The organism is Emticicia aquatilis, assembly GCF_014644295.1.
Taxonomy (GTDB): Bacteria; Bacteroidota; Bacteroidia; order Cytophagales; family Spirosomataceae; genus Emticicia; species Emticicia aquatilis.
Window position 1 is genome coordinate 230,686 of sequence record NZ_BMKK01000002.1, and the last position, 57,671, is coordinate 288,356.

At 34.4% G+C, this 57,671-nt stretch carries 50 protein-coding genes and 1 pseudogene (1 of these 51 running past the window's edge); 15 read left to right on the forward strand and 36 right to left on the reverse strand.

The window, feature by feature from the left end:
* The 17 genes and pseudogenes from IEX65_RS05160 to IEX65_RS05240 all read right to left on the reverse strand — a co-directional run.
* On the reverse strand, positions 1–732 hold the 5' portion of the coding sequence (locus tag IEX65_RS05160; protein ID WP_188764958.1) for a YncE family protein. Its footprint begins 333 nt before the window's first position; the window shows 732 of its 1,065 coding nt (coding positions 1–732); its start codon is at positions 730–732; its stop codon lies beyond the left edge, outside the window.
* Positions 733–743: 11 nt separating this feature from the next.
* Positions 744–1,307: a helix-turn-helix domain-containing protein gene (locus tag IEX65_RS05165; RefSeq protein ID WP_188764959.1), complete on the reverse strand. Its 564-nt coding sequence runs from the start codon at positions 1,305–1,307 to the stop codon at positions 744–746.
* Between the two features lie 17 nt (positions 1,308–1,324).
* Positions 1,325–3,556 (reverse strand): TonB-dependent receptor, encoded by a 2,232-nt coding sequence (locus IEX65_RS05170; protein WP_188764960.1) that lies wholly within the window; start codon positions 3,554–3,556, stop codon positions 1,325–1,327.
* Positions 3,557–3,631: 75 nt separating this feature from the next.
* Positions 3,632–4,066 (reverse strand): HYC_CC_PP family protein, encoded by a 435-nt coding sequence (locus IEX65_RS05175; protein WP_188764961.1) that lies wholly within the window; start codon positions 4,064–4,066, stop codon positions 3,632–3,634.
* 147 nt (positions 4,067–4,213) lie between these two features.
* Positions 4,214–5,110, reverse strand: coding sequence for a DUF4249 family protein (locus IEX65_RS05180; RefSeq protein ID WP_188764962.1), 897 nt, complete (start codon positions 5,108–5,110; stop codon positions 4,214–4,216).
* 17 nt (positions 5,111–5,127) lie between these two features.
* Positions 5,128–7,416, reverse strand: a complete 2,289-nt coding sequence (locus IEX65_RS05185) for a TonB-dependent receptor (RefSeq protein WP_188764963.1) — start codon at positions 7,414–7,416, stop codon at positions 5,128–5,130.
* 92 nt (positions 7,417–7,508) lie between these two features.
* Positions 7,509–8,162, reverse strand: a complete 654-nt coding sequence (locus IEX65_RS05190) for a hypothetical protein (RefSeq protein WP_188764964.1) — start codon at positions 8,160–8,162, stop codon at positions 7,509–7,511.
* A 99-nt stretch (positions 8,163–8,261) separates the two neighbouring features.
* Positions 8,262–9,227 carry a PepSY-like domain-containing protein gene (locus IEX65_RS05195; RefSeq protein ID WP_188764965.1) on the reverse strand — a complete coding sequence of 322 codons (966 nt, stop codon included), beginning with the start codon at positions 9,225–9,227 and terminating at the stop codon, positions 8,262–8,264.
* Positions 9,228–9,513: 286 nt separating this feature from the next.
* Positions 9,514–10,158 carry an START domain-containing protein gene (locus IEX65_RS05200; RefSeq protein WP_188764966.1) on the reverse strand — a complete coding sequence of 215 codons (645 nt, stop codon included), beginning with the start codon at positions 10,156–10,158 and terminating at the stop codon, positions 9,514–9,516.
* Positions 10,155–11,069 carry a sterol desaturase family protein gene (locus IEX65_RS05205; RefSeq protein ID WP_188764967.1) on the reverse strand — a complete coding sequence of 305 codons (915 nt, stop codon included), beginning with the start codon at positions 11,067–11,069 and terminating at the stop codon, positions 10,155–10,157. The genes IEX65_RS05200 and IEX65_RS05205 overlap by 4 nt, the downstream gene beginning before the upstream one ends.
* Positions 11,070–11,331: 262 nt before the next feature.
* Entirely contained in the window at positions 11,332–11,574 is a 243-nt protein-coding gene (locus tag IEX65_RS05210; protein WP_188764968.1) for an acyl carrier protein, read from the reverse strand.
* Positions 11,575–11,618: 44 nt separating this feature from the next.
* Complete coding sequence (locus IEX65_RS05215; RefSeq protein WP_188764969.1) at positions 11,619–12,077, reverse strand: DUF2147 domain-containing protein; 459 nt, start codon at positions 12,075–12,077, stop codon at positions 11,619–11,621.
* Positions 12,055–12,333 (reverse strand): hypothetical protein, encoded by a 279-nt coding sequence (locus IEX65_RS05220; protein WP_188764970.1) that lies wholly within the window; start codon positions 12,331–12,333, stop codon positions 12,055–12,057. Before IEX65_RS05220 ends, IEX65_RS05215 begins: the two co-directional genes overlap by 23 nt.
* Before the next feature lie 27 nt (positions 12,334–12,360).
* The gene (locus IEX65_RS05225) at positions 12,361–13,152 is read right to left on the reverse strand and encodes a hypothetical protein (protein WP_188764971.1); all 792 of its coding nucleotides are present in this window, start codon (positions 13,150–13,152) and stop codon (positions 12,361–12,363) included.
* Positions 13,153–13,496: 344 nt separating this feature from the next.
* Positions 13,497–13,584 (reverse strand): annotated as a pseudogene (locus IEX65_RS28215) (c-type cytochrome); the annotation flags it as partial.
* Between the two features lie 1,109 nt (positions 13,585–14,693).
* Positions 14,694–15,440 (reverse strand): COG4705 family protein, encoded by a 747-nt coding sequence (locus IEX65_RS05235; RefSeq protein ID WP_188764973.1) that lies wholly within the window; start codon positions 15,438–15,440, stop codon positions 14,694–14,696.
* 126 nt (positions 15,441–15,566) lie between these two features.
* Entirely contained in the window at positions 15,567–18,074 is a 2,508-nt protein-coding gene (locus IEX65_RS05240) for a DUF5686 and carboxypeptidase-like regulatory domain-containing protein (RefSeq protein WP_188764974.1), read from the reverse strand.
* A 178-nt stretch (positions 18,075–18,252) separates the two neighbouring features.
* Between IEX65_RS05240 and IEX65_RS05245 the strand changes: the two genes are divergently transcribed.
* Entirely contained in the window at positions 18,253–18,930 is a 678-nt protein-coding gene (locus tag IEX65_RS05245) for a response regulator transcription factor (RefSeq protein WP_188764975.1), read from the forward strand.
* On the forward strand, positions 18,927–20,180 hold the full coding sequence (locus IEX65_RS05250) for a sensor histidine kinase (RefSeq protein ID WP_188764976.1): 1,254 nt from the start codon (positions 18,927–18,929) through the stop codon (positions 20,178–20,180). The genes IEX65_RS05245 and IEX65_RS05250 overlap by 4 nt, the downstream gene beginning before the upstream one ends.
* On the opposite strand, the gene IEX65_RS05255 is transcribed toward IEX65_RS05250, so the two are convergent.
* Genes IEX65_RS05255 through IEX65_RS05265 form a run of 3 tightly spaced genes read right to left on the reverse strand, consistent with a single transcriptional unit; the run spans position 20,181 to position 25,526 of the window.
* Positions 20,181–20,606: an EamA family transporter gene (locus IEX65_RS05255; protein WP_188764977.1), complete on the reverse strand. Its 426-nt coding sequence runs from the start codon at positions 20,604–20,606 to the stop codon at positions 20,181–20,183.
* Positions 20,607–20,639: 33 nt separating this feature from the next.
* The gene (locus tag IEX65_RS05260; protein ID WP_188764978.1) at positions 20,640–23,054 is read right to left on the reverse strand and encodes a TonB-dependent receptor; all 2,415 of its coding nucleotides are present in this window, start codon (positions 23,052–23,054) and stop codon (positions 20,640–20,642) included.
* Between the two features lie 39 nt (positions 23,055–23,093).
* Complete coding sequence (locus tag IEX65_RS05265; RefSeq protein WP_188764979.1) at positions 23,094–25,526, reverse strand: TonB-dependent receptor; 2,433 nt, start codon at positions 25,524–25,526, stop codon at positions 23,094–23,096.
* A gap of 170 nt (positions 25,527–25,696) precedes the next feature.
* On the opposite strand from IEX65_RS05265, the gene IEX65_RS05270 reads away from it, so the two are divergent.
* The 4 genes from IEX65_RS05270 (at position 25,697) to IEX65_RS05285 (ending at position 28,694) form a co-directional block, all read left to right on the forward strand.
* A complete protein-coding gene (locus IEX65_RS05270) occupies positions 25,697–26,104 on the forward strand; it encodes a PepSY-like domain-containing protein (RefSeq protein ID WP_188764980.1) in 408 nt (135 codons plus the stop codon).
* A 126-nt stretch (positions 26,105–26,230) separates the two neighbouring features.
* Positions 26,231–26,851, forward strand: a complete 621-nt coding sequence (locus IEX65_RS05275) for an RNA polymerase sigma factor (RefSeq protein WP_229250536.1) — start codon at positions 26,231–26,233, stop codon at positions 26,849–26,851.
* Entirely contained in the window at positions 26,848–28,266 is a 1,419-nt protein-coding gene (locus tag IEX65_RS05280; RefSeq protein ID WP_188764981.1) for a hypothetical protein, read from the forward strand. The genes IEX65_RS05275 and IEX65_RS05280 overlap by 4 nt, the downstream gene beginning before the upstream one ends.
* 8 nt (positions 28,267–28,274) lie before the next feature.
* Positions 28,275–28,694 (forward strand): EamA family transporter, encoded by a 420-nt coding sequence (locus tag IEX65_RS05285; protein WP_188764982.1) that lies wholly within the window; start codon positions 28,275–28,277, stop codon positions 28,692–28,694.
* 137 nt (positions 28,695–28,831) lie between these two features.
* Here the strand turns inward: IEX65_RS05285 and IEX65_RS05290 are convergent, their stop codons facing one another.
* A complete protein-coding gene (locus IEX65_RS05290; RefSeq protein ID WP_188764983.1) occupies positions 28,832–29,206 on the reverse strand; it encodes a helix-turn-helix domain-containing protein in 375 nt (124 codons plus the stop codon).
* A gap of 176 nt (positions 29,207–29,382) precedes the next feature.
* On the opposite strand from IEX65_RS05290, the gene IEX65_RS05295 reads away from it, so the two are divergent.
* The 7 genes from IEX65_RS05295 (at position 29,383) to porV (ending at position 37,668) form a co-directional block, all read left to right on the forward strand.
* On the forward strand, positions 29,383–29,664 hold the full coding sequence (locus IEX65_RS05295) for a hypothetical protein (protein WP_188764984.1): 282 nt from the start codon (positions 29,383–29,385) through the stop codon (positions 29,662–29,664).
* A gap of 15 nt (positions 29,665–29,679) precedes the next feature.
* Positions 29,680–29,961, forward strand: a complete 282-nt coding sequence (locus tag IEX65_RS05300) for a helix-turn-helix domain-containing protein (protein ID WP_188764985.1) — start codon at positions 29,680–29,682, stop codon at positions 29,959–29,961.
* Positions 29,962–29,974: 13 nt separating this feature from the next.
* A complete protein-coding gene (locus IEX65_RS05305; protein WP_188764986.1) occupies positions 29,975–30,121 on the forward strand; it encodes a hypothetical protein in 147 nt (48 codons plus the stop codon).
* A 10-nt stretch (positions 30,122–30,131) separates the two neighbouring features.
* Entirely contained in the window at positions 30,132–30,419 is a 288-nt protein-coding gene (locus IEX65_RS05310; RefSeq protein ID WP_188764987.1) for a hypothetical protein, read from the forward strand.
* A 408-nt stretch (positions 30,420–30,827) separates the two neighbouring features.
* On the forward strand, positions 30,828–31,445 hold the full coding sequence (locus IEX65_RS05315; protein WP_188764988.1) for a hypothetical protein: 618 nt from the start codon (positions 30,828–30,830) through the stop codon (positions 31,443–31,445).
* Positions 31,446–31,738: 293 nt separating this feature from the next.
* Entirely contained in the window at positions 31,739–36,448 is a 4,710-nt protein-coding gene (locus IEX65_RS05320; protein ID WP_188764989.1) for an immunoglobulin domain-containing protein, read from the forward strand.
* A 56-nt stretch (positions 36,449–36,504) separates the two neighbouring features.
* Positions 36,505–37,668: a type IX secretion system outer membrane channel protein PorV gene (gene porV, locus IEX65_RS05325; RefSeq protein WP_188764990.1), complete on the forward strand. Its 1,164-nt coding sequence runs from the start codon at positions 36,505–36,507 to the stop codon at positions 37,666–37,668.
* A gap of 132 nt (positions 37,669–37,800) precedes the next feature.
* On the opposite strand, the gene IEX65_RS05330 is transcribed toward porV, so the two are convergent.
* The 11 genes from IEX65_RS05330 to IEX65_RS05380 all read right to left on the reverse strand — a co-directional run bounded on the left by IEX65_RS05330 (position 37,801) and on the right by IEX65_RS05380 (position 51,613).
* Positions 37,801–38,358, reverse strand: a complete 558-nt coding sequence (locus tag IEX65_RS05330; protein WP_188764991.1) for an antirestriction protein ArdA — start codon at positions 38,356–38,358, stop codon at positions 37,801–37,803.
* A gap of 511 nt (positions 38,359–38,869) precedes the next feature.
* Positions 38,870–39,307, reverse strand: a complete 438-nt coding sequence (locus IEX65_RS05335) for a hypothetical protein (protein ID WP_188764992.1) — start codon at positions 39,305–39,307, stop codon at positions 38,870–38,872.
* Positions 39,307–39,783 (reverse strand): helix-turn-helix domain-containing protein, encoded by a 477-nt coding sequence (locus tag IEX65_RS05340; RefSeq protein WP_188764993.1) that lies wholly within the window; start codon positions 39,781–39,783, stop codon positions 39,307–39,309. Before IEX65_RS05340 ends, IEX65_RS05335 begins: the two co-directional genes overlap by 1 nt.
* 5 nt (positions 39,784–39,788) lie before the next feature.
* Positions 39,789–40,376, reverse strand: a complete 588-nt coding sequence (locus tag IEX65_RS05345) for a hypothetical protein (RefSeq protein WP_188764994.1) — start codon at positions 40,374–40,376, stop codon at positions 39,789–39,791.
* Positions 40,377–40,489: 113 nt separating this feature from the next.
* The gene (locus IEX65_RS05350; RefSeq protein ID WP_188764995.1) at positions 40,490–41,467 is read right to left on the reverse strand and encodes a GTP pyrophosphokinase; all 978 of its coding nucleotides are present in this window, start codon (positions 41,465–41,467) and stop codon (positions 40,490–40,492) included.
* Positions 41,460–42,548 (reverse strand): nucleoid-associated protein, encoded by a 1,089-nt coding sequence (locus IEX65_RS05355; protein ID WP_188764996.1) that lies wholly within the window; start codon positions 42,546–42,548, stop codon positions 41,460–41,462. The genes IEX65_RS05350 and IEX65_RS05355 overlap by 8 nt, the downstream gene beginning before the upstream one ends.
* A 32-nt stretch (positions 42,549–42,580) precedes the next feature.
* Positions 42,581–47,449, reverse strand: coding sequence for a DEAD/DEAH box helicase (locus tag IEX65_RS05360; RefSeq protein WP_188764997.1), 4,869 nt, complete (start codon positions 47,447–47,449; stop codon positions 42,581–42,583).
* A 342-nt stretch (positions 47,450–47,791) separates the two neighbouring features.
* The gene (locus tag IEX65_RS05365; RefSeq protein ID WP_188764998.1) at positions 47,792–47,971 is read right to left on the reverse strand and encodes a hypothetical protein; all 180 of its coding nucleotides are present in this window, start codon (positions 47,969–47,971) and stop codon (positions 47,792–47,794) included.
* Between the two features lie 26 nt (positions 47,972–47,997).
* Positions 47,998–49,908, reverse strand: coding sequence for a type IV secretory system conjugative DNA transfer family protein (locus IEX65_RS05370; protein ID WP_188764999.1), 1,911 nt, complete (start codon positions 49,906–49,908; stop codon positions 47,998–48,000).
* A 40-nt stretch (positions 49,909–49,948) separates the two neighbouring features.
* The gene (locus IEX65_RS05375; RefSeq protein ID WP_188765000.1) at positions 49,949–51,037 is read right to left on the reverse strand and encodes a DUF5712 family protein; all 1,089 of its coding nucleotides are present in this window, start codon (positions 51,035–51,037) and stop codon (positions 49,949–49,951) included.
* Between the two features lie 15 nt (positions 51,038–51,052).
* Positions 51,053–51,613 (reverse strand): hypothetical protein, encoded by a 561-nt coding sequence (locus IEX65_RS05380; RefSeq protein WP_188765001.1) that lies wholly within the window; start codon positions 51,611–51,613, stop codon positions 51,053–51,055.
* A gap of 507 nt (positions 51,614–52,120) precedes the next feature.
* On the opposite strand from IEX65_RS05380, the gene IEX65_RS05385 reads away from it, so the two are divergent.
* Positions 52,121–52,840, forward strand: coding sequence for a ParA family protein (locus tag IEX65_RS05385; protein ID WP_188765002.1), 720 nt, complete (start codon positions 52,121–52,123; stop codon positions 52,838–52,840).
* Position 52,841: 1 nt separating this feature from the next.
* Entirely contained in the window at positions 52,842–53,198 is a 357-nt protein-coding gene (locus IEX65_RS05390) for a hypothetical protein (protein ID WP_188765003.1), read from the forward strand.
* Between the two features lie 178 nt (positions 53,199–53,376).
* Here IEX65_RS05390 and IEX65_RS05395 read toward each other — a convergent pair whose 3' ends face one another.
* From IEX65_RS05395 to IEX65_RS05410, 4 genes are all read right to left on the reverse strand, one after another.
* A complete protein-coding gene (locus IEX65_RS05395) occupies positions 53,377–54,189 on the reverse strand; it encodes a DUF932 domain-containing protein (protein ID WP_188765004.1) in 813 nt (270 codons plus the stop codon).
* Between the two features lie 71 nt (positions 54,190–54,260).
* The gene (locus IEX65_RS05400; RefSeq protein ID WP_188765005.1) at positions 54,261–54,716 is read right to left on the reverse strand and encodes a hypothetical protein; all 456 of its coding nucleotides are present in this window, start codon (positions 54,714–54,716) and stop codon (positions 54,261–54,263) included.
* A gap of 73 nt (positions 54,717–54,789) precedes the next feature.
* A complete protein-coding gene (locus tag IEX65_RS05405; protein WP_188765006.1) occupies positions 54,790–55,251 on the reverse strand; it encodes a single-stranded DNA-binding protein in 462 nt (153 codons plus the stop codon).
* Positions 55,252–55,493: 242 nt separating this feature from the next.
* Entirely contained in the window at positions 55,494–57,659 is a 2,166-nt protein-coding gene (locus tag IEX65_RS05410) for a toprim domain-containing protein (RefSeq protein ID WP_188765007.1), read from the reverse strand.
* Between the last annotated feature and the right edge of the window lie 12 nt (positions 57,660–57,671).

Below are 57,671 nucleotides of genomic sequence, written 5' to 3' on the forward strand. Positions count from 1 at the left end.
AATTGAAACAGTTTGCCCATCTTCATTATCTACATACATTCTATTATCAGCACCAATCCATGCTCCAACAGGATTTTTTCCAACGGCTATTGTTGCTAAAACAGTTTTAGTTACGGGGCTTATGGCAGAAACTGAATTGTCTTCACCATTGGCAACAAAAGCCACTGTTCCATCAAAAGAAAAAGTAACTTCGGCAGAACCATTTCCAACCATTACTGTATTTTTGAGGGCATAGGTAGTGGCATCATAAACCAATACTTTTCCATCAGTTTGAGATGTCCAAATCTCTTTTCCATCAGGCGAAAAAACAGCATTATGATTGGACATTGGTACATCAAAAATTTTCACATTTATACCTTTCATTGCATCCAAAACGGCAACTTTTCCTGTACCTGCGTGAGTACCACCTGCATGACCTGCACTTAAATCAACACCTGGTGCTGCCACCGCAATTTGCGATTTCGTAGCATTGATATAAATATGGTGGGGGTAAGCTAAAAAGCCTGGCGTTGCGGTATGTCCTGCTCCATGAGTTGAAGTGCTTGAACCATCAGTTAGTTGAATAGTGGTGGCAACTTCGTTGGTATTTAGATTGACAACCGATAAGGTGCTACTTTCACCATTGACAATGTATGCCGCTGGATAATTGATATTTTGTTCGGGTTGAACATTGTTCATGTCCATACACGCCACTACGCCCAAAACTAAAACGGAGAAAATTACTTTTTTCATCTTAAAATTATTTATAGTTGATTGATGGAAATTCGTTTATTGGCTTTCAATTCTTTAAAATGACTTGGTGTAAGACCTGTTATTTTTTTGAATTGCATAGATAAATGTTGTACGCTGCTGTAATACATCATATCGGCGATTTGACTCAATGTATATTCATCGTACACCAATAATTCTTTTACTTTTTCTATTTTTTGATGAATAAAAAATTGCTCAATCGTAGTACCTTCGACCTCAGAAAACAAGGTTGTCAGATACTTATAATCTCGACCAATACTTTCAGCGATATATACTGATGGATTGATTTTCTGTAAAATTTTCGATTGATTTTGTACGATTTCTATGATAATTGTTTTGATTTTCTGAACGATTTGCTTGCGTTTATCATCCAATAACTCAAAACCAACTGTTTGCAATCCTTTCTCAATTAGTTGTAATTGTTCGGGAGTTAATTCGTTCAAAGTTTCAACTTCGCCTAACTCTATATTTTTGACCGTAATTTCTGTTTTTTTGAATAGGTCTGCGATAACCATTTTACATCGGTCGCAAACCATATTTTTTATATATAAAGTCATGATTTTTGATGTTTTGGTTATTTTATTTTATATCGCATCCCTGCGTAAACCATTCTGCCAATGACTGGTCCCCAAGTCATACCAGCATCATAATGTCTCCCAAAAGGGTCATTAGATGAAAGAATTGGATTTTTCTGAGTGAAATTGTTGAGATTTTCTCCCCCAACATACATATCCCATTTTAAGAAAGTCTTGGTAATTTGTGCATTGATGTTTGAGAATGCAGGTGCAGTGGTAAGTGTACCAGTCCCTGCTGACATCATCGAATGCTCTGACATGGCTGGCATTCGTCGAGAGCCGTTCCATTGCCAAGTAAAATCAAATTTCCATTTATCATAAGGCAGAGCATATCCCATATTGAATAAGATACGGTCTCGATTCAGAAATTGTTTGGTCATTAATGCCAATGTTCCATTTTCTGTTTGAAAATCATTTTTTACATCAAACCAACGATAGGCTAATTTGAAGTCAAAACGCTTGATTGGAGCGAAATTTAGTTCTGCTTGGTAGCTATTAGAAAAAGAGCGACCTTTCAGATTGTAGAAACTTAAATATCCAGCCTGTTCCATATCAACTACCAATTGGTTTTGAAAATTAGTACGGTAAGCATCTACAATAAAAGAAGCCTTTTGTCCGAATAATTCAAACTCGTTTGATAGACTTAATCCATAATTCCAAGATTCTTCGGGTTTTAGACTATTTTCAATAGAAATTGCCCTTGAACTTACCAATAAACCATAATTTTCGGCTAATGGATTGGGTACTCTCCAACCTTTTCCAGCACTGGCTCTTAGATGTACCGATTTACTAATATCATATTTGGCATGAATTCGGGGAGTAAATCGAGTACCATAGAGGTTATGAAAATCTACTCTACCACCTGCTACAACTGTTAGTTTTTCGGGATATGTATAGGTATATTCAGCAAATACACCTGGTACTGATTCAGTTCGTAAACGAGGATTAATGCCTGTAAATGTTTCATTATAATCATCTAATAAATAACTTGCACCTGCCTTATATTGATGATTGGTATTATTGATAATGTCTTGATAAATCAGATTGGCATAAATAGTATTTTGGCGACCAGAATAATTGCGTAATCCAAAGAATGATTGATTGTTATGAATTGTCCCATTCAAAATTAGACCCAAACCTCGATAGGGGATACTTTGAAATAGTTTGGCTGTTTTGCTAAAAAACTCAAGCCTCTTTGTTTGACTGCCAAAGCCATAGACCAAAGACGAACCTTGTAATTCAGGTTTGAAGTTAGTTTGCCCTCCCAAACGGTCTTCATATAAGGCTTTAACTCCGAACTGAGCCATCATCTTTTCATTCTGAAATTTCCAACGGTTAATTACATTGTATTGATTATAAAGTGGAATATCTAAAAAACTATCTCCGTTTTTATCAATGCGATTTTGCAAGGTAGAAGCATGAGTAAGCAAGCCTGTTGACCATTTCTTATTCAATTTCTTTGCTAAATTCAAATTAATTTCGCCACGCCCAAAGCTGTTTACATAGGTGTTCAAATACAATCTATCAGCCATATCAGGTTTTTGGAGTTCGATATTGATTTGACCAGTCATTGACTCATAGCCATTGACTACTGACCCAGCTCCTTTACCGACATCAATTGATGTTATCCAAGTACCTGGCACATAGTTTAATCCAAACGTTGTGTTTAATCCACGAATATTTGGAATGTTTTCAGTATTGGTTTGAACATAATTTCCGCTCAACCCTAACAATTGGATTTGTTTTGAGCCTGTAACGGCATCAGCATAACTTACTGATACACTTGCATTGGTTTCAAAACTCTCAGAAAGGTTACAACAAGCAGCTTTGGCAAGTGCTTTGGTGGTGATAATCTCAGTTTGAATAGGATTCAGACGGTCTATCACACTGGCTTCACTTCTAACAACTACTTCTTGTAAGGTAGAAGATTCCGTTTGGAGATAAATCGTTTGAAAATCATTTGAATGAACCATTATCGTATCGGTTTTATAGCCAATCGAACTGATAATTAATTCATGATTTTGAGAAGTCTTTAGGATAGAAAATTTCCCTTCAATATCGGCAGAAGTGCCATTTTTACTGTTTTTCCAACGGAGTACCGCACCAATAAGGGGTTCGGTTTTGCCGTCAATTTTCTTTTCTAATACAATTCCTTGTAGGTTTTGCGAATATACTGTTGAAGTAAATAGTAATACAAATAGTATTACTATTTTAATGATATTTTTTAACATAAAAATGATTCAATTTATTGAACAATAGAAAAACTACCTATTGAAAAATAGGCACAAGAAGTTCAATAAATAGAATCAAATTAAGAAGGATTGGATGTGTACGAGCAGTTTTCTGCCTGCATTTGGTGGAGCTGTATTATAGTAATGACTTACTTTGAATGATACAGGCTCACTCGACCAGTTGAAAGTATAAAAAGGTGAAAAAGAACAACATTCACCGATAAAAACAGGAATGCTCAGTGAGACTTGATTAACACTTGAAGAAGCGGTGTTAATATGAACAAAAGTAGAATGTTCTTCACAACACTTAGTCCGTTTAAAATTTGCTTTCGAGGATTTCGCTTCCTTTTTAAGCATTTTTTGTGGACAACATTTAGGCGGACTGGATAAAATGAAAGTTTTTTTACCTTTTACTTTACATAAATGTTCTATCATAGCAAATCCAGTGCTTGCAAAAAGCACTTGAAACGCCATGAAAAGACACAATATGCGAGTAAGTATTTGTTTCATTTTATGAAAATAATTGCAAATATTGATGATATTTAACAAATATTGTTATATTTTGTTCAGAATGGTTTATATAATTTTCTGAAACAGAGTTTACCCCTGAAATCTTTTATTTTGAACTATTACAAATATAGTCGTAATAAACATTTTTTACTCAGGAAAAATAAATTCAATAGGCTCTGAAATGTTCAGGCTTCCAAAAACACCAATGCAGCCAGCAATCTGACTTTTTAAAAACACAGGCTCTACAAACGGATTATAGGTTGCCAATTTTTGGCGGTCAAGTGCATCGAAGAAAGCAGCAGATTTGCTATCCATTGTTTGTAAATACACTTTTGCAACTTGTCCATTTGTGTGCGTGTAAGCTGGTTCAATAACAAAACTCATTGGTAAACCATTTTTATTTTGGTCATTATAAACTGAACGCCCAACTTCATTTATAGTAAATTTATTTGCTCCATTACATTCAGTTCGATAAACTTTGTTGTTGGCAGTTCTGACGGTACTATCAACTTGTCGAATCATCTGAAAGCGATAATTATTTTCTTCGTTTTGGGTATCATTAAAATTCAAAATTATGCCTTCATGCTCGCCATAAACATCATTGAATTTTTGAGTATAATCTACTGTATTTAATTTGGGTTTCGATTGGTTTATAGTTGTTTCGGCTGTATATGTTGTGCCTTGATAAACAACTTCTAATTTATAGGTTTTACCAAAAACAGCAGGAATTTTCCCTAAATAAAAAAACTCCTCTTGACATAAAAAAGGATTTCGTTCTGATGATGGTTTTAAAATATCTGTTTCGTTGCCACTTGAAATTTTGACAGTTGCATCAGTAATAAATAAATCAGCACTGCTGGTTTTTGAACTAAAATAAGCAACTGATTTATTTAAAAATAATTTAGGTACTTGCCCAGGCACTAACAAACATTCGATTGAAAGTTGGTCTTGATATGGTTTTTCTTTGATAGTTATGACTTTTTCACAAGAAAAATCCATAAAACCTATCAGTGTAACTAAAAATATAAGAATGACTTTTTTCATTGTAGAAATGTTAATACTTAAAATTTGAAATTATAGCTCACACTCGGAACGGCTGGTAATAATGATACTTGTGTTGCCACTGGAGTTTTAGTGATTTCATCGGTACTTAGATAAACAAAATAAGGATTTCGACGGCTGTAAAGATTATAAACACTAAAAACCCATTCAGATTCGTAGCTTTTATGAAATAGTTGCCTTGTCTTTTTATAAATGGCACTTACATCTAAGCGATGAAAACTATTTAAACGATAATTGTTTCTCTCCGTATAATCTGCATAAGTACCGTTGTAAAGTGTACCTCCATTGCCAACATCTACTCTACCAACAGGCAAAGTATAAGGTCTGCCAGTATTAAAAACAAATGCTCCAGAAAGCATCCAATGCTTAGATAAATCATAGTTGCCAACTATTGAAAGGTTGTGGCGGCGGTCATAAGCAAACGGAAATTCTTTACCAAAATTTAAGTCTTTAAAGGTTTGATTTGTCCAAGAAAGGGTATAAGCTAACCAACCATTAAATTTTCCAGAATTTTTTTCGATAAATAATTCTGCACCATAACTGTATCCTTTTCCAAAGGTTAGATTATTTTCAATGACTGAAACTTGTGTCAATAATGTACCCTCCTTGAAAAGTGCTTGGTTTTTCATGTCTTTATAATAGACTTCAAAGCTGGTTTTATAGGTGTTTTCTTTAAAGTTTTTGAATATGCCAAGTGAAATTTGTTTCGATTGTTGTGGTGCAGTTGCCTTACTCGCAGGAATCCAAATATCAGTTGGCAACGAAGCTGTTGAGTTTGGAATCAAATGCAAAAACTGATTCATTACGGTATAAGACAACTTCAAAGATGTTTCTTGGTTTAGATTGATTTTTGTAGAAATCCGAGGCTCAAGGTATTTATAAGAAATGTCTTTCGTATAAAAATACGGTACTCGTAAGCCAGCATTCAAACTGATATTTGATGAAAGTTTGATTTCGTCATTAAAATAAAATGCTAATTCGTTGATGATTGTTTTTATAGCCAAACTATCAGGATTAAATTTGGGAACTTTGCCACTTTTTGGGATTTTTATTGAAGCCGAAAATGGAGCAAATGTATGTGTACTAAAATTTACACCAAACCGAACATTATGATTTTGATTTGGGTAAAACTCAAAATCAGTCTTGGCATTAATGTCTTTAATTGATGAATAAAGTTGAGCTACATAGCCACTTTGAATTGTTGAAAGACCTAAATGGTAGTTATTGATGATGAACGAAGTATTGGCAAAAAGTTTTTGATTAAATAAATGATTCCAACGAAGTGTGGCTGTACTATTTCCAAAATTTATACCATAATTAAGGCTACTTGCTCCTGTATAATTGGCATTGTCATTTCCATAAAAACCACTCAAAAATAATTTGTCTTTTGGTGTGATTTGGTAATTGATTTTGGCGTTCAAATCATAAAAAGTATAGCCAATACCTTTGACAAAGGGTTTTGCCAATAAATCAATATATGTCCGTCTGCCTGAAATGATAAATGAGCCTTTTTCTTTTTTTATTGGTCCTTCGACAGTAATATTTGAAGAAATCAAGCCTATACCACCTTGAACAGCAACTTTTTTATTATTTCCCTCTTTCATTGTAATATCTAAAACCGAAGAAAGTCGCCCACCGTATTGGGCAGGAAAACCACCTTTGATAAGTGTTACACGATTCAAGGCGTTAGAATTAAACGTACTAAATAAACCAAAAAGGTGATTGGGGTTATAAACGGTTGCTTCATCGAGTTGAACTAAATTTTGGTCTGAGTTTCCGCCACGTACATAAAAACCTGTTGTACCTTCATTTCCTGCTTGCACACCTGGCAATAGTTGAATGATTTTCATTATATCTCTTTCACCTAAAACCACGGGTAATGAATTTGCCAATTTCATCGGTACATCAATAACTCCCATTTGGGTTTTCTGTACATTATCATCATTTCGAGAGGCTTTTACTACTACTTCTTGCAAGTTTGAGGAGTTTTCGAGCAAATCAATATTTAAACTTTGATTTTGTCTGCCTGAAAGTTTTTTGATTTGTGGCTGATAACCTAATGATGAAAAAACAACTCCCAATGTATCACTTGCTTTGAAAGTAACAGAATAAAATCCATAGGTATTTGCAGATGTACCACTTTTGGTATTGGTCAAGAAAATACTTGAACCAATGACTGCCTCACCTGATTTAGCATCTTTGATATAGCCACTCAAAGTATAGTTTTGAGCTGAAACAGATAGCGAAATGATAGCAAGTATGAATATAATTTTTATTGAATGTTTCATTTAATGTTTATTTATAAATTATCCTCACTTACCATTACACAACTTCCAATGATTCCGTTGCCTGACTTCTTTTATATTTCCTATTCTTAGCTTTATCTATCAGAATTATATACTATACTTATAAAAGGCATCATTGCATCATGAAAATACCTACCATATTCATAATTTTTCTTAGATAGTCGGTATTGTGCATGGTATTCAGCATAGAGCAAACTAATCCCTAATCGAATGGTTAGGTCTCTATTCGGTTTTAAACCAATATACACCTCTGAATTATTTGTACCTCTCCCCAAAAAATTTATGAATGTGGGTTTTATAAATAAAGAGTCTGGTTTTTTTATTCCAAAAATAGTTGCCGAACTAATTTTCTTACCAATTGAAAATCCAAAAAGGTCAATATTACCACCTAAAAGAAGATATTTACTATGTAATTCAAGGTAAATAGGTACATTAAAAGCATTTATATTTACTTTTTGTGTAGGGTTTATAGACACTCCACTTCTATTTTTTGAAATACCAAAAAAATCCCTTGGCTGTTCATTGAATGAAGTCATTCTTACTCCAAAACCAGCATGGATAATTTGTTTTTGCCCGAAAATAAATGTACCATTATATGCCAAAGTTATGGCTGAACTATGCTTTCTATACCCATATCCAAGAGCAAAATGCTCCCTAACATTAGTAACTTGTGCCGCAGTTTGAAAGGAATACAATATGAACATTAAAAATATATGATTGCTTTTCATAGGGACGTTGCTAAATCAATTAGATTTGTCAAAAATCAAGTAACTTTTAAGTAAAATAGCGGATACAGTAAGTTATACCCGCTATCATTTTCATTTCAATTAGTTTAGTTTTAGAAATTTCCCCGTAGCATCAAATTCTGTCTCGTAGCTTTTTCCAGCCAAAGTAAATTTGACCTCATAACCAAGTACAGTTCCTGCGGTATTTTTTTCTACGACTGCACCCACAAATACATAACCTGCAAAATTTGTTGTTAAATAAGTACCAACAATAGCAGGTAAATCGGTTTGAGCAATTACCACATCATTGCCATTCTGCCCATTACCTTGCTCGTTACCACCATGATTATCGCCACCTTTACCACCTGTATTTACACTTACGAAAGTTCCGACAGCATCAAATAGAATATTGTATTTTACATTGTTCTGTACAATTTCCACTTTGTAGCCTGTTACAACGCCAAGACTCATTTTGCTTTCAGCTTCTTTAAAAACATAGCCAACATAATTAGCACCTAAATAAGTAGTAATCGCTGGTAACAAAGCTGTTTGGGCAATACCTGCACCTTCATCATGTCCGTCAGGAGTTTCGAGTTTTGTAAATTTCCCTGTGGCATCAAATTCGAGTTCATATTGCGTAGTTCCAACAGTAATAAGCGTTTCATAGCCGATTACAATAAGTCCATCTTTTGTAAACTTTGCGTCAGCTTGCACAATCGTATAACCTGCATAATTGGCTTTGAGGTAATCTATAATTGCGGTCGGTAGGGTTGCTGGGTCAATTACGTCCCCCACTTTCAGAAACGCTCCAGTATTTTGGAATGTAGCTACTTTTCCAGCGTTGTTTTGTTTAAAGGTTGCCATAAAAGACGTAGGAGAAGTCTGATTCCAAGTGGTATTGGTAGCCGTTGGGAAATTTTTGCTTAAAGAAGCCACTACAACGGCGGGAACATTTGTAGTTCCGATAGCGGTCGGCAATGTACTTGCCACAGGCGAAATCAAATCTTGCGTTTTGCAAGACGAGAGTGCGAACACTCCACAAAAAAGCACTAAAATGATTTTATTCATAAATAATATTTTACCCTCACCCCATTGAGGATTGATTTAGAGGTAGATTCATACTTTGGGGTAGCATGAAGATTTTCTCGTTAGTAACGTTTAAAAATAAAACCTCTTGGTATTGCTTTTTGCTAAAAAAAAGACCGACGAAAGCACTTCGGTCTTTCCAAAATCCACTAACTGTATTACTCTATTTAAAAGCATTTACCAAACGAGTAAAATATATCCATAAGTGTTTTTTCTATAAAACCGTAGTTATTTACCTTTACACCAATTACAAAAGTTTCGTTGCCTATCAATTTAAAATATTTAGACTATTCGTTTTTATATACCTTTCTAATAAAAGTTGTTGTTTGAAATTTTGAATTGTCTTAGTTGGACCTTCATCCAAGCTGAGATTGATAAGCCATGCAGGAATATTACCGCCAGGGTTTGATTTGAAAATATATTCACCATAGACAAGGTTATTTTTAGCACTAAAAGTCCATTTTGAATAAAAATCTTTGATTCTAACTACATTTCTGCTCTCTGGCACAATGTCCAATTTTGCATAAGAAACTGACGTTACCACCTTCGTTTGTTGGTTTTGATGAATCTTGCTATGAATGACCACATCTCTATCATCTAAGGGAAATGGAAAGTTAAATTTATTATAATATTCCATTTCATAGGCATTAAACTCCTTTACGGTATATGAATAGGCTGCTTTATAAACCCATTCCCGATAAGCATTTACATCTCTCAATGCTTCTACGATTGTGCTTAGGTTACTATTGAAAGTAGTCTGTATTTTGACTTCATTCAAATTGCTATTAGCAACCGTTCTGAAATACACTTTGATACCATTTGTTTCTTTGACAAACTTCCACGGGTTTTCTTGTGAAAAAGTAGTTATTGAAGCCAAATACAATAGCATTGAGAGCATTATTTGCTTTTTCATGTTCTTTCTTTTTTTAAGCGACTAAATGAGTTTTGTTGTAAAAGTCGTGGAAAAGTTATTTGCTGAGTTTGATGTGGTGGCGAAGAAATAGCTTGCTTTTGCCCGCCTCGATATTCATCCATCGGCATTAAAATTAAGTTTTTAATGTTTGCATTTTCTTCGGCTGCCATGTGTGTATCTACGCCAAATATGGTGTGATTGGCATCTAATTCCATGAAAGTTCCGAAAATCCTGTCCCAAACACTGAGTACATCTCCATAATTACTATCAGTATATGGTACTTCGTAATGATGATGTACATGGTGTAGATTTGGTGTAATGAAAATCCAGCCGACGACTTTATCAACTTTATTGGGTAAACGAAAATTAGCATGAGCGAATACATTTGAGCCGATTTGGATAAACTGGCGAAAAATCAAAGCCCAAAATGATACACCTGACAACAAAACCCAAAGAACTAAAAAAGACAAACGAATGAAAGTTTCGCCTGGATGTTCACGCAAAGTTGTCGAAACATCAACCACGGTATCGCTATGATGCACCAAATGGAATTTCCAAAGCGTTTTTACGTGGTGCATTAGCACATGATAGGCATATTCACACAAATCTAAAACTATAAAAGCCAATAGAAATGAGTAAATTGGCTTCATAGTTGGTAGCCAATTTATCAAACCAAAATGATTATTTGTGTCAAAATCAATGACTTTCAATAAAACATAACCCAAAAGTAACTGCACTGGAATGGCAGGAATCGTAAAAAAAGCATTGGTAAATGCGTGTTTCCACTTGCGATAATTGAGGGTTACACCTGAAAAACTTTCGATATTCCAAAAAAGAAAAATACTTACGGTCAATAACACAACTCTGTGCCAATCGGGGGCATCTGAAAAATAATTAATTAGAAAATTCATATTTATGTTCATTTAGGTTTTTGAAAATTGCTTGAAAAAATTTAATAAAAAGGTAGCTGGCAAGCACCAAACTACCTTTCTGAACTACCTAAATGAATACAGAAACCTGTATAATGAATGAAAATTATCGGAAGTCAAATCTTCGATTTTGATTCATTTAGGCAATAAAAACCCCAACCCATTGAAAATTAAATTCCAATAGTAAATTATTTGTGAAAATAAATGTGGGGCTTAAAGACTTACTTTTGGGTTTAGATGAATGTTAAGCAGGTACAAGCATAGTTTGATTAAGGTAAGTTTTTATATCTTTGATTGTCTGAAATTTATTCCAATCAGTATCAGGAATACTGGTATTATACATACTTTCAAGTCTTAAAACGAGGTCTGTTACATCCAATGAGTCCAATCCAAGGTCTCGTGTCAAGTGAGCTGAATCTTTGAGAGAATTGGACGGAATGCCCATTTCTTCAAAACAAGTGTACATTTTTGCTGTATTTCCTTCCATTTTTCATTTAGGTTTTAAGTGTATCATTTAGGTTATTTTATCTTTTAATTTACTCGGTGGAATTCGAGATTTTTACCAAATAATTCAATACCCCAATAGCCTCGCACAATGAGTGTGCTATTATCTTTTAATCTGACTACGGAACTATATTTTCTTCCAGAATTGGGGTCATAGACTGTTCCATTTTTCCATTCACTCTCACCATTATACGTGAGATTTTTTACAACCTCCATTCCAAGCCATTTTCGAGTTCTTAACTTTGGGTCAGGGTTTTCAGTATCCTTGAAGTCATCCATATTTGGTGTTGATGGAAGACAAGCAAACCAAACAACTTTTCCAAAATAATGTCCCTTCTTATTGAAGATTTCAACTTTTAAATCTTTATCTGCCGAAAGCCATGTTCCAACGATTTTGTCAGATGCCGAACTATTCGCCATTTCGGATTTTTTGTTGTCTTTTGCTATATTTACGAACAAAAAACTAATTAAAAAGAGAACTTTCATAATTGTCATTTTTGATTATGTCATCATAAATTATAATATAAAAAACCAAATCAAGTACAAACTCATATCGGTCGGGTGTTCGCTTGGCAGGGAATTTTAAATCAAAAACCCCTTCAAGGTATTCGAGCATTGAATCTATTTCCTCTCGATTTAATCCAAAATCAGTTTTAAAGTTTTTCGACAATGTTACTTCTGATGGAGCTATCAGAAAATTCTGATGTAAATAAGAGGTTAAAAAATATAGGTCGAATTTCATGATAGCCTCCAAGTCAGATGTACTAATTTACGGATTGGGTTGATTTGTGATTTTATTCCTTTTTCTGTGAATATCATAATCGAATAAACCGACTTTTATGCCAAAGTTTACCGATAAACCACTCATTTGACTACTCGTCGGAATCAAAAGTGGATTTGTACTTGTTACTCCGCTTTTCCCTGCTGCAATACGGTAGTTTGCTCCCACAAAAATTTTGGCGTATTTTAAAATATTGGTTTCTAAATGAATACCTGGTTGAATCATAAAAAATAAGTTATCTTCCATGCTCTTTTTCCCATTATCACTATTGCCGTTTTCCTTCATACCACCTTCATTTTTTCCTTTTTCTCCATACGTATCACCATCATTTTTACTATTGTGATTTGCCCCCACTGAATCTATCTGAGCCATTCCAGCACCAATTACTAAGGGGAAAGAAACATGAACCAAAGAAGTAGGTTTTGGTGTATATTCCAATTTTAGTCCTCCAAACTGGGCATCAAAATTATAAGCCTTTGTAGAACTCAATTTCGTGGGGGTATAATCTCCCAAAGTCGAGTAAGCTACGCCACCAATACCCCATTTTTTATTGACTTGCAACATGGCAGATACACCACCCATTGGGGCATAGCCACCTGCCAAACCAGCGTACTGTATTTCAGGAGCAACGTAAAGTCCCAAAGTATTAATTTTTTTGAACGGGTTAATTTTTTTGCCACCCAGCAAAGTTTTTGTTTCGTTGGTGTCTTGTGCATACACTGCCGTTACGGTCAAAACCATTGCCAACACCATCAGAATTAGATTTTTTGATTTCATCATTTTCTTGTTTTTTAAATTAATATTTCCTTTATAATTACCATTACACCAACTTCATATAAAAGCGTTGCCTCCTTTCTAAAATTTTTATTTTCAAGATGAAAATTTATGTAGTTCATTAAACACAATTCATAAGGTTTTCAAGAATTCAATTAACGCCATTCTTTCCGAACTTGATAATTTATCACCATAAATATGCCCTTGGTTTCCGTATCCTTTTATTGAAGTATCATAAGTTTGATTATCTGTTTTAGTCGTTGATATTGAATAATTCCAACCAACTTTTTTAGTATTATAATCGTCTGGCTTAAATGTCCTTTTCCAGATTTTAGGTCGTACAGAACTATTTAAAAGGTCTTCTAATGTAGGTACAGAACCATTATGAAGATATGGAGCAGTTGCCCAAATTCCATCCAAAGGGGGAGCGATATAACCGTTTTTAGCTACTAACTTTGCGGCAAAAGGTTCTTTACTAAACCAACTGTTATTGTACCAGTTTAATAGTTGAGGATAGGCAAAATTAGTGCTTGCTAAAGCTGGGTCAGTACCAATACTTTCGAGTGAAACCAAAAGATTGGGATAATCATTTTTATCATTCGATGAACCATGACATCGACTACAATTTGTTTCGTATATTGCTTTTCCATCAACTACTTTTTGTTTGTCAATTATACCAGTGTAGGTCGGAGGTATCAAAGACTTAATATAGGCTAAAACATCAGGAAATTGTTTATCAATGATTCTTGCTTGCGTAGAGTCTTGTAAACTCACTAAACTGGAAGCCATCATAATTCGGGCAAAATCGCCAGTTCCTACACCTGTGTAAAACATCGCATTTTTCTTTTTCAATAACCACCATGCAGGAACATCGGTAGGAATTACTTCTTTTGTAATGCCCCAAGGGTCGTTTTCACGCCAAGTCAAATCGGTTGGATTGCGGTGTGCTGCCAAAATTGCAGCATATTTGTCAGCAGGATTAACTCCACGAGTTTCTGTTACAGTAAGTGGACTGATAGCTTGAAACCCACGTTTATAAGGTATAAAAACTTGATATTCGGAGGAATTCAAACTATAAGTTCCTCTCATAAGAAAATCCAATAGGCTAATATTTGAACTTTGGTCAGTCGTAAAATCAAATTCTGTATTTCCTAAACCTATTACAAACTCATTGTTAATGGTACTGGCATGACAGTTTAAACAATTTGCACCTACTACACGAGTATTGTTAGAAGTTGTTACAACGGTGAAACCATAACCAATTTTTGCATTATCACCTTGCCGTTTTAAAATGTTTTCAGTATTCTCGCCTCTCAATGAAATCCATAAATCAAAAGGAATACCACTATCTACATAATTACCATTGACTAAATAATCATATCCTTTTTCTACATTTCCAGACCTTTGAATCGAAGCAGGAAGCTTTTCAGTAATTTCAACTTTTGGTACAGGCTCTGAAAGTTGATTTTTACATGATAAAGTAGTCAATGAAAAAAATACAATCATTGATTGAATAATTTTATGGCGATATTTAACAAGTCTTTCCGTCATACTTTTTCATTTTTTGAGACTAAATTATTCTTAACCACTGATACAATTATCAAAATGACAAGTATTACAAAAAGTATCAATGATGAGCCAATTGTCCCAAAGTTTAGCCCTCCTTTTTCCAGTGGTTTTGTTAGTAAATCACCGAAAGTTGCTCCAAATGGACGAGTCAAAACAAAAGCTAACCAGAATAATACAACATGGGATATTTTTGCAAAATAATAAGTCAATACTATACATATCAACAAACATCCTATGAGAACGGCACCACCAATAAAGCCAAGTCCCGAATCATCTGCTAAATAATCACCTAACGCAGTTCCCAAAGTATTAGAAAATAAAATAGCTGTCCAGTAAAATACTTCGCCTCGAAGTGATTGTATATTAGTTACAGATAAAGACTTTTCGGTTAATTTCCATACGATTAATGTGATTATTAACAGCGAAACTAAAATCATTGAGCCTGTTGCGTACCCTAAGCCCAAAGTTCTATCCATATAATCTGACATGGTAGTACCTGCGGTGCTGGTTGCCAGAATAACGGCCCAATAAATCATTGGATGAAATTTTTTGGAGAAAAGTTGAGTCATTAATGTAATAAAAAAGAAACTTAAAAGAATGGCTGAACTCAACCCATATCCAATTTTTAGTGTCTGAGCCAATAAATCACCAGCGGTTTCACCCAAGGTTGTGGCACAAATTTTCATTATCCAAAATGAAATGGTGATAGCAGGTAATTTATTCATATACGCAATATTTAGAGTATTTTTTAGCTATTAAACTAAAAATTTTGCTTAAAACAGTAGTCTTTTTACAATTCACCTACTACGGTAAATTTGACTAAACAGTAGGTGCGTTAATCACTTTTTAATTTAAAATTTAAGTTGTAACCCTGTAAAAATGCCAAATTTTGAGATTGCAGGATTATCATTATGGTTTAGTCGCCAAATGGCATCTACTGTAAATACATGAAAAATATTTTCAATGCCAAAACCCGCTTCTGCGAAAGGAGTCTTACCTGTTCCCGTTCTGACATCGTTGAGGCTATTATAAGTTTTATTGGTTACGGACATACTTCCCCAATACACATTTGCAGTTACCCTTTCTCGCCAATTCAACTTATTGAGTAAGGGAATTTTATCAAAAATAAAGCCCCCAAGTGAGTAACGAGTAAGCAAGCTTGCATATTTATCATCAGCAAATTCATAAGGATTCATGGTATTAAAGGCATAACTACTCAAAAAATAGGCTTCGTTGCCTCTCGGTACATGGAGTAAAATATAGGGTAGTGTACCAAAAGTTTTGCCCATACTTAGGTTATAATAAAATGTTCCTTTGGGTGGTAATTTGAAGGTTTGAATAATACCAACATCTATCTTATGGTAGTTAAATAAGGTTTTAGCAGTTGTTTCAAAGCCAAGAGTATATTTAAAATGTAAGACAGGAAAAGGCGTTGAAAGGTGAATTTTATCGTAATTCAAAATCGTGGTACGCTCGTTATGTGCATATCTAAAATTAATTGACCCCTCCGAAGTATAAAGTTGGTGTAAAATATCACTTGGCTGTGGCACTTTATCTCCATCAATATTTTCATAAATAAACTTAAAAACAGGGTCAATGGATTTGTAAGCTAAGGCAGCTTTCACCGTCCAATTTTGCGTAAGTTGTCTTTCATGTTGAAGTTTCAACTCGCCTACAAAAATTTGAAAAGAAGGAATGTTTTTCCGAAATGCAAAATTGAAAATATTATCTTTATCCAGCTCATCATCATTGACCGTTACCATATCATAGTCTTTGTGAGCATACAATTCCGTTTTAACCCAAGGCGAGATAGAATGTAAATACTTGATTCCAACGCCTCCTTTCAGTCGTTTATCGCCAAAACCATAAGCTACATAAGCATTTAGGTTAATTTTTTTATTAAAATCCTCCAATGTCCAAAAACCGAACCTTGTTCGCCAGCCTTCGGTAAGATTGCGACTAATAAATGAGGAATAAGGTCCAACACGCAAGGTATTATGGGCGAAATCCCAATAACCACTTGCCAAAAACGTAGTCATTTTTACTGTTCTATTAAATCTATCATTATCTTTCAAAGAATCAACCGCTTGATAAATAGCAATCTCACGCTTACTTAGGCTATCCAATCGGGCAGTTTTCCAAAATTGGTCGGTTTTATTCAAATAGTTTGAATCAACTTGTGCATATTTTGATTTGAACAAAGTAGAATCTCTGATTTCTTCATTGAGTTTTACTTTGTCAAAAGTTGTAGTATTACTAAAAACTAAGTTTTCTCTTTGCTTCGTTTTCGATGAAAAAGGTAAACCAAATAACTCTGGACCAGACTCAATTTCAACTTCCGAAATACCCTTTTTAGGCATCCATGCCTTCATGGTATCTGCAAAAACAGGCACAAAATCTTGAAAGAAACGTACACCTTTAATAAAATTGAGGTTTACATCTTTACTAACCGTCATGTCGAATTTTTGTACGGCATACGAATCATCCTCAATCCACATCTCGCCATTGAATGTATTTTCGTTTTTTCGTTTGGGCGTAAATTTCATTCTAAAATAGCGGTGCGTAGGGTCGGTCATGGTGGTATCCATGATTTCGTATTTATAATAATGCGAACCAACGTCCGAAATTGGGCTTACAAAGTTGTTATTATATAGGATATTCCAGTTTTGATAAATATTGATTTTCTCATTGAATTTATCAAACTGTCTAATAAATTTATCGGTTTCGAGTCCGATTGTTTTTTTTGCTTTCAAGTTTTGAATCTGAATCGGGGGTTTCTTTGAATGATAAAAATCGGAAAGAGTTTCATAAAAATACAAGGGCATAACCGACTTATTGCTCGAATCCAAGTTTTGATAAGTCGAATAAACCATGTCTTTCATCGAGCCTTTTTTAATGTTTTCTTGTTTCACATTTTTCAAATCTACTTCCGATTTATTATAGACTTCATATTGATAATTATTGAACTTATCAAAATTATTATATCCTTTTCGGGCAACTACTTTTTTCCACAAGGCTTTTCCAGGGTCTGCATAAGCAGTTACTTTAACTTCATTAAGTTTTGTCAAAGAACTGCTAAGTAGGAAAATGAAGTTTTGAGAAATTTTGCTATCAATGTGCTGACTTTGAGGCAAATATCCAACCATCGAAACTATGATAGAATCTGATGGATGTGAAGTTTTTAAAGAGAAAAATCCATCAAAATTTGCCTGTGTACCTGTTTTTGTGCCTTTGAGTTGAATATTTGCAAATGGTATTGGTTCTTTGCTTGAAGCATCCATTACTTTACCTGTCAAAGTTTTGGTGGTTTGGGCGGTACTTATAATCGTAATTAATAATAATGGGAGTATGTATTTCATTTCTTTGTTGGTTCTTTATTTGCCTTTACACCGAATATATAAGAAAGCGTTGCCTTTGAAGAGAAATAAAATTTTGATGCAAACCTATAATTGGATTCTGTATAAAATCTGTATAAAAAATATGCTTAATGGTAAATAAATCCAAAATCAGTACAGAATCTTTTTGCAATTTTGCAATATGAAAATCTTACTCATTGAAGACGAAAAGGCTTTGGCGATAACAATTCAGAAGTTTTTGCTTGATGAAAGCTATGTGTGTGAATGGGTATCGAACTTGCCCGATGCCGAAGACAAAATTGGGGTTTATGAATATGATTGTGTGTTGGTAGATATTATGCTGCCCAATGGCTCGGGACTTTCGATTGTTGAACAACTCAAAAAACAACAATCTTCAGCAGGAATTATCATTATTTCTGCTAAAAATGCCCTTGATGATAAAATTAAAGGACTGGATTTAGGAGCGGATGATTATTTGACAAAACCTTTTCATCTAACAGAACTCAATTCGAGGGTAAAATCGGTACTGAGAAGAAGGCAATTTGGCGGAAATAGAGAAATTATTTTTGGTGAAATAAAAATCCTTCCCGACTCAAAAGAAGTATGGGTTGGCACAAAAAACATCATTCTTACTCGCAAAGAATATGATTTGTTGATGTATTTTGTAGCAAATAGCAACCGAGTTTTGCCAAAATCAAGTATTTCGGAGCATCTTTATGGCGACGAAATTGACCAATCAGATACCTTTGATTTCTTGTATTCTCACATCAAAAACCTAAGAAAAAAGCTCATCGAAGCGTCTTGCCCCGACTACATACAGACTCTGTATGGTGTTGGATATAAATTTAGTCTCACATGAAACTCATCAATAAAGCTACTCGTTCGTTTCTGATTGCTTGCCTTATGGCCTCTATTGCTGGCGGAGTTTTGTGCTATTTTATATTAAAAAAAATCTTAGCAGAAGAAGATACCGAGCGACTGTATATTCAAAAAAATAAGTTGGAAGATTTTGTAAAAACAAATGGCAAGTTGCCCGAAAATGATTTGCCTTTTTTAGATAGATTTTGGGTTTATCCAACAAAAAATTATAAACCTGTTGAGCTAAAAGACACAGTTTTACGAACCAATCCTCATCACGATGGTCTTGAAATCAAACAAATTGCATTTTGTGTAAAAACGGCCGACGGTTATTACCAAATCAAAATCCGAAAAGCACTTTATGAGTCCGAAGACCTTATCGAAGCCTTGCTTGCTGCCTTTGCAGGATTAATGGTTTTGTTGGTTGGAATGTTGTTGTTTGCTAATTATCGCCTTTCTCGTAGCATTTGGAAGCCTTTTTATCAATCTTTAGATTTATTACAAACTTTTAAAATCACTCAAAAAGAGGCTTTGGTTTTTGAAAAAAGCAATATTTTAGAGTTTCAAACGCTACAAAAAAATCTATTTTCATTGACCGAACAAGTGAGGCGTGAGTACCAAAGTCTTAAATCTTTTACCGAAAATGCCTCACACGAATTTCAAACACCTTTGGCGGTCATTGGCTCAAATTTAGAGCTTTTATTGCAAGATAATAACCTTGTTGAAAGTCAAATGCAGCAAATTGCTTCGTTGATTGAATCTCTGGGCAAACTTTCAAAGCTCAACCAAACCTTATTGCTTTTGACCAAAATCGAAAACCGACAGTTTGAAACTGCAAAAAGTATCAATTTATCAGAAGCTCTTTTTGAAAAACTCAACCTTTTAGATGTTTGGATTCAGCATAAAAATTTGGTCTTGGAAAGTTATATTTCGCCAAATATTTCTATCCAAATCAATGAATATTTATTAGATGTTTTGTTGAATAATTTGTTGGGAAATGCCATCAAATATAATCTGATTGGTGGCAAAATCAATATTGAACTCAATGAACGTAATCTTATCATAAAAAATACAGGAAACCCACTCACAATGCCAACAGAGCAACTTTTTGAACGTTTCCAGAAAGATAGTTCAGCATCTGATTCGCTGGGGCTGGGCTTGGCATTAGTCAAGCAGATTTGTGATACTTACAGCTTTCGGCTTAGTTATGTTTTTGAAAATGGTTGGCATATTTTGAGTGTTGTTTTTTGATTATTTCCAAATCAGAATAAGCATACCCACTAAAATAAAGCCAGCTCCAATCAAAATTTTTGTAGAAATTGGTTCTTTAAGCAATACAAATGAAAGCAATAGCGTAACCAAAATGCTTGCTTTATCAATACTTGCTACATACGAAACGGGGCCTTCTTTCATGGCTCGGTAATAAAAAATCCAAGATAAAGACGTTGTAAGACCCGAAATAACTAAGAATATCAAATTGCTTTTTGGTGCTTGTTTTATCTCATAAAAAGCATTTTTAAACAAGAAAGCATTCATCATAATTATACCAAACACCACAGACGTTCTGATACTTAAAGCGGTATCACTGCTTAAATTTTTCATTCCAAATTTGGCTATTACAGACGTTAATCCAGCGAAAATCATTGAAATTATTGCAAATAGTTTCCATTTTTCCATTGAAATTATTTTTTCATGGTTATAAAATCCTTATCAAAACTTACGACTATAACCAAGCCTAATAACCTGTGTTTCGTAATAGTCATTGCTGGTATAATTAAATCCTTGTCCTTTAATTTCTTTTTTGATAATCATTGTGTTGAGCAAGTCGGTAGCATTAAAAAACAATTCTCCTTTCTTAATTGCCTTTTTTAAGCCAAGGTCTAATGAAAAACGAGATTTTATTTTGCCTTGCGGAATGATGTCAGGAGCTAAATAAATAGCCATTAATTGGGCATCAATGTTTTTAGCAAAATGAAAACTGTTATTCAACTTGATGTTTCCAGAAAACAATGTTTGCTTTTCGGCTGAGAATGTGTGCGTTATAGGATATTTATTTTCAACCGTAAAAGCGTCAATTTGATTTCGGTAAGCGTTTAAATTCACATTAAATGAATATCGTTTAGAGACTTCTTGCGATAAAACCATTTCCAAACCTGTGTTGTAGCTTTTATTAACGTTTTGAAATGTGGCATAAATCAGGTTGCTGGGTGGCACTATGCTTGATATTCTGGTGATTGTTCCGTCGGCAAATCGGTGATAAAGGGCATTGTACAAACTGCCTTTTTCCCAATTAGTTTTGTAACCCAGTTCGAGAGAGTTAGTAAATTGAGGTCGCAAAGCAGGATTGCCAACTTTTATAATTTCAGCATCGTCATATTTTGGAAAAATCCGAATATCAACTTCATTTGGTCTATCTACTCTTCGGTTATAAAAAACAGAAAGTTTATTGTTGTCATTAATTTTGTAAGCCAACCTTAGGTTTGGAAACGGTTGGATATAGTTATAGCCATCACTTTTGTAAACAACATGATTTGGATTTACATCGTATTGGATTTTTACATACTCAACTCTCAAGCCCAGTTCTGTCTCCCATTTTTTATTCTCAAAGATATAGTTTCCATACATAGCAGGAATCAACTCTTTATAGGTTGCCCAACCGCCCGCATTCACATCCAACACCGAATTTGCACCTGGAATAAATTGCATATTTGTTGGAATACTCCTATTTCTAAGCTTTACTCCTGTTTCAATTCTTCCATATTTCAATGGTTTTATATAATCAAGATTAAAATCATAAACCTGTTCATCCGACAATAGTTTAAAGGCATCTGTTCCTTTTGAAATCGGCAAATAATTATCGTAAAAATACTTTTCATCTTCTCGATGGAACGTATAATTAAAACCAATATTTAACAAATGACCTGCTTCTTGAAATTTGTGCTGATAATTTGCCGTAGCCATAATGGTGGTTTTCAATTCATCTTCTAAAAACTGCCAAAGTCTCAATCGTTGCGAGAGTTCGCCATCAAAAAAAGGCTGGTCGCCACGGTCAATGATTTTTTCACTACCAAAAAGCCCAGAAATCGTGAATGAATTTTGGTCATTTATGGCATAATCAATTCCCGATTTTAAAGTTGTAAAATGGGTATTTCTATTGCGTTTTAACTGAGAATTTATTATTTCTCCGTTGTCATATTTTCTGGTTACAAACTCATTTTTGTTGAGCGTTTCGATATATAAATAATCGCCTTGAAAAAAAACATTCGCTTTGTTTTTTCTGTAATTGAGCGAAACATTGGGGTTTATTTTGGGCGTAAAAGTATATTGAGGCCTGATGCTTGGCAAATTTTCTCTTCTTACCCAAAGCGAGCCTAAGCCAGTCGTAAAACCGATTTTTCCATTAAATCCTTCTTTTTTGTTTTGTTTGTAAATAATATTGATGATGCCCGCATTGCCATTTGCATCATATTTGGCGGAAGGATTATTGATAATTTCAATTTTTTCTATCGCAGAGGCTGGAATATTATCCAAACCCGTTTGGCTTCCAAAGCCTGTTAAAGCAGTTTGCTTGCCATCAATCAGTACCGTAACTCTATCACTACCACGCAGTTGCACTTTTCCGTCTTGCACGGTAACGCTCGGCAAATTTTGCATAACCTGCAAGACCGACCCACCACTTTGACTAATATTATCTTTTACCGAAAATGTTTTTTTGTCCATTTTCTCACTTATTTCTTCGGCTTTGCCAGTTACTACAACTTCATCTAATTGCTTAGCTCTTTCTTCCAATTCTACCGTTTTTATGTCTAAATATTCAGTAAGATTACCAACAAATAAGGGCTGTTTTTTGGTTGAATATCCCAAATAAGTAAATTCTAAATAGTAATTTCCTGATTTTATTTTTGATAACGAAAAACGCCCATCTTCGTTAGTTGCTGTTCCACTTACAAATGTGCTATCCTTTTCGGTTTTCAAAACTATATTTACAAAAGGCAAAGAAGTTTTGGTGTTTTTATCTTTTACAATGCCAGAAATTGTAACCAAAGCCTGTGCATTCGCAGCCGAAAAGATTAGCAACTGCAAAATTATTGTGAATAATATTTTTGTTTTTATTATTGATTTCATCAGTTTTTCTTTCTAAAATTAACAAAGGGTTTTCGTTGCTTAATTGCTAAAATCAACATCAGGTTTATTAAGGCTACGTTCTTTTTTACGGAAATTAGCATCGGGTTTTCCGAGTGGAAGTTGTAGCGTAAGTTTATAAAAACGAATATCACGGCGACTCATCGTGGCTTGATAAGTGTTGTTTGTTTCGTAAGTTGTAACAAATTTACGGGAATTAAAAATATCATTGATATTAAAAGCCACACTTGCACGGTTTTGCATAAATGATTTTCTGATGGCAAAATCGGCAGCCTTTACGGGCAATCTATACCCTTGCAACGAAGGCGAACGCCCATCACGGTTTACGCTCACTTGTGCCGAAATATTGGCAGGAAAACGGTAGCTCACACTCGCTTTGCTTCGAACCGTAAAGGCTTGGTTTGTGCTGGTATTTGTCTGCAACGCTAAACTAAAAACATTGATATTTGCCATGACTGATAATGCTCCTGCGGTGTATTTAAAGGTGTTTTCCATACCAGTTTGAATATCGGCTTTTACATTGACAAATGTCGTAACCAAAATAGTAGGGTCGGTAGCCAAAGGCTGAATAAATGGCTTGATGGTATGGTCTTCGTAGATGTAATAAAGCGATGCGTACCAACTCAAATTTTTAATGGTTCGGTTATAATTCAGCTCGGCGGTATTCACAAATTCGGGTTGTACATTCGGATTGCCAATGGTGATATTCTGGCGGTCGTTGGCTTGTATTCCGACAAATAAATGTCTAAAATTTGGTCGTCCAACTTTTCTACTCAAACTTAAACCCAACTCTGAATCTTCATTGATTTTTTTCGATACTGAAAAAGACGGAAAAAATGCTTGAAACCAATTTTTGCCATTTTTTGAAGGATAAGTGTAACCAAAAGAGGCATTATCAAACTTTGAAAGTCCGTGCAAAAACGACTGTTCAACCCTCAAACCAGCTTCCAAACTAATGTTTTTAGGTAGTTTTTTGCCATAAAGAAAATAGGCTGCATTGATGGTTTCGAGTACATTGGCATTTTGAGAATAATTGACCAAAAGATTATAGGCTTGCGTATCGTTGTTGAGTTGGTTGAAAAAATACTGCTGGTCACGGTCAAAAGTATAGCTTCTGATACCCATTTCAATTTTGGTAGAATCGTTTATGGGGTGTATATAATCTAACTGAGCCAAATACTGACTACCAATTTGGCGACCAGTAATTTTGTCTTTTTCAGGAAAACCTACTTGATTGCTCCCATTGGCATTTTGGGCAGTCGTGAGCCAATCGGCAAGGTTTGAAACATTGTTTCGAGTATATGAAGTAAGCAAACTTAGTTCACGACCTTTCTTGGCAAAAGTACGTTTCCAATCAAACTCAGCTCCGATATTTGTATAAGCATTTTGTGGTTGCGTTGTTCGTCCGCCATAGCTTGTAATAAGATTCTCAGCATTGCGATATTCGTAATTTTGATTGGTGGCGGTATTAAACTTTCCGCCAACGATGTTTCCTGCAACCGAGAAAACATTGTATTTATTGGGCGAATAGTCAACCACCAAACGGCCATTATTGAAGATATTATCCAAACTAATAGCCGTGTTTTGGTTGAAATAATTGCTGGGCGTTCCGTTGGTAAAATTGGTGCGATTAACATAGCCATTCAAAGGGTTTTTCGTTGAATTCATGTTATATAGTGCCGTTACGTTCCATTTTCCTTCGTGGTAATCTAAGTTCAGAGAGCCATCAAGTCTTGAATTGTTACCTACACCCAGACTTGCGGTGCCATTATAGCCAGTTTTGCGATTTTTCTTTAAAACCAAATTCACAATGCCGCCCGAAGTAGAAGCATCATAGCGTGCCGATGGATTTGAAATAACTTCGACCGATTCAATCTGATTGGCAGGAATCTGTGCCAAAGTCAGTTGCGTAGGTTTGCCGTTGATATAGATGGTTGTCGCCAAGTTTCGCAAAGTTGGATTTCCGCTTTCATCCATACTGATTGTCGGCACATTTCTCAATAAAGCTTCTGCCGTTCCACCGACTGAAGTAAGATTTTTCCCAACATTAAAAACCCGCTTATCCATTCCCATCGCAATGGCATCTTTTTCGGCTTTTACCTGTACTTCTTTGAGTAATGTCGCATCTGGCGATAATTTTATTATGCCTAAATCAATCGTATTCTCTGTTAATTCGATGGTCTGGCTCATGGCTTGATAACCAATAAACGAAGTTTTTAGAGTCAATCTGCCCGCTGGAAGGTTATTTATTGTAAATATCCCTGTTTCGGTAGTGCTTGCACCACCGATAAGAGAATCTTTGGCATTCTGATTTTTGAAAATACTTACCGAAGCAAAAGAAAGTGGCTGATTGTTAGTCGCATCCGTTATTTTTCCAGTTATTTTTCCTTTGGGCTGTTGTGCAATGGCCACATTTGCCATCAAGGATAGGATAATGAAGAGATTTTTAAACATAATTATATTTCTTTGATTTTAAGTACTGCAAAATTAGTCGTTGATTCTGTCGTAATTCTGGATTTTTAATAAAAAGTGTGCTATGGTTTTATTCAAGCATTTTCATTTCTCCAAAATCGCTACATAATTCAATCGTAATGTTGCATCGTTAAACTTAAATAACGAACAACATGAAACGTAACATTGTATTGGTTGCAGTACTCGCAACCACAATTAGTACAGCCGTTTTTGCTCAAAAAATGGCATCATATAAAGTTCCAGTTGCTGTAAAACAGGCTTTTGAAAAGGCTTATCCAAATGCCAAATCAATCAAATGGGACAAAGAAGGCAATGATTATGAGGCTTCATTTCAACAAGTAAAAGAAGAATTATCAGTTGTTTTTGATGCAAAAGGTCAAGTTTTAGAAGTTGAAAAAGAAATTGAGTTTTCTGCACTTCCTGCGGCAATCCAGACGGCATTGAAAGGTAAAAAAGTAAAAGAAGCAGCCATGATTACCAAAGGTGGAAAGACTATGTATGAAGCCGAAGTTGGTGGAAAAGATTTAATGTTTGATGCTCAGGGTAAAACAATTAAATAAAGGTTTTCCCTATGAGTGAAAAGGTAGTGTCGTTAGTTCGACTCTACCTTTTCGTGCTTAAATTATTTATTTTTTAGCACAGGCAACGGTTTATAAAAATAAAGTGTATTGATAAATAGACACTAAATGAACAGAAATTTGTTTTTTAATCAGAAAATACCTTTTTCGGAAGATAACCTCGAAAGCATCTTAAAGGCGTGCCTTGAACGCAATCAAAATGCCCAAAGTTTATTGTATAAACAGTTTTTTGGATATTCTAAAAGCGTATGTTTGCGGTATTCTTCTAACCAAGAAGAAGCAAAAGAGATTTTAAATGAAGGGTTTTTGAAAGTATTTAATAATTTAGATAAATATTTGCCCGAATTGTCTTTCAAGGCTTGGTTACGTACAATTATGGTCAATACGGCTATCAATTATTATCGAGATAATAAAAAGTATAACCAAGAAATTAGCTTTGATGGTGTTGAAGAACCTATTTATGATGAAGATATAATTAATAAAATTTCAGCCGATGAAATATTAGTTTTGGTTCAGAAACTGCCGCCGTCGTATCGAACGGTTTTTGTAATGCACGTAGTAGATGGCTATAATCACAGAGAAATTGGCGAAATATTAGAAATAAATGAAGGTACTTCTCGTTCAAATTTTATGAAAGCACGAGTAAAATTACAAAATTTAGTACAAAAAGAATTTCCGCACTTGTATGAAAACTATCATCAAGAAATAGACAAACACTCGACAAAATGAACATAGATAAGTATAATGATGCAATCAAGAAAAAACTTGAAAGCATCGAACCAAAATTTGAGGAAAACGATTGGGACGAAATGAAGTCATTTATGGCTCTTAATGTTCCGAAAGGTTCGATATGGAGTCGTTATAGTCGTCTATTCCTCTACTCAACAGGTGCAATACTTTTACTTTCATCTTTATTTTTCAACATAAAACAAAATTATGATAATACATCTTTACTAAAAATCAATGAACTATTGGTAAATAAAACAGGTACTAAACAGGCTACTCAAACACAAATAGTTTACCAAACTGATACCGTTTATCTTACAAAATATATAACGAAGTGGCGTACGATTGATAATACTATTGCTCAATCTGACTTAGATGGAAATTTAAAAACAATTGATGGTCAGCCTTTTATAACTAATAATCAAATTATTGATAAAGAAATGAAAGCTGCTTTGCCAAGCCCAATTAAAGAAAACCAAACGAACCAAAATACAGTAACTATTAGTAAATTAGGTGTCGAAAATAAAAATAATTTAAGTAAAGATGTAGAAAATATTCAACCTCTAAGTCAGGCAACAAACGGAATAACCAATCAAATATTAGAGCCTACCAATTTGTCTGAAAACACACTAAAAATAGCTAAAAATGAATTAATTTCTGATAGTAAAATACAGAATCTTAGTGAAATAAATCGTATTCCGTTCAACCAAAATGTTTATTTATGGACTAAACAAGACCCTAAAATAAATTTCATTACTAAAATGCCTGTTGATGCACTGGCTCAAAGAAAACACATTACTATAAAGCTACCTTCTATCTCTTTGGTAAATTTAAAATATCGTGTCGGTGTAAGTTTTGATGTTGGCAATGAACAAATCGGTGGTAGCCTTCTGAGCGATGTACTATTGAGTAAGCATTGGAGCATGAACGCAGGACTTAGATTCTTGAATATTACAGGAAACAGCTATTATACTTCTGAACAATTTTTATTTGTAACCAAACAAGATTTTAGACAACTTTATGCTCCTTATATACCTGTGAATTATGATATTATTAATCTTGATTTTCAGAATTATTTGTTACAAATCCCATTCGGTATTACTTACCGTTATCCGCTTCGGAATGATATTACTTTGTTGTTTTCAGCGACTACTGACCTTGATTTATTCGTGCGTCAATACATCAATTTTGATTATAAAGAGGATAATAGCAAATTTGAACAAGGCACATTTAAATCAACCCTTCCAAAAAGTCTTTTGAGTAACCTCGAATTTTCGGCAGGAATTGAAAAAAAATATAACCGAATGATTTTTCAGGTACATCCATACATTTCTACTCAACTAAGAGAAACAGTTTATAAAAAAGAAGAATTTGTATTTGGTGCTAAAATGCGTTTTTTTGTAAACTTGGGTAAATAAATAAACTTATGCCTCTTTGGTTGATTTATGCTTTATTAGCAACTTTTTTTGCAGGACTTACTTCTCTACTTGCGAAGTTTGGTATTAGTAAAATCAGTGCTGATTTGGGATTAGCCATTCGTACAAGTATTGTATTTGTACTGGTTTGGCTCAATCTATTTGCATGGAGTGGCATAAGAGGAATCGAACAACTCACCTCAAAATCATTGTTGTTTTTGGCTCTTTCTGGTATTACTACAAGTCTTTCATGGATTTTCTACTACCGTGCCATGAAATTAGGCACAGTTTCTTACGTAGCCGCTATTGACAAAGGAAGTATTGTAATTACAATTTTTCTTTCTGTTGCTTTACTGAAAGAGCCACTTACTCCCAAATTATTTTTTGGAGCTGTTGTTATCTTTATTGGATTAGTGATTTTGATTTGGTAAATATAATATTAAGGAAATATTTTTTGTGTTTTTCATTTTGGACATAACGTATCAAATTTTATTGGATTTATTTATTGAAATATAGATTAGTTTGTTCTAACTAATTTTCTGTGCTATAAATCAACCATTGGTTCTATTTATTTTGGTACGAGTTCTGAGTTTTTCATAACACATTTTTCGGAAATATTTTTTATTAGTTCTTCCTGTAATTGTATGACTTTATCCTTCAACGCATTATTTTTTTCTAACTGGTCATAATACTTTTCCTTAAAAGTATCAGGTGAGAAAACCTGAATGGTTCTGATTTCTGAGCGGCCTTGAAGCCAATCCATCGAACAATTATATTCTTCACAAATTCGTAATGCTAAATCCCAGCTTGGGTTTTGCTTACCTTTCTCTATTTGTGAAATTGTGACAGCCACTACACCGAACTTCTCGGCAAATGCTGCTTGTGTAAGGTCGCCTCTAAGCTCTTTTAGGCGGTCTTTTACGGTTGTATTATTTGGAATCATTCTAAATATGGGACATTTATGTAACTAATTGGGTTTTTATTATTCTTAATAACGTAATACATTATATATTTATAATTAATAAATATATACGTATTATAATTACGTAATATTTATTACAGCGTAATTATACACAAAAAACAAGTATAAATCAAACTGTCTCATTAAAATTCATTCTTATGCTGTCATCATCTATTGCCCAAATCCGTCAAAAAGAACGTGAAGAAGTTGAAAATCGTAAAAGTGCTATTCACACTTTACTCAAAAAGTTTAGTAAACATAGAGGTTGGAAAAAAGCTTTTCTTGCAAGTAATCCAATGTTTAATAATAATGTTGGAATCACTATGATTACGAATGCTCATACAGGCAAAGTATCAAACCAACATTTCTTGGAAGCTCTCAAAGTATTCGATGAATCTGTTCAAAATGAGCGACCTGAATGGTATAAAATTACACAATAAAACGCACTTTTTTCAATGGGAACGACTGTTTTAATTCAAATATCACTCGATGATTTGCAGGATATGCTTCAAAATGCTATTAAAACTGGTGTTAATGAAGCTCTTCAATCGAAGCAAACGGTAGTTTCTCGAACCAAAATTTCTCGCCAAGAAGTGGCAGCTATGTTGGATGTAAAACCCGATTATGTTTATCAACTGACAAGTAATAAAGAAATTCCTTTTCATAAACCTGGCAAAGCAGTAATTTTTTATAGAGAGGAAATAGAAGCCTATATAGCAGGTAAAAGGATAGTTTAGAAATCTTGAAATTATGAAAATCAACTACGGATATTTATGTCAGTGGATAATGTTTTTACCAATTCTGCTACCAATTTTACTCATTGGTGGGTTCGTTAATGGCTTTTTAGGAATCTTAGAGATTATCAAAAGAGATGTTATCGAAACTATAATCAAATAAAATAACCTGAATGGAAACAAAAATATATAGCTCAGAATTAGAAGATTTTATTCTGGATTTTAGAGAATATAGCATTGATAATGATGAAAATTATAAGGCCGCTCAGGTAGATTTTCAATTTTCAAAAAACTGTATTGATGAACTTATAGAGTTAAAAACAGAGGTACTGGATGGTATAAATGAACCTAAACTATATCAAATCACCGAATTTGCCTATGATTTTTTACTTCAATCGTTAACTAAAAAGAATATAACTCTTTTTGGAAACATCGTTGAATATGCTGCAAAAATAGCCTGAAACACATAAAATATAAACAATTTTATCACCTATAATCTCCCAAAATATGAAAAAGCACTCCTTGAAAAACTGCAACAGTCCGCCCTCAAAATCATTTATATCATTGTGTTTTAGAGTTATGTAGCTACGATTCTAAAACATTTAAAGCAAGCTGAAAAACTCAGTGATGAAGTTTTATTGCCCAAAAAATGGGCATTTTTTTGAAGCCCGATTTCATGTTATTCGGTTAGGGGCTTCCTCGTCCAAGTCTTTATATATAAAGCGTTACTCAAAGAGTACCCTTACTTAAATCGTTATCTAAACGTTATTCAGAGTAACGTTATTCAGATTAACGTTAATGGCAAAAAGTTTTTTGTTTTGGGAAAGAAAATGTTTCATTTTTTTAGAATATTTTGAACAGAAATAAATATGAATACACCCATCAGTCAAAAAGAGAAAAAGAGATTTAAGTTTGTCGGCGATAGAGAAAGAGCCACTTATCGTTGTGAGATTTTTCTTCGCCCCGAACATTGTTACAGCCATAAAGATGGAACTGGAGCAGTGATGTTTGACGGTTATTCGAAACATAAATTCCACGATGAACCAAAGGACAAAGAAAAATGTCTCACAAATTTTGTTCAACGAATCGTTGCAAATGGTTATTTAGAAAAAGCTTATTACATTGCCTTTTATACGAATAAAAATGTAGGTAAAGACCAAGACGAATTATTACTTGAGTTTAATCCTTTACAGTGGAAAAAATTGATTGTTTCCCAGAGAATCATACAAACTTATTTTGTTCTGAATGACTATTTGATAAAACTGAATGAGATAAAAATTTCAACGCCTGCATCAAAAGAATTAAAACCCGAATATGCTGAAACTTCTAAAGCATCAGAAATAGAACTTTTTAAGATGTATAAACATCGTTTTGTTACAAAAGAGGCTCTTATTCAACATTGCCGAATGTTAAAAGAACGAAAATTCCCTCAAGGAAGGGTTGAAGGATTCTATTTTGCTTATCTCAATGCTTACCCGTTCTCTTGAATATATTTTATAGTAATTTGATATTTTCATTTTAAATAAATAAATATTATATTTGAAAATTAATAAATTGCAAATGCAGGCTTTTCAAGGAATATTTGTAATTAAATATTTTCATTTTAAATAAAAAATACTTAAAAAAGAAAATTTATTTGCTTGCGGTATGTAGAAATACTTATTTTTTAATTAATACAATCAATTTATGAAAAAGCAGAATGTTCCCTATTTCGATTCAAGTTAAAACCTTAAATACTTCAGATTTATATTTTTTTATTAGCAAATCAAATTTCAATCACATGAAAAAAAGACTATATGTTTTACTGCTTTCTTTATTTTCAGTAATTCAAACTCAAGCCCAAATCACCTTTAAATTAAAAAGTGTGGTAGGGCAACAAAATCCAAGTTCTAATGGCTTGTTTAGTTATGGTACAATAAATAATGGTACTTTTCAATCATTCCCTTATTACGGCGAAGATGGAACAGGTTCAGGTATTAATATTTCACAAAAAGGATGGACATTTAATGTAGGACAAGAAAGCTACCCATTTTTGGCCTATGAACAATTAAATGCTGCCGAAGTAACACCCCAACCATTTCCACCGTTTGGTGTTTTTCTCCACCCTGGAGAATCTCCTTCTGTTGTGCGATTAGCTATTCCCAACAATGTGCATATTCTCGGAATCACCAATGCCTTACAACGAGCCACTTTTGGCTGTGGTGATAATATTGGTTATACCATTAAAACCGATAATTTGACCATATTTCCACGAACCATCATTTCCACCTCGAATAGTCCGACCACTTATAATGTATCAGCAATTGATGTGAGTGCAGGTAGCTATATCTATTTTATTGTCGATAAAGGAGATGATGGTAGTACCTATTGCGATGATACTGCTTTGGATGTGGAAGTGACTTTGCAATATGATAAAATCGTTACGCCAATTATATCAGGTACTTTGAATTGTGGTGCAACCAGTGCCACATTTGATGTTGCTTTCCAACAATCAGGTACATTAGAATTATATAGACTTGGTAATCCAAGCCCCATAGCAAGCACCAGTATTTCACAAGTAGGGAATACTTTTAATGGACAAGGTACATTCACGGGTTTAAATATATCGGCAGGTGGGAGTTATTATGTCATTGCCAAAAATGCAGGGCAAACACAGTCAGAGCAAAGTGCAGTGATGAATGTAACACCTTGTTGTAGCAATGCCGTTGCACCAAATATCACAGTAAATAGTTTGTCTTTATGTCAAGGTGAAATTGGTACGCTTACTGCCACAGGCTGCATCAATGGAACAATTACTTGGAATAATGGATTTGTAGGGACGAGTACAACTGTTAATGAAGCGGGAACATATATGGCTACTTGTAAGGTATTGGCAACACCTCCTTGTGCTGATGCAACAAGTACAGCTTCGGGAGTAGTTACCATTAACACCTTACCAAACCTTACCATTGGCGGAACAACTTGTAGTGCAGATTTACTGACTTATTCCATCAATTTTACAAGTAATGACATAATTACAAGTTCCGCAGGCACAGTTTCGGGAAATACAGTAATCAATATTCCCGCTGGATTAGATGTCCAATTGACTGCTATCAATAGTGTAGGTTGTGTGGTAACTAAAACTGTCAATTCGCCTACTTGTAATTGCCCTGTCATTAATGCACCCGTTAGTGGCGGTAATAAAAGTATTTGTCAAGGACAAACACTCCCAAGTTTAAGCGTGAGTGTTGGAACAAACGAAACATCAGATTGGTATGATGCCAATCTAATATTAGTAGCCAGTAGTACATTAAGTTACAGGCCTACTACCATTGGTACATATTATGTTCAAGCTCGAAATCTGCAAAATAGTTGTGTGAGTGCAACTCGAACACCAATAAGTTTAGCTATCAATGACTTACCAACTTTAAGCGTAGGAACAGCTATATGCTCAGCAGATTTATTGACTTACTCCGTATCTTTTACAAGTAATGGCGTAGTTACAAGCTCCGTTGGTATAGTATCAGCAGCGGCTGCCGCAGAAGGTATCGTTTCAGGTATTCCAACTGGTACAAATGTCGTCTTGACTGCCTCAAGTAATTCTGGTTGTGTTACCACGCAGACAGTAAATTCACCCTCTTGTACTTGTCCAACAGTCAATGTTCCTATTAGTACGGGTGATAAAACCATTTGTGCAGGTCAAGCTATTCCTACTTTATCTGTTAGTATTGGAAATAATGAGGTAGCGGAATGGTTTGATGCTTCAAATGGTGGAAACCTATTGGCAACGGGTGTAAATTTCACGCCCAGTTCAGAAACCTTAAACAATGGTCTTTTCTACGTTCAAGCAAGGAATACTACTAATAACTGCACGAGTAATGGAAGAATTTTGGTCAAATTAATCATTAACTCAAATGGTGCTACTCCGACAATTTTGGCTTCTAAAAATCCTTTAATTTTAGGAGAAATAGCTACCTTGAATATTTCAAATTGCAATGGGATTATTTCTTGGAATACGGGTGAAAGTACCAGTAGTATTGCTGTAACTCCAAAAGCAAGCACTGAGTATTCAGCTACTTGCACCGCCAACGGTGGTTGTATTGGAGGAAATGGAAAAATAAGAATTGAGGTAAATGCTCCAAAAATTACAATAAAAGCTTCTCCAAATATCGTTTGTGTAGGTAGCTCAACAACTTTAAGTATGAGTGGCTGCCCATCAAATAATATTTATTGGACTTCCCCAGAATATGGTCGTAGGAATGAAATTTCTCCAATGTATAACGGAATAGTTCAAGCGGTTTCATTCACGGGGCATTGTGTTACATCAGCGGGCGAAGCTACCGAAACTATTGGAGTAACTATCAGACAACCGCAGGATTTTCAAATTATTGCTTCAAAAAATCCAATTGTTTTAGGAGAATCAACGATTTTAAGTACGACTGGTTGCGATGGTGTGGTCAGTTGGCAAAATGGACAAGCGGAAGGGAATCCAATCACCGTTTGGCCTACTAATAAATATACAGAATACGTGGCAGAATGTTTAAGTCCGAATGCTTGTGGTGGGAAAGGTAAGATTACAATCGAGGTAAAACCTCCCGTGATTCAGGCTAATGGAAAAGATGTTTGTTGGGGTTCTACGGCTACCCTTGGCCAAAGTGGCTGTTCTACGACATTTTATTGGGTGGTTTGGCACAAGGATGATTTTACAGACGCCAAACCTATTGAGAATCCTAATTCATACCCAATTACGAAGAAAACTAATTTCAGAGTTATGTGTTCAACTTCAGTTGGTGAAGGTGCTGGAGATATTACGATAAATCCAATTTCATTGCCCACCAAACCTGACATTGGCAGTGAAAAAACGACTTATTTTTTAGGCGAAACAGTAAGAATCGGTACTGGTGGCTGTAATGGTTCTATTAGATGGTCAACAGGTGAGAATGATGTAAATACCATTGAAGTAAAACCCAGAAGAAGTACAAAATACACCGTTACTTGTGTGGGGGGCTATGGTTGTACCAACTCAAACGAGATTGAAATTACAATGAAAACACCATCACCAACAGCTAAAGACCAAACTATCTGCTACGGCGATAATGTAAAATTGGTCAGTGGCTGCATGAATGGCACGGAGGTACATTGGACAAAAAATTGGATGGATATTCCAAATAGGGTGGAAGTGCCAGAAGGATTTCAAGAAAGATTGACCGAATCAAGCACTTATGCCGTATCATGCTATGATGCTGAAACTGGCTGGAGTGAAGCGGTGGCTATCAAAGTTACTGTCAAAGTTCCAATAGCTCCGCCAACAATTACAGCCAAAGGTGTTGAAAAAGCTGCAATTATTGTCAAAGGTGAAACAATTGAGTTATTGGCCGATGCTTGTAACCGTACTGAATGGAAAGCAGAAAATATTTTACTGGCTGATACGTTGAATAAAATTCAAGCAAAACCCTTACAAACAACTACTTACTATTCTCAATGTTTTTTCGATGGTTGTTACAGCAAATGGAATCAATTTAAAGTTTATGTAAGACCCAAAAAGCCTATTGTGAGTGCCAGTTCAGACACTTTGTGTATCGGTACATCAACAACTATTACAGCAAAAAACTGTGAAGATGGCGGTAAGTTGGTTTGGTTAGATAATCGAGATTTAAAAGAACTCTCATTTACAGTTTCACCAAAATCTGATAGTATTTACAAAGCTATCTGCGTAGGGTTAGACTCCTTGGTTTCTGATACCACCACCATTTTTATCAAAGTTTACCAAACTCCCCAAAAACCAGCTATTAGTGGAAATTTGATTATCCTTGAAGGTGAGAAAACCACACTAACCGCCAGTGCTTGTAATGAAAACTTACGTTGGAACATAGGAGAAAAATCGCAAAGCATTGTAGTAAGACCAGAGAAAAATACGGTTTACTCGGCTACTTGTGGCATTTGGCATTGTATTTCTGATACTGCATCGGTCAAAGTTCGAGTAAGGCCACGCCCAATTGAGATTGAAACGAGTAACGGTATTCGTGGTTATTCAATCACCGATACACTTTGTTTGAATAAGCAATTAATCCTATCTACTCTTACTCAATGTAATGGTACAATTGTCTGGTCAAACGGTCAAAGTAGTGAAAAGATTGAGGTAACAGGAACAAAGGTTGAAACACAAAAATATAGTTTGTACTGCATCAATGCCGATAATGAAAAATCCGATGAATCAACAGTAAGCATCACAGTCTTAGATTATAACATCAGCGAGGCAATAACCTATCCAAATCCGACTTCGGGGAAATTATACATCAAATCGAAAGGCTGCATTGATGGGGCAAAACTTATTCTTTACAGCCAACGTGGAGAAGTTCTCTATGAAGGTGGTGGACAAGAACGCTATTTAGATAGCATCGTACTCGACTTATTTAATTTACCATCCGAGACCTACATTTTGTATATCGTTGGTACAGATGGGAATAAACCAATTACCTTGAAAAAACGCATTGTAAAAGTCAATAACTAACACATTCACCAATACCTTGTCAGTCAAACTGGCAAGGTATTTAAACATAAAATCAGATGAAAAATTTAAAAATGGTTGGCTTGTTATTTTTAGCAAGTCTTCAAAGTATGGCACAAGTTTACACACCCGTAAACGAGAATAGAATTTTAGTTGGAGCATTTCCGTTTCAAAACTTTACGTATGATGCTCGAAGTGCAGCATTGGGCGAAGCAGGAATTGCGATTTCTCCCGATGGAAATAGTGCTTTGATGAACCCTGCGAAATTGGTGTTTTTAAACAATACGAGGATTAAGGATAGCACTGAAAAAGCAAAAAATAATGGTATATCGTTGCATTATACACCCTATTATAGAAACCTCATTCAAGGAATGAACTTGTACGCCTTAAATCTATTTCAAGCCAAAGGAAAGACAGCTTTTGGGTTTAGTGCAAAATATTTTGACGCTGGCAGTGTAGAAATATATGGAGATAATAGAGTGTTTATCCAAAACTTCCAATCAAAAGAGTTATCAATCAATGGCTTTTATAGCCTCAAACTTCGTCGTAATAATAGCTTTTCAGTTGGTTTAAAATATATTTATTCCAATTTATCGGCTCGTTCAACCACTCGAAATGTAACTACCAGACCAGTCAATGCTATTGCTGGTGATTTGCACTTTTACCACGATGGCAGAAATACAAAAAAGCGTTGGTTAAATTATGGTGTGTCACTATCAAATATTGGCGGTAAAGTGTCTTATGGCGATTATAACAAGCGGACTTTTCAACCAACGTTACTAAAAATTGGGGCGGCTCAAAACTTTATTTTTGGGAAAAAGCAAAATGTATTGATGTTTACTGTTGATGCTAATAAGCTACTTGTACCAACTCCATCAGTTCGTAATAGCAACAATGAAATTATTACAGGGCGAAATGAAGAAAACATCACAGGAATTGGCACAATTTTTCAATCGTGGGGTACTGCACCCAATGGTTTGCGTGAAACCATGAGAGAAATTACTTTTTCATTCGGCACAGAGTTTCGGTTTCGAGAGTCCCTTTATGCTCGTGCGGGCTATTACACTCAGAATAAGCGAAAGGGAGATATACACTACTTCACGCTTGGTTTAGGTGGAAAGTTTAAGGGTTTTGGACTTGATTTAGCTTATTTGATTCCAAATAAACGAAATAAGGTCTTGTCGAATACCTTCCGAGTTTCTTTGAATTATTCTCTTTTTTAAGAGTTTATTTGTTTTTTCATTTTTAAAAATAGCCCTGCTTATGTATGGCTATTTTTTTTGATACTATTTGTGCGACATAATCTTAACAAATTTTTGATAGCCATTTCACAAAAAAGGGGTTTCCCCCTAATTCTATCTTCGGAAAACATGACCATCATGCTCAACAAAATCGTTGATGAATAAGTCATTTGCATAAGCTTTATAGTCGAAATAATATTGTAGATGTTCTGGCATCTCATTTAGAATCCCTTGCTCTTCAATATACTTATAGGCAAATTCAACTTCTGTTCCTTCTGAGCCATCGTAATAGCCTTGATACTCGTCGCTAAACTCTTGCATCAATTCTTCAAAATCAGTATCCTTATTGATGTCTTTATCTTCAATAAATAAGCCCAGTGCTTCGATGGTTTCGTCTTCCATATCCTTTATGGCTTCAATGTAATCGAATAATTTATCGCTTACTGAGCATTCCGAAATCAACTTTTCAGGGATATTTTCATAGTCTTGAAACATAAACTCTGCATCGTCTTCATCGCAATGCAGCTCTTTGCAATACTCAAAGAAAGAATCTTTTGTATCGTAAATTTCTAAATCAACCCATTCGCCTGCGATAGAGCCGTTACGGTGGCCGCTGCCATTGTATTTAGCGTAAGTACCAACATAAATTTGAGGTGTTTGTGAAGTTTTCATTGTAAAAATGATTAAAATTAAGTAGCCCAGCACTCGCACGAGCAATCGCCGATTCCAACACGAGAATAGAATGACAGGGCGACCGCCCGTAGCGACGGCCACCCCTTGATTGCAAGCCCATTTGATGGTTTACGGTGCGTTGGGTTTTGTGAAAAGCTAAAAAAACAAATGACGTAGTGAAGGCTTGCAGTTGTCAGGCTATTTCTCGTAATTTTCGATGCACAGTGTGAAAAAAATGTGCGTGGGGAAAACGTAATGATGACCGCTTCTCGCTGGAGCATGGGTGAAAAGGCTCTTTGACAATTTGCTTTTCTGCAAGCTGGTAATGTACCTTTTGTGTGGGTCAGTTCAGTGATTTATGAATTAGGGAGGGAGTAAATTTTATTTATGTGGTAAACTGAGTGCTAATAGTTTGACAGATGAATAAGGTTTACAGTGTTATTTTCAGAAAAAAAACTCTCCAAGATAGAAGTTGTGGAGAGTTTTTGTCAAATTAATATCGAAATAATAGTTAGTCAAAAGATACTATTTCTGGTAGTAATGATGTAACATCAAACGGCGGAAAGATATATTGACTAAAAGGCGTATTTTCTGTTTTAGCATGAAGTACACCTCTCAAAGTGCCTACTGTAAGCATCGCCAAATGTACCCCCAAATCTTTAGGTAGCACAATTCTTTCAGAATCTGGCACTTGTAGTTTAGCCCAATCTTCTGAAACAATGAAAAAGTGGCAAGCAACTGCAATTATCAAAAAAGGACTACTATCAGGGTGTTGAAAACGTGCTAATTTTCGCACATAAATTCGTTTGTTTTCCTTGTCAATTCCAAAATTCAATTCGTGTTGAATTTGAGCGGCTTCACCAATTTTATGTGCTTCGGGAATAATGGCAAATTGCTCTGTTGCAATTTGATTGATTCCAAAACTGATTAATTCATTTGTATTTTCCATTAGGCTGCCATTGCATAAGATGTATTTCCTGCCTGAACTTGGTGTGTTTGGCTCGTATCAGTTATTTTTTTGGTTGTATTGATTATATAACCGCCATCATTTGTCGGAATATATGAGGTAATAGCATCAAATGAGGTGTCAGCTTTCACTACATAAGTTTGTTTAAGGTCTATCAATTGAATTTTTAGTGCATTTTCCAACTGAGCGATTGTTTCAAGCGTAAGGTTTTCGCCACCTTTCACGATTCTATTGATTCGTGGCGGTGTGCAATCCATGAGGTCAGCCAATTCTTTTTGGGAACAGGGGTATTGCCCAGCCAAACGGTTTTGGCGTAATGTGGTAAGTATTTTGATGGCAATTTTAGCCGAACGGTCGAGCCATTCTTTGTTCTCTTGACGCATTTCGGCTTTTTGTTGCCAAGTAGTATCTTGTGTAGCTAATTTGTCTAAAATTTCGGAGGCTGTTAGAGGGTTCATGTGTCTTAAATTTCGAGATAAACAAAATCGAAGTCTGAATTGTTCGTAAAATAATTTCTTTTTAATTCACTTGCTACATTCTGTAATTTATCTAATTCTTGTTGGGTGTGTAGGCGGTCTTGCATTTTACCTGTAAGTTTAATTGCACCGCCTGTTATGATATAAGTATCTTCTATTTTGATGGCATAAATGCGTAACCAACTACTTTTTGTTGTTCCGTATGCTTTGTAGGCAGCATCAAATTTTGAATTAAACGTCCCATCTTTTAGTAGATGTACGAAAAGCCTATCCAAATTATTTTCATTTTGTGTAGTGTTTCTTTTAGCAAGGTCCAAAATTCGCTTCTCTATTTTTTCTGCATGGTCAAGTGTTACGTCAATTGCTTCATCTACCGAAATAGTTCTATCAAAAACTGTCTGCCAAAAATCATTTTGTAAATCTAAAATATTGTCATGGAAGAAATCGAAAAGGTACTCAATATCGTTCCAATCATCGAATAACTGCTCAAAAGCGTGTGGTGTATCTTCTTCAAATTGAACAGAAAAAAGTTTTTCACGTACTTTTTTAAGTGCAAAAATATTGCTAATCCTCATAAAATAAACATATAAATTTATTTATTTAACAAAAGTACAAACTTTAAGACTTTCTACTTAAGTTTTTGAAAATATTTTATGCAGTAAATGGTAATATTATTAGCTTTTTCATTTTAATTTCGACTGACTCCAAATGTTAAATATAACTCATCTAACTGTTGGCTCATTAATGGCCATTTATTTACAAATGAATGTCTATGATTAAAAAAGAGATACACAACTAACAAAAAAACAGGTTGTGTTGGAAGATAATTTTTGGGTTTTTTAATCGCATAGTCAATAGATACTCTATTTTTTTGATAAATTTCTTTTATTGCATCAATTGAAATGTCGTAATCATCTAAAAAATTAAAAAAAATCTCAGTTAGCTCTCTATCAAGGGTTTCATTCTTAAAATTAGGGTCTATTGTCTTATATATGTTGATTAATTCAAGCGTAAAATTATGAACCTTACGAGTTTCATCTGCAATCATTTCAAATATTGAACAAAAATAATCATCAGTAGCTTCCATTAATGCCATTGATTTTGATAGCTTCCGAGCTATTTCTTTGTCCTTTTTAAAAGGTCCTTTATAGGTGCTATCATGACTTATTTCAGAATAAGCATGTTGCAAAAGGGTTCTTAGTTGTATTTCACAAGTTAAATCTTTTATATCATGTGTATAGCCGTTTTGTTCTTTTGGATGTACAACTACGTGAATTGACTGATAACCAAACTTTTCAGGGTCTTTTTCTGATATTTCATCATATTTTTTTGTGATTTTAGCAATCCATAAATCCGATTCTAACACTAAGTCTGAAGCTTTTTTTACATCAATTGAAAAAAGAAATACTACTCTCGTTCCTATTTTATCTTCAATTTCAGTTAGTGGATTAATATATGGTTTGTCACGTTCACGCCATAAAGCCTTTGATATATATGACCTCTCTTCTTTTAGTCTAAATGATGGTTTGATTTTAACTTTATAATTATCTACTAAGTTTTTCAAGACAATAGTTGAAAGTGATTCATCGACAAACTTTCCCCACTTCTTTAAATCGGGTTCAAGTGCCTTAAAATCAGCTAATACTTTGTCTTCTATTTCACTCATTATGATATGGTTTGCCTGCTATTTTTAGAATAGTATAAGTTGTACTTTCAATATCATTTTGACTTAAATCTGATAAATTAGTAACAACAACAACAGAATCGTTGAATTTTTGTTCTGGGCCTGAAATTGTAATGTTATTTTTAAACCTCATACTCCTTTTTTCTAATCTCGCTTTTATTAATATAGTATCCTTAGAAAATGTTGAAGGAAGATTATCAACAACCTCTGTTTTAAAAACATCTAAGAGATTCTCATCGCTAAATAGTGCTGTTGCAAATTTTGTAGGCTGTATTAATGGGTTCTTATCTACTAAAAAAAAGTTTTTTAGATAACTCAAATACTGTGATTTTTCAACATAACCATTTATATGTTTTTTTATAAATTCGTCGGTTTTATCATAAAGCCGTTGGGTTTGAATTTTGTCATTTTCATCAATTGAAAACCCTAAAAAGTCTTTATAAAAGTAGGCTGCTGGGGTTAATTCTGCTCTAAATTGACTATCAAACAACAACCCTATGTAATTTTTAGCATCAATTTTACCATCTAAAACATCAATGTCTTTTTCAATAATTACACCAATTTTGAATAATTTTTGAGCTGGGCTTAAAAATACTTTTTCCAATACTTCTATTACTGATTGATTATTTGCATTTGAATGTTTTAATGCTTCTTGAAGTTCGGCTTTTATAACGATTGCAATACTTTTTTTAGTAATATCATTATATCCATCTATTACTAATAAGTATGCCCCTGATAAACCCATTTTTTTTTGATTTTCAGCTAATAACTCTGCAATATCTACACTTATTTTAACAAAATCTTTCTCAGCAGCTTTATTTAATTTTGTTGCGTAATCAAAGAATGTTCCATCGGAGGTTTCTTTAATACCCATTATAAATGCGTTACTTTCTTTGCCTGCTGCCGAAATAATTCTTTTAAAAAGTATTTCTTCGGCTTTATTATCTAAGTTGATGATTTGGCTTTCTGGCTCTACTGTTGCAGAAGGCTGAGAAGGTACTCGTTCTATAATCCTATGAACTATTAATCTCTTTATTTTCAAAAACTGTATTCCTAAATCCATAATATATTAATTAAAGTTGTTTTCTAATTACTTCAAAATTTAACCTTCGGCAAACCTTTAACTATTTCAACGGTTTGCAAAGAAACGTTAATAATACTCAATAATAAATCTAAAATATATCTCGGATTACCGACTTCATCTGCCCAATCGTTCGGGTCGTTTTTGATTTGGCTTTCTTTGTGTACCGTTATTTGGTAACGCTCCATTATCCATTCAATGGCAGATTTGCCGTTTACTACATATTCGTATGCTTCGACAGGAATATTTTCGACTGTGATTTTGCTATTGAAAAGTATCTTGCTTTTATCGTCTTTGCTTTGGAAACGCATTTTTTCAACTTTGAAAAATTCACCATCTGCTCCTTTGACAATTACACCTTCGGCTGGTGGTACGTTTTCATAATTTATGTGTAATTCTGCTAATTTGCGACCTGCTTTACTGAATGCCCAAAAGTCTTTCATTTCATCTACTAATGGCAAACGTGGTAACATTTTTTTAAGGTCTGCCGCAAATATTTCTTTATACTCAGGGCTATGCAGAAAGCCATAAACATAATAAAAAATATCTTCCTTGCTTACATTTTTACCATAAGACCTTTGTGCTTGTTGCAAGATAAAATCAGAAACGCCATCACGTCGAATGTATTTATCTTTATTTTCCTCAAATAAACTTACTTGCTTTTTTTCATTTTCTTCATAATAATATAATGGGAAACACTGACCATTAAATTGCAATTGTACATCTGGAATACAATCTGTAATTATGGTTGAAAAATCTTTGCTCCCACCAATTCCCGAAAGACTTATGATAACATTCTTAGAGTCAGAACTTGGGAAAAAAGAATCCATTCTTGAAACAACATTATTAAATTCTCTACTAAAATATAAATGTTGCTTGAAAAATGGGCGATAAAACCCAACTCTTAAATTCTGAATATCAAACTTTTTTTCTTTTCCATTATTAGCTTCTGCTAAAAAAGCACGAGTCCAGTTAATTTTTAAATCGTCATATTCTACAAAATCTTCAATTTTTAATTTTTCATGTTTAACCCGCTCTTCTAAAAAAAATATAGTTTGTTGATTATAAAAATTTATTGACTTTGATACATTATGGCTTAAAATATCAATATTTGAATTATAACACCACGTATCACGAGAAGTTTCTAAACCCCTACAATATAACCCATTAACAAAAAATGTTTTTTTCTCATCCTTAATTCCTAACGGTATGAAAGTTTCAAAAACACTATTCCTAACACTAATCCAATCACCATGTTCATTAGGTGAAAGTATTTGCCAATCTATTTTTTCATTATTTACCGATTTGAATTTTGTAATAATATTTAGTTTATCTTCTCGGCTTAGATAATCCCCAATATCGTGATAATGAATAACCGCTTTATCGGTTTTAAAATTTTGATTTTTAACTAAAAAAGTAATAGCAATGGGCGTTCTTGAACCTGAGCCAAATATTTTTCCACCTTCTTTTCTCGAAAGTTCGCCACTGGTTCGCTGATTTCCTCTTAAATTAAAAACATAAATAGCTGTAAACTCTTTTTCTAAACACTTGCGAAAGCCTTCTGTACTATTTCCATCTATCCAAGCTCCATTTGAAACGAAGGCTATCATTCCACCATGTTCTTTGTCTAAACGGTCTGTACTCCATCTAAATGCCTTTATATAAGAATCATATAGTGAGTTTTTATTTGTTGCTTGTGTTTCTACTGCATAAGTCTTTGCTATTCGGCTATCTAATTTCTCATAGCTTTGATTTTGTGCGTTATCATTGGCTGATTTTTGACCAACTGAGTAAGGAGGATTTCCCATAATAACACGCAAAGGGGCTTTCTTTTGAGCAATTACACGGCTTGAGTTTTGTGGAAACATTTCAGAAAACATTTTTTCACTGGCATCTGATTCGCCTAATTGGAAAGTATCTGTTAAACAAATACCCTCAAAAGGTTTGTATTCGACGCTTCCATTTCGGCTAGGCTCAATGTCCGTTAATAGGTCATGGTAAGTATTTTCGATATTGATGGCAGCGATATAATAAGCTAATAATACAATTTCGTTGGCATGAAGTTCTTGGGTATATTTTCGTTCTAAATCTTCTTTTTTGATTAAACCACTTTGTAACAATCGGGTCATAAATGTACCTGTGCCTGTAAATGGGTCGAGAATATGAATGTTTTCATCTGAGATTGAACGCCCAAATTCTTTTTTCAGAATATCATCCACCGACTTAATCATAAAATCTACGACTTCAACTGGCGTATAAACAATACCCAATTTTTCAACCATTTTTGGAAATGCTGACTTGAAAAATTTATCGTATAATTCAACTATTATTTTCTGTTTACCTTCTGCATTGTCAATGCCACCTGCACGAGATTTTACAGATTCATAGAATTTTTGTAGTGTTTCGGTGTCTTTATCAAACGATTGGTCTTCCAATAAATCAAGCATTGTTTGCATCGAAACCGAAATCGGGTTATTCTTTACAAACGAATAACCTTCAAAAAGTGCTTCAAAAACTGGCTTAGTTATGATATGCTGCGAAAGCATTTCAACGGCTTCTTCCTGCGAAATTGACGGATTGATGTTTTTTTGTAAACCACTTAAAAAGTTCGCAAAAGCTTGGTTATGCTTGGTATCTTCATTAATCAAGCGATTGATACGCTCAATGTATCGTTCGGCAATTTGTGCAACATCTTTTGCCCACTGCTCCCAATAACGGCGGTCGCCGACTTTCGTAACCATTCGAGCAAAAACAACACTTTGTAATTGCTCAAACTGGATTGCCATTTGTCGGTTTAATTCGGTATTGGCTTGGCTATTGGTTGAATTATCATCACTATTGCCATAATCTGGTCTGCCTACCAAAATTTGTTCGGGGCGTTTTTTGTTGAGTTCAATTTTATTTACAGTAGCATTAAAACGGTCGTCATGGGCCCGAAGGGCATTTAAAACAGTCCAAACAACTCTATAACGGTCGTTATCATCGAGAGCTTTATCGGCTTCAACATTTGAAGGAATCACCACAGGAATAATAATATAACCATACTTTTTGCCAGGGGATTTTCGCATCACACGTCCAACCGATTGCACCACATCAACTTGTGAATTTCGAGCCGATAAAAACAAAACAGCATCTAACGATGGAACGTCCACCCCTTCGCTCAGGCATCGGGCATTGGTCAAAACTCTGCATTCTCTTGGGCCTTCGGGCGTATCTTTCAACCATGCCAATTCTCGATAACGGTCAGTTACTGACATTGCACCATCAACGTGCTTAGAAGCGATTGATACTAATTGCTCACGTTTTTCGGCAGGTAATGAATCGGAATAAGTATCACGAGTATCGTTGAAAATGCTTGTAATTTTCTTTGATTCTTTGATATTTTGGCAAAAAGCTACTGCTCTTCGCATTGGTTCGGGGTCGGTTTCTTTTAATAATCCAGCATCGCCCAAAATTTGTTTTGATAGTGCATTGATACAACCAATTAGCTTTGAAGCATCATCAGTATTGATTTCGTTGCTATCATCAGCTATCATTTGCTGAATGGCAATTGGCATATCGCTTTCGCTCAATGTCAATACAAGAACCTTATAATCAGATAATAAACCTTCTTCAACTGCTTTGCCAAAACCTATTCTATAAATTTCTTCACCATAAACTGCCACATCATCCATCGAACAAAGTTCTGCGTCTGCCTGTGCTGCTCTTGATTTGGCGTTATCATCAAAAAGCCTTGGTGTGGCAGTCATGTAAACTCTTTTCTTTGCTTTCAAAAACTCATTATCATGCACTTTTACAAAAGCTGATTCATCGCCACCAGAAAGTGTTACGCCTGTGGTTCGGTGGGCTTCATCACAGATAATTAAATCAAAAATTCCAAACGGGTTTTCTTTATCTTTTGCTAATAAACCTTTTTGTGCATTTGAAATGACTTCGATTGACTGATATGTAGAAAAAACAACCGTCATTCCTTTGTTTGGCGATTGCTTAAAATATTCAAATTGGCGTAAAATATTCGTTACGCTCGTTGATGCTGGCAAAGCTAAATCGGTAGTGCCTGTATTATCACCATCATCATTTTTTTTACTAACTCCTGAATCTGAACATATACAAATTGCATTAATTGGCTCGTTTGCTTCGGCTGTCCATTCTCTTAATGTTTGACCTAATAAGGCAATTGAAGGAACTAAAAACAATATTAAACCTTTGCCATTGGTTTCATTTTCAGCGATTTTTAAAGAGGTAAATGTTTTGCCTGTGCCACAAGCCATAATTAATTTACCTCTATCAGCGGTTTTAAAATGGTCTTTTGTAGCGTTTATTGCTTGTAATTGGTGTGTACGAGGGCTTTTTCTTGCTAATCTTGCTTTCTCACCAAATACACCATTTTCGAGTTTTTCCCAATCAACAGGAGCTTGTTCTAAATCATAAAGACTTAAACGAGAAACTGGCGGATTTTGATTTTTGATGGCCTCCTGTGCATTTACCCCCCAATAATTGGTGGTAGAAATCCATAGCCGATGAGCAAAACTAACCTTACTATTATTTTCATCAGTAAAAGTTCTACTGGATGTCGAAAGAAAAGAATCAACTTCTGGTTTATCAATTATGGCTTTTTCTTGATAACATTTGCATTGAATCGCCCAATAATCACCCTCATTTGTCAGTGCAACTAAATCAATACCAGTATCTTTTCCACCAAAATCTTTACGAGCAGGAAAATCATTCCAGAGCCAAACAGATTTGAATTTATAAGCATAATTTGGGTCAGTTTGAAGAAAAGCCTTCATTGTTCTTTCAAACTTATCTCCTTTATCACGTTCGGAGAATGCCGCTTTACGAAGTTTATTAAGTACAGTTTGAAAAGTTGTTTTTTCGTTCATGGTTTTGTTACGCTGTAATTTCTATTAAGTAGCAATTACGCCAATTATTGAACACAAAGCAATACGACCAATAAAGAAATAATCGGGTGGGGTGCGTAGTCAAAAGGCGTGCCTAACCTAAATGTGCGATGGAAAAGCCTAATATCTGTGTGCGGTTGCGATTCCTTTGCAGGAAGGAACGACCGATAAGGAATGGCAGTAAGCCTGTGCAGAGCCTCCAACAGATTTTAGGCTGTGCGGAAAGTATTTAGAGTTAGGCAAAGTCTTGTGCGGCTGGTGGGTGGGACTATAATGATACCTTATACTCGGTTGCATCAAATGCAACATCACGAATGAACACAATCAATCATATTTTCCTGTATAATTTCCTTTTTCTTCCACTTCTTTGTAATAGCCCTTTGATGTTTTATTTGAGCTACCTACAAAAATCTCTATGAAAAAGGCGAGAATCTTCATTGCAATAGCAAAAATCATCAAAACTGCATAAAAAATAAATTTTAAGATTTTAAGAAAAGTGTCCATAACATTTGGTGGTTTTAGGTATAAATTTACGAAATTCTAAGCATTTTTTTACAATCTTCGGCAATTTTATTCATCATTACTTCCATGTCAACAGGCTGATTAAAACTCGGTATAGGCTTGCTATGTGTTTGAAATGAACCATCTTTTTTATATTCCCCATTCATGCCATCAATAGTTTTAAAAATCTCTCTTATGACTTTCATTTTAAATGTAGGAATGATAGTACCAACCTTAATGTCGCTTGGCTCAATGGCTCTTATGCCTACAATCTCGCCCGCTTGAAGATTCAAAACATCTTGGGGTTTTACAGCACGCTTTTCAATTTCTGAAAAATTCTTTCCTATTGAATTATTGGTTGAGTTTAACCCCTTTGAACTATGACTCTGATTTTCACTTTTAGTAACTAATTTAGTTTCGCCAATCATCCTTGAAATATACTCTGCCGTTGAAAATACAGTTGTACGTGTAAAAAACTGGTAATTTAAGTTGGCTAATAGTGATTCAGCTTCGGGTTTTCCATATTTATCTTCGATTTGCGTTAAATTTTGTGCCATGAATATTACTGAAAGTTTATTGCTTCGGCAAGTGGCTGGTACATTTGATAATCGAGGAATGTTGATTTGGGCGGCTTCATCGAGCAAGCAAAAAGAATGGTGTTTACCTTGCTCATTCATTTGTTTGAGTGCTACCGAAAATATCAATGAAATAATCGGAGAAAGTGCTGCCGCAATATGATTATCAGTTCCTACACAAATGACCTTTGGATACTTAGGGTCATTGATATTCAAATCAAAATCATCGCCCGATAAAACATATATCAAATTGGGGTCGTTTAAGGTCGCAAAATCAATTTGTAAGGAGCTAACAACGCCTGATAATTGATTTCCAGCTCGTTCATCTCGTGCTGTTAGCACCGACCGAATGATTTTGGCACATTCATCGTCAGTTTCGAGCATCGCCATTGTATCTCGGTACGAAAAGCCAGTAATGATACTTACTAAATGTGGAATGGTACAAAAAAGAGGATGATGTTTTTTTAGAAACCAGATAATAGCCGTCAAAAAAGCAGTAGAAGATTTCACCCAAAAGTCAGATTTTTGATTCGATTCAGTGTTAAAATTCACGACTAATGCCTTAGCAAACTCAGTGGCATAAATCTGACTTTTCAAGTATTTTGGGTTCAAAGGGTTGAAGCGGTGCGATTTACTAATATCTGAAAAACTGACTACAAAAAAAGTAGGCTGTAATTCACCTTTATTCGATTCTTTCTTGGCTGAAAAATGCAGATAGGCAATATCAGATAAAGTAGGGAATTTGTAATCATAGATGATTCCTGCATAATTTTTTCGTGCAAACTGTTCGATGAATGGCTCGGCAGTTGAAACTGTCTTACCACCACCATTTGAGCCAATAACCAAAATTCCACGAAATGGATTGGTGATGTTTACTTGTTTTTGATTATCTCCTTTCAGATGTAAAGAATAGTTGGTTTCATTCTTTTTTCGGTCAGTCTGCACTCTTTCAATTTCTTTTTCAGGAAAATACGAGAAAAGAAAGCCAAGCGTAACAATCGCTACATAAATAAAAAGTGTTAAAAACGAGAATGGTAGATAGATAATAAATAACCCTAATGTCGCACACAAAACATAGGTGATTATTATATATTTACGGTGCTTTTCATTCAAAACTTTTCTTGGAGTAAAGCCATATCGTTCGGCAAGCGATTGTTTTCGGCTTATATAAAAGAATAGCCAAAGTAAAGAAAATGCCATTAATCGAACTAAAAAACCATAGTAATTATAGTACGTAGCATAGCGAACTAAAAACCATCGGGGCATATTTTCTGCTTTTATCCAATAGCGAATAAAGGCTTCACCAAAGATAAAAGTCATTAAAATTGAAATAATAGTCCATGTTAATAGTTTTTCTTTTTTCATAATTTTTGTATTAAAATGAAAATATCTTATACAAGAAAGTTTATAAAGACAAGTCTTGATTTAAATTGCGTTTCTTTTTGCGTTTCGCAGAAGGGTTTATTTGATTTTTACTAAATTCGTCTGTGCTTAGATGCTCAAAAATGCTCTGAAAACTTTTAAATTCAGCCATGAATGATTTGTTTGTTGATGGTAGCTCTAAATCAGTTTGGATTTTAAAAGGCGTGGTATTTTCCAATAATTTCATTTGCTCAGATGAAATTGGAATATTCTTTTGCTGCTGTTGGCTATTCTTAGAACTTTTATTTGCCCTTACTTCTTTTATAACCATACCTAAATTTTTCCGAAAATCAGTGCTATTGTTTTTGATTTTTGCAATGTTTCTGATTTCAGTAATTTGCTTGTCTGTGATACCCAACTTCTCCAATAGATGTAATTTCTTTTCAGTCCAAAGAATAAAATAGGCAGTTTTATCTTTGGATTTAGGTATTTCCTTGGGGTCAGGTTTAAAATCAAATTGTTGGTTAAACTGTCGTTGATTGGCTTCAAACCAAGTTGTCATTTTGAACCTTTGTTTATTAGATGTATTTGGATTTAGCGTAATTTTCTGCTCCTTATCTCGTGCTGAAACTACTACGTGAATATGTGTCTGTAAACCTTTTTTCAAATCGCCCGATTTCTTTTCACCGTTCAAAACTTCTACATCTGTACCTTTGTAGGCTCTGTTTTGGTGAATGGTAGCATACCAAACTAAATCTTTTTCAGAAAGCTTTCTGCCTGTATTTAACGGAGTACCGCCCAGATTGAAATTAGCTGCATATTTTTCCATACAAGCGATAGTAAATGCCTTCAATTTTGAATGGTCATTGCCTATATGCTCCAACTCTTTTGCTGACGGAGCAATGACCAGCGAATGAAATTTATCATCTTTTTGGGTCAAGCCTTTTACATTATTATCAATGGCTTCCAACATTTGTTTTTTATCAAAATCGCCCAAAGAATTAAAGAAAATACCTTTTTCTTCGTTCGTTGATGGTTCTTTATTGAGATAATTACCCAATCGAGCGGCACTACTTTTATTGTCATAAACTATGTTGCCATGCTTGGTAGGGTTAATTATTTTTGAATACATAGATTCGATATTTCTTTATTCCTCTAAATGTTTGAAAGCTTCTTTATAAAATAAATCAAGCCTTGCCTTAATGGCTTCAACTTCATCTTTAGTCATATCTAATGTTTCAAAGAAAAGTGTGGTAAATGATACCAAATACGCTAAAGTCTGCCTCGAAATTTGCTTGTTTTCGTTGATTAACTTATCAGTTTCTCTTTTCTTTAATTCTGCCAAAACAGTATTAATTGGCATAATATGTTGGCGTTCTTGCACCTGCAAAAAAGAAAAAATCTGATTTCGTAAGCGTACTACTTGGTTAGCTATTGAATCATTATCATCAAAAAATCGAGGGTCTATTTTGTGTTTAATAAAGTAGTTTAAAGCAGTTTCGGTAAACATTTTCATGGATAATTTCTCAACTTTTTGCGTTAGCTTACCATTAACGAAGACCGATTTTAGATGAGTTTTATCTTTTTCTGAGAGTGTTGGAATGATAGCATCGCCATTGATTTTGTTTAAATTTTCAACGGTTACTCTTACATTTTTGACAATCTCTTCATCAATCTTAATTTTGGCTATTCGCACTTCTTTTTCCATATTTTTGTATATCGGGGTACTTTATACTGTTTTAATTCATTGATAATCAATGACTTGCATTTACTTTGGGGTACTTTGTTTTTTATAATCCTCTGATTATAAATGAATTAGCTCTGCTAACCTCACCCTTCTTGCTAAACCCTATTCTACGTAGTATTAACGAAATCTTAAATATAAATATTTTCAAATAAAATAAATAAATATATAAAATGAATTATATATTTGTGTCAGAATTACAGAAATAGGATAAAACAGAAAGACAGATTTACGGTAAAACAGATATACGGTAAAACAGAAAAATAGAAATACTGGAAAGCAGAAGTACAAAAATACAAGAATACAGAAAAGCAGAAGTACAGAAATAGATTACGCACCCCGCTCATGACAGAAAAACAGTATTACAAAAAATCAGAAATACAGATTAACAGAAATACAGAATCACAGATACCTGTTCAATACAGAATTACTAAAAAACAGAAATAGTATAAATTTTAAAACAATCAATCAATGACAACACAAACAAGAAACAACAACGGTTCTCTGTCCGCTCGAATTATTTCAGTAGCAAATCAAAAGGGTGGCGTTGGAAAAACCACGATTACAGCTCTATTGGCAAATATTTTGGGAAGCACTTATCAAAAGAAAGTTTTGGTAATTGATGCCGATTTACAAGCAACAATTGCTATGACACGAGTAGCTGATTATGAGAAAAAGGACGAAGGTTTTGTTTTTCCCTACGAAATCATCAGTATTGAAGAAACCGATACATTGCACGAATTGGTACAAGAAAACCAAAATTTATTCGATTTTATATTCATTGATGCTCCACGATTGACTAACAAAGACGACATTATCAAAGATGCCATCAATATTTTTGCTCCCTGCGATAGTATCTTAATTCCGACCCAAAGCAGTAGTTTTTCTACGGATTCAATGTTTCAATTTCTACCTGTAATTAAAGAAATTGAAAAACAACGAACTGATTTAGACCTTGATTTTTACTTTTACGCCTTTTTGAATCAATCTCGTTCGACCAATAATGACAAAGAGGTGCTGGAGTTGATGAAACAAAACGAAGAAGTACCATTTTTTGACACTCCTTTATCCATGCTCGAAGTGTTTGTTATCAAAGATTCTTACACGTCGATTTTTGATAAAAAGGGCGGTAAAGAGAAGTTTGAGCCTTTTTTCAAGGAATTTATTGAGAAATTTAAGATTGAACTATGATATGGAAAATCAGAAAGGTAAGCCAATGACAATGGAAGAAAAACAGCAGCTCATGCGTGAACGCTTGGGTAGAAATATTGGTAAAATGTACGATAAACCTGTTGAAATTACAACCAATGAGACTTTGGAAGTAGCAACAAAGCCTGTCGATAAACCCAATAAAGTAGTCAAGGGGAAAGAAAAAGTACTTGAAGCGACTGACAAAGTTTGGAGGATTGAATTAAAAATTGCTTCGGTCAAACTGCTCTACAAACTTGAAATAATATCAAAAATGAAAGGTAAGTCTAAGCAACAATACTTTTTAGGACTCTTGGAAAAGGATTTAGCTGCTAATGCCGACCTGTTTAAGAACATCTAAGATGAATTGATTTCAGTGAACAATTAGTAAATAGGACTATGCCATTCCAAAAACTTTAAAATAACGATTGGGCGAAGCCCAAAATTTTTTTGGACAAATTGGATTTGTGTCATTTAGGTAAAAAGTACAAGGAAATTAAAATTAGGGTTGTAAGCATTTGCACCTGCAACCCTAATTTTTAGGCATTTATTAACTCCGTACAGAATTTAAAAGCAGTTTGATTGAGTTCGTTTGACGAACCAAACGGATTGCCAAAGGTGGCATTTTTTGTGTTTTTAATGTGGGTAGTGTAGTGCGTGATGCCATTAAAAAGTCCAAAAGCATTATCACCCAAATCGGCACATTCTCTGTCAATTGAAGAATTGAGATTAGTTATAATATTTCTTTTTCGGGTCGATAATTCATTGCCGAGTTTTTCTTCGTCATTCATTCGGGTTAATCGCTCAACCAAAGCATCTTTGATGGAATCATCAATTTTTACCCAAGAAAGTTGCTCCATTTTTTCAAATAATTGGGTGCGTTGCTTCATAAACATATCAAAGTATTGTACTAAACCATCAATGCGGAGACTGTTATTTTTAGTGTGGTTTACTTGGAGTTGACGAAAATTTCTTGAAAAACGGTTGGAACATCTGACCATAATATTACTATTTCCAATAAAAAAGCCCGTTGAACCATCAAAACTATTGCCTATCATCAAATAATCTTTAAACTCATGCCCGCAAACCTGCATTGTGTCGGTACATTTGAGAAATGATAAAACCTTTTTTCCTCCATCCACATCGTAATAATTTTCAATCGGAAAACCTGTAATAGCGTGTAGTTTTTCGGTTACTTCGATAAATTTTTCGTTGTGTGTGGGGGTGTAACTGGATTTGGCAATGTTTAATAATTGCCCATTATCGTTGCGAAAAATACCTTTATAGCCTAAAACTTGCTTATTGTTGGCAAAAATCGGTTTTTCTATAATATCCCATTCTAAAGATTCCATTGAATTAAATTTTGAGTTTTAAAAATTGATTTGAAGAAAGCCCAACCCTAAAATTGGGCTTTCTTTGTTTGTTAGATAGTGAAATTGACAATTTCAGTTTCTAAGGCTTTGAGGTGGGTTTTGCCTGTTTTTACCAAATTATTGACAAAATCCAAAATCATGGCTACATTCTGAATTTGAATGTTTTTGTTTGTTCCTACATTTGAAATAGTCATAACTAAACCTTCATCACCGTAATCTTTTGAAAAATCCTCAAATTCGCCTACTCGTTCTTTGGCTTTGTTGAATTGTTCTTTCATTTTTAACCCTTCATCCAAACGGTCAAAAACGGCATTGGCTGATTTTAATTCAATTACCTGAAGTTGTGCAGAAACTTCAATCGGCTTTTGCTCTTCGGTAACAATCGGCTCTGTACCGTTGATTTTGCTTTTTTCGGCCACTGTTTCAGCCTTTGCAGGTGCAACTGGTGTACCGTGCGATGGACTGCCGTTGCTGTTTTTTGTTGGAGTGTTTACTGGATTTGTCATTGTATTTAGAAATTAATTGATTTGATAAGCCGATGAAAGGGGGCTTTTTCCCTTATATTATTATTAAAATAATTTAGAATGGTAAATCACCTTCATTTTTACCTGCTTCAAAAGCAACATTGCTTTCTTTGGTTTCTCCAAGTAAAGGTTTTTTCTTGTTTCCTTTGGGGTCTTGTTTAGCTTCTTGCTCTGCCTTTGCTTCAACTTCTTCTCTGCGTTTGCCCAATAATTCAATGCGGTCAACTCTGATTTTTACAGATGTTCGGGCGTTGCCGTCTTTGTCTTCCCATTTTTCAGTTCTGATTTTTCCTTCGATGCAAATACGGTCTCCTTTTTTTATAATCGTTTCAGCTACGTTGGCTAAATTGCCCCAAACTTCCAAGCGATGCCATTCCGTTTGCTCTACTTTTGTGCCGTCTTTCTTGGTATAATTTTCATTCGTTGCCAAAGAAAAAGTAGCTACTTTTGAACCACTATCAAGGGTCTTAACTTCGGGTGTACCGCCCACATTTCCGATTAAAATTGTTTTGTTCATTGCTGTATAAATCAAAGATAAAAATGAATGTTTTAATGAGATAATGTGCTGATTATTAGCTCATTATCTCCTTGTTTGATAGTATAAAGATACGGCAGAAAGGGTGTTTTTTGAAGTAAATGAGATAGAATCGACAAACAAGATTCATCCTTTTTTCCCCTTAACAAAAACTCTTTTAGGTATAAAAAAGCCCTCCAAAAACTTAACTTTGAAGGGCATAATTAAACACAATACATTTTGTTTTACAGACTTATTTCTATCGTTTCTGGTTCTTGTTTTTGATTATATCCATTGTCTCTTTCATCGGTAGATTTATCTAATTCTTCTCGGATAACCAAGCTATCTAATCCATCTTGATTAATTTTTTCAAGGTCAATTTTTTCAATTTTATGTACCGATATTTCACCATCTTTTTTCACTTTGACTGAATAATCAGCAATGGCAAGTATTTCGCCTTGTGTATCAGTTATGGTAATTTCTTTCAAGTTCAAATCTTTTTTCAACAATTCCACTTTACTTGTGTTATCCATTTTCTCAATGTTTTGCTCATTACGTTCTACAAACTTCTCTCCCAACAATAGACTTTCATGCAAAACTGGAACTGAAAGGAGTGTTATGCTATCTTGTTTAAAAACAACAGAACATTTATCTGTGGAAGCAGCATTAATCTTATCCATGAATGCAGTATCATTACTAACCATTGCTTGTAATGGTGTTTTACTAACCGTTTGGAATCTACATTCCAACGAATTATCTTCTCTGTGGTGCGTTGATAGCAAAACCAGTTCGTTTTGTTTGAATATAGTATCAGTAATCGAAATGGCTATTAACTTCTGTTTTTCTAAGGCTTGTTGTTCTTGGAATTGTTTTTGACTGGTGGCAATATCTTTCTTGAAGGTTTCATTCCTAAATTCAATATCCTTATTTTTAATCGTCGCTACCAATTCGGGAGCTTCATATTCTTGATAGGCTGTATATTTCTCCAGATAAATATTGGCTACTTTACTATTTTTTGTATCCAAACTTTGGGCATACGCTAACGCCTCGATAGGTCGAGCGAAGCGATTCATAGCCAGTTCAATAATCTTAGATTCTTTGGTAAGTGTTTCTTGGCTTACTACAAAAGGTTTATTTCTGCATATTTCCAAGTTATAATCTTTTTGTTTTGGATGTTCTAAGGAGATGGTACCTTCTAAGCCTTTCATGGCTACCAAACCTTTTTCGGCTTCGATAAGATAATTTTTGTGGTAAGGAAACCTAATTTCTATCTGTTGATGATGGGCTGAATCAGATAAAATACTGTACTTAATGGTATCTTCACTTCCTTGATAAATTTTACTTTCTAAGGGTTTTATCAGTTTATCTTCTACCTGTTTTTGTTGAGTTAATTTATCCTCAGCATTGATAATTGGCATTTGAAGTCTCAAAACGACCTCTTTTTTGTGAATACATGAAAAATCACCTTTGATAAGCTCAGAGGTTGGTGCGTTTGGGTGAGAAATCTGACCAATGATATTCAAGCTATGCCGATACCCACCATTGTCATTATCAAAAGCAAGGATTATTTTTTCGGGCTGGGTTTGGTTAATTACTTTTTGAAGGGTAGCATAAGCCGCATTGGCTGGTGTACCTGCGGTGGCAATATAAATGTTGCCTTCTTGTTTTTCTCGAATAGGTTTGTGGTGTAATTCAAGATAAGAAAGTGTATCTATTGGACTTTCTGCAATGATGAGTTTATCAATCTTTTTTGAACCGAAAATATCCAAATTAGAAATGTGCATTGCACCGTCCCGTTCATTCGTTAACCTATTCCACTGTTCTTTTCGATAACCATTTTGTTCATCACTTCGATTAATAGCACACACAAAGGCTTCATCGGTTCGTAATGGGAAGCTTATATTTTTCCAACCATAAACTCTACTATTGAATATTTGACCTTGAAATTCGGGAGAATGAAAAGAATTTTCAGTCAATCCACGACTTTCCAAATATCGGGTGTCAGTCAATGGATTCATGTTTAGGTGAAAAGAATCTACCTGCTTTTGTAAATCCTTATCGGGTTTGGGTGGTGAGGGTGGCAGTTGTACATGGGTAGCATTACCCATATAGTTGTTCAAATGAGCAAATATTTTTGCCCAATCTTCTTTTTCAACAATAGAAAAGTTTTCTTTCTTTACCAAAAAATCGACAATTGTTCCTCTGTCTGATGGGTCGCCATCTGTGATGTAGCGATAACCTTTTTGGTTGTCTTTACGAACCAAAATTGTTTCAACACTTCTGCCGTCTTCTAAACGTTGAACGACTGTGCAGTTTTTATCACTTTTACTTTGGTTGATTTGCCAACCTTTCGATACTGCATAAGATGCAATGTTAATTTCTTGCCTAAATCTACCTAAATTATTTTCCATAAGAATAGATAA

Excerpts from the sequence above, each read along its gene's own strand:
- IEX65_RS05345 (WP_188764994.1), bottom strand. The coding sequence starts at position 40,376 with ATGAGGATTAGCAATATTTTTGCACTTAAAAAAGTACGTGAAAAACTT.
- IEX65_RS05355 (WP_188764996.1), bottom strand. The coding sequence starts at position 42,548 with ATGGATTTAGGAATACAGTTTTTGAAAATAAAGAGATTAATAGTTCAT.
- IEX65_RS05400 (WP_188765005.1), bottom strand. The coding sequence starts at position 54,716 with ATGACAAATCCAGTAAACACTCCAACAAAAAACAGCAACGGCAGTCCA.
- IEX65_RS05320 (WP_188764989.1), top strand. The coding sequence starts at position 31,739 with ATGAAAAAAAGACTATATGTTTTACTGCTTTCTTTATTTTCAGTAATT.
- IEX65_RS05220 (WP_188764970.1), bottom strand. The coding sequence starts at position 12,333 with ATGAAATTCGACCTATATTTTTTAACCTCTTATTTACATCAGAATTTT.
- IEX65_RS05300 (WP_188764985.1), top strand. The coding sequence starts at position 29,680 with ATGGGAACGACTGTTTTAATTCAAATATCACTCGATGATTTGCAGGAT.
- IEX65_RS05305 (WP_188764986.1), top strand. The coding sequence starts at position 29,975 with ATGAAAATCAACTACGGATATTTATGTCAGTGGATAATGTTTTTACCA.
- IEX65_RS05190 (WP_188764964.1), bottom strand. The coding sequence starts at position 8,162 with ATGAAAAGCAATCATATATTTTTAATGTTCATATTGTATTCCTTTCAA.
- IEX65_RS05290 (WP_188764983.1), bottom strand. The coding sequence starts at position 29,206 with ATGATTCCAAATAATACAACCGTAAAAGACCGCCTAAAAGAGCTTAGA.
- IEX65_RS05390 (WP_188765003.1), top strand. The coding sequence starts at position 52,842 with ATGGAAAATCAGAAAGGTAAGCCAATGACAATGGAAGAAAAACAGCAG.
- IEX65_RS05285 (WP_188764982.1), top strand. The coding sequence starts at position 28,275 with ATGCCTCTTTGGTTGATTTATGCTTTATTAGCAACTTTTTTTGCAGGA.
- IEX65_RS05360 (WP_188764997.1), bottom strand. The coding sequence starts at position 47,449 with ATGAACGAAAAAACAACTTTTCAAACTGTACTTAATAAACTTCGTAAA.
- IEX65_RS05310 (WP_188764987.1), top strand. The coding sequence starts at position 30,132 with ATGGAAACAAAAATATATAGCTCAGAATTAGAAGATTTTATTCTGGAT.
- IEX65_RS05380 (WP_188765001.1), bottom strand. The coding sequence starts at position 51,613 with ATGGAAAAAGAAGTGCGAATAGCCAAAATTAAGATTGATGAAGAGATT.
- IEX65_RS05335 (WP_188764992.1), bottom strand. The coding sequence starts at position 39,307 with ATGGAAAATACAAATGAATTAATCAGTTTTGGAATCAATCAAATTGCA.
- IEX65_RS05365 (WP_188764998.1), bottom strand. The coding sequence starts at position 47,971 with ATGGACACTTTTCTTAAAATCTTAAAATTTATTTTTTATGCAGTTTTG.
- IEX65_RS05280 (WP_188764981.1), top strand. The coding sequence starts at position 26,848 with ATGAACATAGATAAGTATAATGATGCAATCAAGAAAAAACTTGAAAGC.
- IEX65_RS05180 (WP_188764962.1), bottom strand. The coding sequence starts at position 5,110 with ATGAAAAAAGTCATTCTTATATTTTTAGTTACACTGATAGGTTTTATG.
- IEX65_RS05210 (WP_188764968.1), bottom strand. The coding sequence starts at position 11,574 with ATGGAAGGAAATACAGCAAAAATGTACACTTGTTTTGAAGAAATGGGC.
- IEX65_RS05245 (WP_188764975.1), top strand. The coding sequence starts at position 18,253 with ATGAAAATCTTACTCATTGAAGACGAAAAGGCTTTGGCGATAACAATT.
- IEX65_RS05370 (WP_188764999.1), bottom strand. The coding sequence starts at position 49,908 with ATGAAAAAAGAAAAACTATTAACATGGACTATTATTTCAATTTTAATG.
- IEX65_RS05250 (WP_188764976.1), top strand. The coding sequence starts at position 18,927 with ATGAAACTCATCAATAAAGCTACTCGTTCGTTTCTGATTGCTTGCCTT.
- IEX65_RS05215 (WP_188764969.1), bottom strand. The coding sequence starts at position 12,077 with ATGAAAGTTCTCTTTTTAATTAGTTTTTTGTTCGTAAATATAGCAAAA.
- IEX65_RS05330 (WP_188764991.1), bottom strand. The coding sequence starts at position 38,358 with ATGAAAACTTCACAAACACCTCAAATTTATGTTGGTACTTACGCTAAA.
- IEX65_RS05295 (WP_188764984.1), top strand. The coding sequence starts at position 29,383 with ATGCTGTCATCATCTATTGCCCAAATCCGTCAAAAAGAACGTGAAGAA.
- IEX65_RS05270 (WP_188764980.1), top strand. The coding sequence starts at position 25,697 with ATGAAACGTAACATTGTATTGGTTGCAGTACTCGCAACCACAATTAGT.
- IEX65_RS05170 (WP_188764960.1), bottom strand. The coding sequence starts at position 3,556 with ATGTTAAAAAATATCATTAAAATAGTAATACTATTTGTATTACTATTT.
- IEX65_RS05375 (WP_188765000.1), bottom strand. The coding sequence starts at position 51,037 with ATGTATTCAAAAATAATTAACCCTACCAAGCATGGCAACATAGTTTAT.
- IEX65_RS05195 (WP_188764965.1), bottom strand. The coding sequence starts at position 9,227 with ATGAATAAAATCATTTTAGTGCTTTTTTGTGGAGTGTTCGCACTCTCG.
- IEX65_RS05395 (WP_188765004.1), bottom strand. The coding sequence starts at position 54,189 with ATGGAATCTTTAGAATGGGATATTATAGAAAAACCGATTTTTGCCAAC.
- IEX65_RS05405 (WP_188765006.1), bottom strand. The coding sequence starts at position 55,251 with ATGAACAAAACAATTTTAATCGGAAATGTGGGCGGTACACCCGAAGTT.
- IEX65_RS05225 (WP_188764971.1), bottom strand. The coding sequence starts at position 13,152 with ATGATGAAATCAAAAAATCTAATTCTGATGGTGTTGGCAATGGTTTTG.
- IEX65_RS05340 (WP_188764993.1), bottom strand. The coding sequence starts at position 39,783 with ATGAACCCTCTAACAGCCTCCGAAATTTTAGACAAATTAGCTACACAA.
- IEX65_RS05275 (WP_229250536.1), top strand. The coding sequence starts at position 26,231 with ATGAACAGAAATTTGTTTTTTAATCAGAAAATACCTTTTTCGGAAGAT.
- IEX65_RS05260 (WP_188764978.1), bottom strand. The coding sequence starts at position 23,054 with ATGAAATCAATAATAAAAACAAAAATATTATTCACAATAATTTTGCAG.
- IEX65_RS05350 (WP_188764995.1), bottom strand. The coding sequence starts at position 41,467 with ATGAGTGAAATAGAAGACAAAGTATTAGCTGATTTTAAGGCACTTGAA.
- IEX65_RS05255 (WP_188764977.1), bottom strand. The coding sequence starts at position 20,606 with ATGGAAAAATGGAAACTATTTGCAATAATTTCAATGATTTTCGCTGGA.
- IEX65_RS05315 (WP_188764988.1), top strand. The coding sequence starts at position 30,828 with ATGAATACACCCATCAGTCAAAAAGAGAAAAAGAGATTTAAGTTTGTC.
- porV (WP_188764990.1), top strand. The coding sequence starts at position 36,505 with ATGAAAAATTTAAAAATGGTTGGCTTGTTATTTTTAGCAAGTCTTCAA.
- IEX65_RS05385 (WP_188765002.1), top strand. The coding sequence starts at position 52,121 with ATGACAACACAAACAAGAAACAACAACGGTTCTCTGTCCGCTCGAATT.
- IEX65_RS05175 (WP_188764961.1), bottom strand. The coding sequence starts at position 4,066 with ATGAAACAAATACTTACTCGCATATTGTGTCTTTTCATGGCGTTTCAA.
- IEX65_RS05410 (WP_188765007.1), bottom strand. The coding sequence starts at position 57,659 with ATGGAAAATAATTTAGGTAGATTTAGGCAAGAAATTAACATTGCATCT.
- IEX65_RS05235 (WP_188764973.1), bottom strand. The coding sequence starts at position 15,440 with ATGAATAAATTACCTGCTATCACCATTTCATTTTGGATAATGAAAATT.
- IEX65_RS05240 (WP_188764974.1), bottom strand. The coding sequence starts at position 18,074 with ATGAAATACATACTCCCATTATTATTAATTACGATTATAAGTACCGCC.
- IEX65_RS05265 (WP_188764979.1), bottom strand. The coding sequence starts at position 25,526 with ATGTTTAAAAATCTCTTCATTATCCTATCCTTGATGGCAAATGTGGCC.
- IEX65_RS05185 (WP_188764963.1), bottom strand. The coding sequence starts at position 7,416 with ATGAAACATTCAATAAAAATTATATTCATACTTGCTATCATTTCGCTA.
- IEX65_RS05165 (WP_188764959.1), bottom strand. The coding sequence starts at position 1,307 with ATGACTTTATATATAAAAAATATGGTTTGCGACCGATGTAAAATGGTT.
- IEX65_RS05200 (WP_188764966.1), bottom strand. The coding sequence starts at position 10,158 with ATGAAAAAGCAAATAATGCTCTCAATGCTATTGTATTTGGCTTCAATA.
- IEX65_RS05205 (WP_188764967.1), bottom strand. The coding sequence starts at position 11,069 with ATGAATTTTCTAATTAATTATTTTTCAGATGCCCCCGATTGGCACAGA.